General features: G+C 57.7%; 32 protein-coding genes, 1 tRNA gene, 3 pseudogenes and 1 riboswitch (2 of these 37 running past the window's edge). Of the genes and pseudogenes, 11 read left to right on the forward strand and 25 right to left on the reverse strand.

The annotated features are described in order from the left end of the window. From gnd to GTN70_09750, 9 genes and pseudogenes are all read right to left on the reverse strand, one after another. Positions 1 to 740 (reverse strand): annotated as a pseudogene (gene gnd / locus GTN70_09710) (decarboxylating 6-phosphogluconate dehydrogenase); it reaches 194 nt to the left of the window's first position. Between the two features lie 44 nt (positions 741 to 784). Further along, positions 785 to 3,585 (reverse strand): annotated as a pseudogene (locus GTN70_09715) (bifunctional transaldolase/phosoglucose isomerase). After that, the gene (gene rpiB, locus GTN70_09720) at positions 3,582 to 4,064 is read right to left on the reverse strand and encodes a ribose 5-phosphate isomerase B (GenBank protein NIO17253.1); all 483 of its coding nucleotides are present in this window, start codon (positions 4,062 to 4,064) and stop codon (positions 3,582 to 3,584) included. Before rpiB ends, GTN70_09715 begins: the two are co-directional and overlap by 4 nt. 3 nt (positions 4,065 to 4,067) lie before the next feature. Continuing rightward, positions 4,068 to 6,146, reverse strand: a complete 2,079-nt coding sequence (gene tkt, locus GTN70_09725; GenBank protein ID NIO17254.1) for a transketolase — start codon at positions 6,144 to 6,146, stop codon at positions 4,068 to 4,070. Between the two features lie 21 nt (positions 6,147 to 6,167). Further along, entirely contained in the window at positions 6,168 to 7,625 is a 1,458-nt protein-coding gene (locus tag GTN70_09730) for an FAD-dependent oxidoreductase (GenBank protein NIO17255.1), read from the reverse strand. A 33-nt stretch (positions 7,626 to 7,658) separates the two neighbouring features. Continuing rightward, positions 7,659 to 8,366, reverse strand: coding sequence for a TVP38/TMEM64 family protein (locus GTN70_09735; GenBank protein ID NIO17256.1), 708 nt, complete (start codon positions 8,364 to 8,366; stop codon positions 7,659 to 7,661). A gap of 217 nt (positions 8,367 to 8,583) precedes the next feature. Next, entirely contained in the window at positions 8,584 to 9,048 is a 465-nt protein-coding gene (locus tag GTN70_09740; GenBank protein NIO17257.1) for a hypothetical protein, read from the reverse strand. Between the two features lie 101 nt (positions 9,049 to 9,149). Next, positions 9,150 to 9,368, reverse strand: coding sequence for a hypothetical protein (locus GTN70_09745; protein NIO17258.1), 219 nt, complete (start codon positions 9,366 to 9,368; stop codon positions 9,150 to 9,152). A gap of 152 nt (positions 9,369 to 9,520) precedes the next feature. After that, positions 9,521 to 9,916, reverse strand: coding sequence for a hypothetical protein (locus tag GTN70_09750; protein ID NIO17259.1), 396 nt, complete (start codon positions 9,914 to 9,916; stop codon positions 9,521 to 9,523). A gap of 437 nt (positions 9,917 to 10,353) precedes the next feature. Between GTN70_09750 and GTN70_09755 the strand changes: the two genes are divergently transcribed. Then, on the forward strand, positions 10,354 to 12,120 hold the full coding sequence (locus GTN70_09755) for a hypothetical protein (protein ID NIO17260.1): 1,767 nt from the start codon (positions 10,354 to 10,356) through the stop codon (positions 12,118 to 12,120). Between the two features lie 24 nt (positions 12,121 to 12,144). Here GTN70_09755 and GTN70_09760 read toward each other — a convergent pair whose 3' ends face one another. Further along, on the reverse strand, positions 12,145 to 12,879 hold the full coding sequence (locus tag GTN70_09760; GenBank protein ID NIO17261.1) for a hypothetical protein: 735 nt from the start codon (positions 12,877 to 12,879) through the stop codon (positions 12,145 to 12,147). A gap of 203 nt (positions 12,880 to 13,082) precedes the next feature. Between GTN70_09760 and GTN70_09765 the strand changes: the two genes are divergently transcribed. The 6 genes from GTN70_09765 to thiE (GTN70_09790) all read left to right on the forward strand — a co-directional run bounded on the left by GTN70_09765 (position 13,083) and on the right by thiE (GTN70_09790) (position 19,014). Beyond that, on the forward strand, positions 13,083 to 14,972 hold the full coding sequence (locus GTN70_09765; protein NIO17262.1) for a heavy metal translocating P-type ATPase: 1,890 nt from the start codon (positions 13,083 to 13,085) through the stop codon (positions 14,970 to 14,972). Between the two features lie 114 nt (positions 14,973 to 15,086). Next, positions 15,087 to 15,193: riboswitch (TPP riboswitch) on the forward strand. 82 nt (positions 15,194 to 15,275) lie between these two features. Continuing rightward, positions 15,276 to 16,673 carry a [FeFe] hydrogenase H-cluster radical SAM maturase HydG gene (gene hydG / locus GTN70_09770; GenBank protein ID NIO17263.1) on the forward strand — a complete coding sequence of 466 codons (1,398 nt, stop codon included), beginning with the start codon at positions 15,276 to 15,278 and terminating at the stop codon, positions 16,671 to 16,673. Positions 16,674 to 16,689: 16 nt separating this feature from the next. After that, positions 16,690 to 16,890 carry a sulfur carrier protein ThiS gene (gene thiS / locus GTN70_09775; GenBank protein ID NIO17264.1) on the forward strand — a complete coding sequence of 67 codons (201 nt, stop codon included), beginning with the start codon at positions 16,690 to 16,692 and terminating at the stop codon, positions 16,888 to 16,890. Positions 16,891 to 16,910: 20 nt separating this feature from the next. After that, positions 16,911 to 17,684 (forward strand): thiazole synthase, encoded by a 774-nt coding sequence (locus GTN70_09780; GenBank protein ID NIO17265.1) that lies wholly within the window; start codon positions 16,911 to 16,913, stop codon positions 17,682 to 17,684. Between the two features lie 7 nt (positions 17,685 to 17,691). Further along, positions 17,692 to 18,330: a thiamine phosphate synthase gene (thiE, locus tag GTN70_09785; protein NIO17266.1), complete on the forward strand. Its 639-nt coding sequence runs from the start codon at positions 17,692 to 17,694 to the stop codon at positions 18,328 to 18,330. Between the two features lie 39 nt (positions 18,331 to 18,369). Beyond that, on the forward strand, positions 18,370 to 19,014 hold the full coding sequence (gene thiE, locus GTN70_09790; protein NIO17267.1) for a thiamine phosphate synthase: 645 nt from the start codon (positions 18,370 to 18,372) through the stop codon (positions 19,012 to 19,014). A 57-nt stretch (positions 19,015 to 19,071) separates the two neighbouring features. Here thiE (GTN70_09790) and GTN70_09795 read toward each other — a convergent pair. Next, a tRNA-Arg gene (locus GTN70_09795) sits at positions 19,072 to 19,148 on the reverse strand. 258 nt (positions 19,149 to 19,406) lie between these two features. Between GTN70_09795 and mobB the strand changes: the two genes are divergently transcribed. The 3 genes from mobB to GTN70_09810 are packed head-to-tail and all read left to right on the forward strand — an operon-like array spanning position 19,407 to position 21,710. After that, positions 19,407 to 19,919, forward strand: coding sequence for a molybdopterin-guanine dinucleotide biosynthesis protein B (gene mobB / locus GTN70_09800; protein NIO17268.1), 513 nt, complete (start codon positions 19,407 to 19,409; stop codon positions 19,917 to 19,919). After that, a complete protein-coding gene (locus tag GTN70_09805) occupies positions 19,906 to 21,111 on the forward strand; it encodes a molybdopterin molybdenumtransferase MoeA (GenBank protein NIO17269.1) in 1,206 nt (401 codons plus the stop codon). The genes mobB and GTN70_09805 overlap by 14 nt, the downstream gene beginning before the upstream one ends. Positions 21,112 to 21,149: 38 nt before the next feature. Further along, positions 21,150 to 21,710, forward strand: coding sequence for an NTP transferase domain-containing protein (locus GTN70_09810; GenBank protein NIO17270.1), 561 nt, complete (start codon positions 21,150 to 21,152; stop codon positions 21,708 to 21,710). Positions 21,711 to 21,714: 4 nt separating this feature from the next. Here the strand turns inward: GTN70_09810 and GTN70_09815 are convergent, their stop codons facing one another. The 14 genes from GTN70_09815 to GTN70_09880 form a co-directional block, all read right to left on the reverse strand. After that, positions 21,715 to 22,983, reverse strand: coding sequence for a hypothetical protein (locus GTN70_09815; protein ID NIO17271.1), 1,269 nt, complete (start codon positions 22,981 to 22,983; stop codon positions 21,715 to 21,717). Between the two features lie 59 nt (positions 22,984 to 23,042). After that, complete coding sequence (gene moaA, locus GTN70_09820) at positions 23,043 to 24,062, reverse strand: GTP 3',8-cyclase MoaA (GenBank protein ID NIO17272.1); 1,020 nt, start codon at positions 24,060 to 24,062, stop codon at positions 23,043 to 23,045. Between the two features lie 70 nt (positions 24,063 to 24,132). Then, the gene (locus tag GTN70_09825; protein NIO17273.1) at positions 24,133 to 27,324 is read right to left on the reverse strand and encodes a molybdopterin-dependent oxidoreductase; all 3,192 of its coding nucleotides are present in this window, start codon (positions 27,322 to 27,324) and stop codon (positions 24,133 to 24,135) included. Between the two features lie 12 nt (positions 27,325 to 27,336). Next, positions 27,337 to 28,119 carry a 4Fe-4S dicluster domain-containing protein gene (locus tag GTN70_09830; protein ID NIO17274.1) on the reverse strand — a complete coding sequence of 261 codons (783 nt, stop codon included), beginning with the start codon at positions 28,117 to 28,119 and terminating at the stop codon, positions 27,337 to 27,339. Between the two features lie 503 nt (positions 28,120 to 28,622). Beyond that, positions 28,623 to 28,901: a hypothetical protein gene (locus GTN70_09835; GenBank protein ID NIO17275.1), complete on the reverse strand. Its 279-nt coding sequence runs from the start codon at positions 28,899 to 28,901 to the stop codon at positions 28,623 to 28,625. Positions 28,902 to 28,944: 43 nt separating this feature from the next. Then, positions 28,945 to 29,217, reverse strand: a complete 273-nt coding sequence (locus GTN70_09840; protein NIO17276.1) for a hypothetical protein — start codon at positions 29,215 to 29,217, stop codon at positions 28,945 to 28,947. Positions 29,218 to 29,282: 65 nt separating this feature from the next. Then, entirely contained in the window at positions 29,283 to 29,708 is a 426-nt protein-coding gene (locus GTN70_09845; GenBank protein ID NIO17277.1) for a hypothetical protein, read from the reverse strand. A 377-nt stretch (positions 29,709 to 30,085) separates the two neighbouring features. Beyond that, the gene (locus tag GTN70_09850) at positions 30,086 to 31,792 is read right to left on the reverse strand and encodes a response regulator (protein ID NIO17278.1); all 1,707 of its coding nucleotides are present in this window, start codon (positions 31,790 to 31,792) and stop codon (positions 30,086 to 30,088) included. Then, positions 31,792 to 34,548, reverse strand: coding sequence for a PAS domain S-box protein (locus GTN70_09855; GenBank protein ID NIO17279.1), 2,757 nt, complete (start codon positions 34,546 to 34,548; stop codon positions 31,792 to 31,794). The genes GTN70_09850 and GTN70_09855 overlap by 1 nt, the downstream gene beginning before the upstream one ends. A 1,179-nt stretch (positions 34,549 to 35,727) precedes the next feature. Further along, complete coding sequence (locus GTN70_09860; protein ID NIO17280.1) at positions 35,728 to 36,882, reverse strand: diguanylate cyclase; 1,155 nt, start codon at positions 36,880 to 36,882, stop codon at positions 35,728 to 35,730. Between the two features lie 22 nt (positions 36,883 to 36,904). Continuing rightward, positions 36,905 to 38,410 (reverse strand): HD domain-containing protein, encoded by a 1,506-nt coding sequence (locus tag GTN70_09865; GenBank protein NIO17281.1) that lies wholly within the window; start codon positions 38,408 to 38,410, stop codon positions 36,905 to 36,907. Positions 38,411 to 38,842: 432 nt separating this feature from the next. Next, on the reverse strand, positions 38,843 to 39,529 hold the full coding sequence (locus tag GTN70_09870) for a 4Fe-4S dicluster domain-containing protein (protein ID NIO17282.1): 687 nt from the start codon (positions 39,527 to 39,529) through the stop codon (positions 38,843 to 38,845). 13 nt (positions 39,530 to 39,542) lie between these two features. Next, positions 39,543 to 41,396 (reverse strand): NADH-quinone oxidoreductase subunit F, encoded by a 1,854-nt coding sequence (locus GTN70_09875; GenBank protein NIO17283.1) that lies wholly within the window; start codon positions 41,394 to 41,396, stop codon positions 39,543 to 39,545. Next, complete coding sequence (locus GTN70_09880) at positions 41,389 to 41,865, reverse strand: NAD(P)H-dependent oxidoreductase subunit E (protein NIO17284.1); 477 nt, start codon at positions 41,863 to 41,865, stop codon at positions 41,389 to 41,391. Before GTN70_09880 ends, GTN70_09875 begins: the two co-directional genes overlap by 8 nt. A 176-nt stretch (positions 41,866 to 42,041) precedes the next feature. On the opposite strand from GTN70_09880, the pseudogene GTN70_09885 reads away from it, so the two are divergent. Next, positions 42,042 to 42,448, forward strand: a pseudogene (locus GTN70_09885) (hypothetical protein) (it continues 31 nt past the right edge of the window).

Here is a 42,448-nt window from a genome sequence, read left to right on the forward strand (position 1 = left end):
TCGAGGAGCCACGAGCCCACGACGCTTCCCCGCCTCCAGACCTCGGCGATCTCCGCCACGTCGAGGTCGTAGCGATGCTCTTCGGGGAGCGCATCGGAGTCGGCGTTCGCCAGAATGTCGAAGCCCTCGGCGTAGGCCTGCATGAGCCCGTACTCGATCCCGTTGTGGATCATCTTGACGAAATGCCCGGAGCCGGTGGGTCCGCAGTGAAGGTATCCCTCCTCCACGGTGCCACCCCTCTTTTCCCGTCCCGGCGTTCTCGATATTTCCCCCCGCCCGGGGGCCAGGGTTTTGAAGACGGGTTCCAGGTAGCGGAAAATCTCCTCGTCGCCGCCGATCATGAGACAGTATCCCCGCTCTGCCCCCCAGATGCCGCCGCTGGTCCCCACGTCCACATAGTGTATGCCCTTATTTTTCAGGTGCTTTCCCCGCCGCACATCGTCCTTGAAGTAGGTGTTGCCGCCGTCGATGATGATGTCGCCCTCGTCCATGAGCTCTCCGAGTGCCATAACCGTCTGCTCCGTTGGGTCGCCGGCGGGGACCATGACCCACACGGCCCGCGGCGCACGAAGCTTCCCTGTCAGATCCTCGAGGGACCAAGCTCCCGTCATCCCCTCGCCCTCGAGCTCCTTTACGCTTTCCGGGTTCCTTGCGTAGCCGGCGCAGCGGTGCCCGTCCCTCATCAGGCGTCTCACCATGTTTCCGCCCATTCTTCCCAGTCCGACCATGCCTATTTCCATGTCTTCCGCTCCTTTTATTCTCAGGCGGGCCCTCTTTCAACCGCCTATTTCAGTGCCCTCCGAACCGCCGCCTCCAGCTCATCCAGGGCTTTGGATGGTTTGGCAGGGAGGTGGATCCTCAGCACCCTCCTGTCGCGCTCCGACAGGACCTGAAAGTCCCCCCGCGCCTGGGCCGCTTTGACGATACCGAAGGAATATTTCCGGCCCGGAACGGACAGGTCGTTCAGGTCGTCGCACGTTATCTGAAGGAAGACGCCGGTATTGGGGCCGCCCTTGTATGCCTGGCCCGTTGAGTGGAGGAAGCGCGGCCCGAAGCCCAGGNNTTTGCCTCGTTCATCTCTATGTAGGCCAGCAGGCCGAAGTAGTCCCCGGGCCCTATACGGGAAAGGTGCCCCCGGATAAATCCCTCCATCGATGGGTCCCCCCCTGACAGGCGGGTGATTTCCGCGGCGTTGCTTTGACCGGTGAAGAGCTTGATCCCCCCCTCGACCAGGATCGGCTCCTCCGCCGGAAGTGCGCCCTCCCTTTCGAAGGAGTCGGTCAGCTCCCTGGTTGCCACCTTGCTTGCCTCCACGTCGGGCTGATTGAACGGGTTGATCCCCAGGATCGATCCGGCCACTGCCGTTGCCATCTCCCATCGAAAAAATTCCTGGCCCAGGCTGTAGAGGTCGGGTATCGCTATCCGGACGACGGGATGACCGCTCTCCTCGAGCTCTTTTACGCCTCTATCCAGTGACTCTTCAGCTCCCCCCTCCAGTCTCAGGTATACGAAGAGCCTGTCCTCACCGTATGCCGCCGGCGGACCCAGCGCTTCGCCGTCTACGGGAATGAGGGCTTTCCCGTCTTTTCCCGTCGACTCGGCGAGAAGCTGTTCCAGCCAGGCACCGAACCCCCGGATGCCGGGCGAGGTGATGATGGTCACTTTGTCTTTCCCCCTGTTGCCCAGGACCCCCAGAATGGTTCCCAGAACCACGCCGGGGTTCTCCCGCGGGGGGATGCAGGAGGAGCATGCCAGGGCCATCTCGTCGGAGCGGGTAAGGAATTCTCTGACGTCAACGCCCATGGCGGCGCCGGGAACCATGCCGAAGTCCGACAGGGCGGAAAACCTTCCGCCTATGGAGGGGACACCGTAAAAGATGCGCCGGAAGCGATCATCCCGTGCGGCCCGCTCCAGGTGGGAGCCGGGATCGGTTATGGCAATGAACCGCTCCCCGGCCTTGTCGGCGCCAACGGCCTTTTCGACCAGCTCGTAGAAATAGCTCTTGAGTATGTTCGGCTCCAGGGTGCTCCCCGACTTGCTCGATACGATGAAAAGGGTGTTCGCGGGGTCAACCCTGTCTTCGAAGGACCTGATCTGCGCGGGGTCCGTCGAGTCGAGGACGTGGAGCTCGGGATAGCCCGTTATCGTCCCGAAGGTGCGCCTGAGCACTTCCGGGCACAGGCTCGATCCCCCCATGCCCAGGAGCAGGAGGTGGGAAAACTTCCCCGTCTTCACATCCTCTGCGATATCCTCGAAACGACCGCCGTTAGCCAGCTGGTCGCCCGTTATCCCCAGCCAGCCGAGCCAATTACCCTCGTCCGTCCCCGTCCAGACGGATGGGTCGCGCCCGAAGAGACGTCTCACCTTTCCGCTGACCCTCCAGGTGTCGAGGGTTGCCGTTACGGAGGCCCCGAGGCTGTCAGGAAGGCTGTAATCCTGCGTGTTCACCCGGGCCTTGCGCGCTTCCGTGCACCTGACATCCACAGCGTCAAGCAGCTTATCGAACGCTTCCGAGAAGAGGCGAACGCCGTCGTCGAGCAAACTGCCCGAAATTTGCTTCATGGAGATGCCCGCCTGACCGAGGGAATCCATAGTTTCTCGGGCCTCTTCTTCGCCCTCTTCCAGGCTTGCCCGCGCGCGCCCGTGGTCACGGAATGCCTCGTACGTTGCGGGAGGCAACGTGTTGACCGTATCCTGCCCGATCAGCTCATCGACGTAGAGAACATCGCTGTACCGGGGGTTCTTGGTTCCCGTGCTCGCCCACAGGAGCCGCTGCGTCCGCGCTCCCTTCGCCGCGAGAGCTTCCCAGCGGTCTCCCCGGAAAATTTCCCTGTACCGCCGGTAGGCGAGCCTTGCATTCGCGATTGCAACCCTCCCGGGAAGGCTTTTCAGCACTCTCACTTCATCGGGGGACGGGCCGGCTTCGAGTCGGGCTTCCACTGCCGTCTCTATTGCGGCGTCTATTCGGCTGACGAAAAAGCTGGCAACGCTTCCCACCCTGCCAATGTCCCCGCTCCTGGTTTCCGACAACCTTTCCAGGCCCGTGATGTATGCCTGGGCAACGTCTTCGTAGGTATCCCGGGAAAAGATGAGGGTCACGTTCACGTTTATCCCCTCGCTTATGAGCTGTTCGATCGCGGGGATGCCCTCCGGCGTGGCGGGGACTTTGATCATGAGGTTTTCCCTCCCCACCGCCTGAAAGAGCCGTCGTGCCTCTTCGATCGTTCTCTTCGTTTCACCGGCGAGATAGGGGGACACCTCGAGGCTCACATACCCGTCGCCCCCACCCGTCTTTTCGTAGACGGGCCGCAACACGTCTGCCGCGTCCTTTATATCGCGGATGGCGAGCTGCTCGTAGATCGCCATGGGGTCGAGATCCTTCCGTGGGCGCAGCTTTTCGAGCAAATCCGCGTAGTCGGTGCTGCCGGTGATCGCTTTCTGGAATATGGCCGGGTTGGAGGTGACTCCCCGCAGTCCATCCTCCTCTACCATCCTCTTCAGTCCGCCGCCCGTTATAAGATCCCGCCGGATGTAGTCGAGCCATATGGATTGGCCGTATCTGCCCAGTTCATTCAAAGGATTCATCGCTTTTTCTCCACCACCCTGTCAGCCCTGCCCCCGTATTTTGCTTCCAGGGAGAGCACCTTGTTGAGTCTGCGCACGTGGCGCTCCTTTCCGGTGAACACTGCCGAAAGAAAAGCGGTCACCAGCTCCCGTGCGAGCTCGGTGCCGATCACCCGCGATCCCACGACGAGCACGTTCATGTCGTCGTGTTCCACGCCCTGGTGGGCGGAGTAGGTATCGTGACAGAGCCCCGCGCGTATGCCGGGGAGCTTGTTCGCAGCCACCGATGCGCCCACCCCGCTGCCGCAGACAAGGATACCCCGTTCTCCTGCTCCCTCCCTGAGAGCGGTCCCGACGGCTTCGGCGAAATCGGGGTAATCAACGGGGTCCTCGCTCCCTGTTCCCACGTCCACGATCTCGTGCCCCAGCCCCGTCAGGTGCTCTACGAGCCTCTTTTTCAGGAGAAATCCCGCATGGTCAGAGCCGATGACGACCCGCATCTCTCACCTCGCTTTTCCGACCTGCTCTCTTGCTGCGGCGACCACCTTCTCCGGTGTAAAGCCGAACTTCCTCTGCAGCTCCTTGAGGGGGGCGGAGGCGCCGAAGGTTTCCATCCCGATCGCCTTTCCCGCGGGCCCCACGTACCGCGACCAGCCCAGGGTCGATGCAAGCTCCACGGAGACCCGCGCCGAGATCCGTGAAGGGATGACGCTGTCTTTGTACTCTTTGTCCTGCTTCTCGAATATCTCCCAGGAGGGCATGCTCACCACGCGGGACCGTATCCCTTCCTCTTTCAGCTTTTCGTGGGCCAGAACGCACAGCCACACCTCGCTTCCCGTCGCCAGGAGGAGCACCTCCGGGTCACCGCCTTCCGCGTCTGCGAGGACGTAGGCCCCCCGGGCAAGACCCGACGCGGGCGCGTACCGCGACCGATCGATGACGGGAAGTGCCTGTCTCGATAGCACCAGGGCAACCGGTTCGTGGGCAAGCTGCATGATCACCCGCCATGCTTCGGCCACTTCGCCGGCGTCGGCGGGACGAAGGGTGATGAGGCCCGGGATTGCCCGGAGCGATGCCAGCTGCTCAACGGGCTGGTGGGTCGGCCCGTCCTCGCCCACACCGATGGAGTCGTGGGTGAATATGTAGATGACGGGGAGCTCCATGAGGGCGCTCAGCCTGATGGCAGGGCGGGCGTAGTCGCTGAATATGAGGAACGTGGAGCCATAGGGCCGGACCTTGCAGTGGGACATTCCGTTCAGGATAGATGCCATGGCGTGTTCCCGCACGCCGAAGTGGAGGTTGCGGCCGCGGTAGTTTTCCCCGGTGAAGTCACCGGCATCCTCAGAGGTGATCCGCGTCTTCGTCGACGGAGCGAGGTCGGCGGACCCGCCGATGAGCCAGGGTACGTTTCCGGCCACGGCGTTCTGCACGATGCCCGAGGCATCACGGCCGGCCATGCCCTTTGTGTCAGCATCGAATTCAGGGATGCCGCGGTCCCAGCCCTCCGGGAGCTTGCGCCGCTGCATGCTGAAGAGCTGGTCCGCGAGTTCCGGGTATTTCTTTTCGTAGGCGTGGAACATGTCGATCCAGGCATTCCGGAGCGACCTGCCCCTTTTTCCCATACCGTCATGGAAATGCTCCCGAACGCCGTCGGGCACGAGGAACGCGCTGTCCTCCGGCCACCCGTAGTTTCTTTTCGTCAGCCTGATCTCATCCTCCCCCAGGGGAGCCCCGTGGGCCGCGCTGGTATCCTGCTTGTTGGGGGAGCCGTAGGCAATGTGGCTGTCGACGATGATAAGGGTTGGTCTATCTGGGGTATTCTTGAAGGTCTGGAAAGCGTCTTCGAGCATCTCCAGGTCGTTTGCATCGCCCACCCGGGTCACGTTCCAGCCGTAGGAGATGAACCTTGTCGCCACGTCTTCGGTGAAGGCCCAGTCCGTATGCCCCTCGATGGTGATCCTGTTGTTGTCGTATATCCAGCAGAGGTTCGCGAGTTTCAGGTGACCGGAGAGGGATGCGGCCTCCGATGCTACCCCCTCCATCATGTCTCCATCGCTGCACATGGCGTACACGTGGTAGTCGAACATCTCGAAACCGGGCCGGTTGAAGTACCCGGCCATCCACGCGCCGGCGATAGCCATGCCCGTGCTCACGGCCGCTCCCTGTCCCAGCGGCCCCGTCGTGGTTTCCACTCCCGACGTCCAGCGGTATTCCGGGTGCCCGGGGCACTTGCTGTCGAGCTGGCGGAATCTTTTTATGTCGTCAAGGGTGACGGAGGGCTCGCCGAGCGTTTCGTACTTCGGGTTGACCGCTTTCACCCCGGTTAAGTGCAGCATGGAGTAGAGAAGCATGGAGGCATGCCCGACGGAGAGGACGAAGCGGTCCCGGTTCGGCCATATCGGGTCATCGGGATCGAAGCGAAGATGGTGCTGCCAGAGGCAGTAGACGACGGGGGCGAGAGCCATGGGCGTCCCGGGGTGGCCGGAATTTGCTGCCTGCACGGCATCGATGGACAGGGTCCGTATCGTGTTTATGCACAGCTTTTCTATGTGGTCGTTATGTTTTTTGTGTCGCGGTACCATAGCTCAAGGCTCCAGGTTTTCTCACTCCTCTTCACCGCAGGCCCTTCCCTTCAGGTTGAAGAGGAGCTTCAGGCCTTTTTTGACCCTGTCGGAGAAGATCTTTCCCGCAAAGAACGTCCCCGTTACCCTCTTGCTTATCTCTCCCAGGGTCGGGTAGGGGTGGACGGCGGAGGCCAGGGTGGAAAGCTTCACCTTCCCGTTCATGACGGCCACCCATTCGTTTACGAGCTCTCCCGCGTGGAGGCCAAGTATCTGGACGCCGATGGGCTTTTCCCTGGCGTCCAGGATCATCTTGATCTTTCCCACCTTTGATCCCTCGGCGAGGCTTCTGTCGTTGTCTTTGAATTCCTCCGTCCATACCGAATACTCTATGCCCGCCTCTTTAGCCCTCTTCTCGTTCATCCCGATGCTTGCCAGCTCGGGGTCGGTGTACGTGCACCAGGGGAGGTTCGTATAGTCCGTATTCCGGGGGATGCGAAAGACAGTATTGCTCAGCACGATGCCTCCCTCGTAGCCGGCAGCGTGGGTGAACTGATATTTTCCCGTCACGTCCCCGGCACCGTAGATGTGCTTGTAGTTGGTCCTCAATCTTTTGTCCACCGTGAGACCTTTCCGGTCGAAGGCGATGCCGATCTCCTCGAGACCCGCCCCGTAGAGGTTGGGGCTCCTGCCCATCGCGACGAGGATCGTCTCTGCCCTGAGATCCCTGGTCCCCCCCTCGCCCGTTTTTATCGTGATCTCCCGTTCACCTCCCCGGTCGCGGGCTCTCAGGACTGCCGAATTGAGGTGAAACGTGACCCCCTCTCCGGAGAGCACCTCCATGACCTGGTCCGCCATGTCCCTGTCCTCCTTGCTCAAGATCTGCCCGCTTCTCTGGACGACGGTCACCTTCGTCCCGAGCCTGGTAAATGCCTGGGCCATCTCGATGGCTATGGGACCGGCTCCCAGCACGATCATCGAAGAGGGCAGCCTGTCCAGGGAGAATATCTCTTTGTTCGTGATGAAGGGAGTTTTGTCCAGGCCCTCGATCGAGGGTATAGCGGGGGACGACCCCGTGGCGATGACCCAGTTTTTCGCAGAAACGGTCCTCCCGTTCAGCCTGACCGCATTCTCGTCGATGAACGTTGCATCACCGAACTCGACCTTTGCTCCGAGCCTGCAGAACCTCTCCTCGGAATCGTGCTTCTGGATAATGTCGATGACCGACCTGATACGCTTAGCCACCTCCCGGAAATCGACGGGCTCTACGTCCACCGGGGGCAGACCGTACCGGTCCGCGCTCTTCATGAGGTGGCACACGTGAGCCGTTTTTATGAGCGTCTTACTCGGGACGCACCCGTAATGGAGGCAGTCGCCCCCCAGCTCCTTCTCTTTTTCGATGAGCATGGTCTTTGCCCCGAGCTGCGCTGCCCCTGCGGTAACGGTCAGGCCTGCGGCTCCCCCGCCGAGTACGCCCAGATCATATTCAAAATTTGCCATTACACCCCTCCCAAATAGTGTGGTATCGAGACGTTATGAGCCCTTTACGGCGTTTACCCTCCTCGATTTGTAAAGGGACATCAGTTTTTTCACCGTTAACGGGAAAAGCCCCAGAATGACGAAGGAGATGATCAACCCGGGAGAGAGGATGCCTTTCAGGGAGTCTATTTTCGCCAGCTCCTTTCCTGCGTTTACATAGACCATGGTACCGGCGAGCATCCCCACCTGTGATACCCAGTAGAAGGTGCGTAGAGGCATCTTCGTGAGCCCCATGACGAGATTGATCATCCAGAAGGGGAAGACGGGAATGAGCCGCAAGGTGAAGAGGTAGAAGGGGCCTTCCTTTTCAACCCCTTCGTTCACCGTCTGGAGCTTGTCGCCGAATTTTCCCTGGACCCAGCCCTGGAGAAGGTATCGCGAAACGAAACAGGCCAGCGTGGCACCGATGCTGCTGGCAAAGGATACGACGACCGTACCCACGAGGAAGCCGAAGAGTGCCCCTCCCAGGAGGGTCAAAACGGCAGCCCCCGGAAGAGACAGTGAGGTAACCAGTATGTAGATGAGCATGTAACTACCGATAACCAGGGCGCTGTTTTCCGCATAGAGCGCCCGGAAACTCTCCTGGGACGCTTTTATGTAGGCGAGGGAAAAGTACTGATCCAGGTTGAATATCTTGAACGCGGCGACACAGAGGGCGATGACGAGGACTATGCCGATCTTCTGAATCGTGTTTCTTTTCATATCCGAGATTGTTTTTTTCGCATTCCTGCGGTTTTTAATTTTTCAGTCGCAATAAAATTGATTTCCTTACATATTTTTAAAGGTAGCAGATTTCTTATCTATGTGTAACCTATAACTGTTTGATTGCCGAAAGATGGCGGATGATTCCCCAAAGCCCGGTAATGATGACACTTCCGGACTTCTACCGGTTGGGAGGATGGAAGAGGGGTTGGTCGCGTCAGGAAGGCGGGGACGAACCCGGAATCGCTTTTCCCTGTATCTTCGATATGATCCTGCGGCAGGTTTTCATCCCCAATCCCGCCAGGAGTATCAGGCCGGTGCCGGTGAGAAGCAGCATGACGGACCCGCTGAGCGGTAAGGGGATCAACTTCCCCGGCTGTCGGTTTTCCGAGACCCGGTCAACGCCTCTGCCTGCTGCCGCCCTGGTGGCCCCGATCTTCTGGGAAGAGGCGTATCGCAGACCGGCGGACTGTTGCGCTCCCCTCTCGACGGGAAAGCTTTCTTCCGGAAAATAAGCATCTCCGGGGGAGATGACGCGGTGATCGGGGAGAGAAAATCTGCTCGCCCCTTCTGCATACGAACCATGCAGCCGGTACGTCGGGGGCTTGCTCGCGGCGGCGGGGGTGTGGGTCAAAAGCGATAAAGACACCGATATGACGATGACAGGAATTGTGTTCTTCATGGTGCCGTTGCCTGCGCGCTCTTTTTCCCAAATCCCGCTCCGTTTACGGGCGAAAAACCAAAATGTCTTGATTTTCATGAGATTGTTATAGGTCTCCCGTCTTAGTCTTCCGGCTTCTTCCCGGTATCCTGGGGGGGCACTTTGTCCCGGTATTCGGGGTCGAAGAGGGAGGGCTGGGTCCTTTCGCTGATGTAGCGGATGGCCCGGCGCAGAAACCACTCTTTCAGCGTTACGCCCTCTTCGCTCAGGGCGTCATAGAGCCGCTCCTTGACCGATGGGTCGACTTCCAGTACGATTCTCCCGCTCTTTCCCCGCACCATATCGAACGTTCCTATATCATGTTCAGTATGTTACATTACATCAAATTTTCGCATTGTCAAGGGAATTATTGCCCGGGATTATCTATTTCTTTCGCCTGAAATCCAGGGCTCCGGGGTGATAGTTCCGGACCCGGAAGGGCCCGGACCGAAAATCAATCCATAGTCCGGCGCATCTCAATGACGAGTTGGTCCAGGCGTCGATCGGTTGAGGAGACGACGAGTCCTTCCAGCCGTCCCGCAAGCTCAAGGTCCCCGCTGCTTCTTTCCAGTGTCGTCCTGGCAATGAGGAGATATTTTCCCTCCGGCAGATTAACGACAAAAGATCCGTGATATCCGCTGCGGGTCTTCGCGTGGGGTTGCCATTTTCCTTCCTCCCAGCGGAGAACCTCGATGGTGACGTCCTCCAGGGCCATGCCGGCCGCAGGCCCCATCTCACGAAACAGGGTCTTGCCGGACACCGTTGTCAGGGAAGGGGAGGGTGGCCGGCAGGCAGGCTGCAGAAGGAAAAGAAGGGGCAGGAGGATTGCGGCGGCAGGCAGTCTTGGCAAAACGGGCCGCTTCCCCCGGGCTTTCCCATTTCCGGTTGTTTTGCTTTCCCTCGTGACCATTTTTCCACCGCCGCATCTGGCTTCGCAGCGCCTTTTCCCGTGTCTTCTCAGTTTACCACGAAGAAAACAGGATCTCCCGCCGATGACCACGGCAGGGGATTCGGGGTTGTTTCCCCCGAGAAAAGCCCCGTCCGGGTGTGAATGCAGGTGCGCAGCATGCAGATGAGACCGCGCAGCACCGTTCCTATTCGATTGCCCGTGGCCGATCTGGCGCTCAATAATTACCAATGAAAATAAATATTTAGAGAATTCAGGCAGCGATTTTCCCGGGCGGCACGGTGTTTGTAATGGAAATAGACATGGCACGGCAAACCCACATACCTTTCGTTGGAACGCGTCGCTTTCGCCTACCTCTTGTACTGATTCTGGGTGCGTTCATGACGATTGTATCCCTTTCCCCCGGGTGGGGCAGCGATGTGGAGTTTGGAGGAGTCCGTTTTGCTTCCCTCGGCCTCGATCTTCCGGGTAAAAGGGTGGATGAAACTGCCGGCCTTTTGCTTCGCGGGGATTACCGAGGCGTTGGAAGAGACCGGATTTACGAGGGGGTCTACGCCGGTTCAGCAAAATTTGCCGGCATGGAGAAGGAGTTGCATATCGATTCGGTCGCTTTCACCCTGTCGAGAATAGAGGCCAAACCAGGTTTTCGGGACGGCGGCATCTCCACATTGAATGGAACATCCGCCGCTCCGCCCGCAAGCGACCCTCGCGCGGCAGCGGGAGCGTATCCCCGCTATGCCACCTCCGGCATGAGTCGCCGGGCTTTGCCAGAAGGAACGAATCAGCCTTCCCAGAAGAATGAGGGGACGTCTCTTGGCTTCAGCGTGCGTTTTCTGGGTGCCGTTTTGCTCAACAGCCACGTGATGACCCTCGTCAAGAGCCCCATTTCCTCGTCCTTTCGGCTCCTGAACTATGCATTCGATACCACCAAGGGGACCCTTACCTCCATCGTCCATGAATACGACGACCCCCCACCTCCCCTGTCGCATGCCCGCCCGATGGATCTTGGCAAGTGGGAGGAGAAGCTCGACGGGATAACGGGGGGAAAGCGATACCGGGGAAGCGTCAAGTTCCTCATTGACGGGGAGGATTTTTTCTCCGAGTTGATCCAGTCGATGGAGGAAGCAGCCGATTCCGTCTATGTCCGCATAAACATATTCGACACGGACGATTATGCGGTCAGGATTGCCGACCTGCTCAGGGAACGGTCAAAAGAGGTTGAGGTGAAGGTTTTGATGTGTGAGATGAGCTCGATGTTAAACGGCAGGCAGCCACCCGAATCGCCGGTCCCGGAAAATTTCACCTTTCCCGCATCGATAAAAGAATATCTGGAAAGGGATTCCGCGGTCACCGTCCGTCCCATCGCAAATCCCTGGTTCACTTCCGACCACACGAAAACGATCATCATCGACAGGAAGAGGGCGTTTGTCGGCGGCATGAACATCGGACGGGAATACCGCTTCGACTGGCACGACATGATGGTCGAGCTCGAAGGCCCTGTCGTGGGTCGGCTGAGCAAGGACTTTTTCAGGGCATGGGCCCACCAGGGACCCGCGGGAGACCTGGGATACGCATGGGCTTCCCTGTTCAGGACAGAGAGTTATCGGGGGAAGGAGCACAGGGATGATTACATCGATATACGGCCCCTGTACACGAAGACCGGCGATGAGGAAATCTATCGGGCTCACATAGCGGCGATACGGGAGGCACGGCGGTACATCTACATAGAGAATCCCTACTTTACCGATGATACGATGTTAAATGAGCTGATAAAGGCGCGCCGCCGCGGGGTGGACGTGCGGGTGATCTTGCCCTCCCGCACCGATTCGGAGCTCATGACCAGCAGCAACCTGCTCGCTGCGAACAGCATGGTCAGAAACGGCATACGTGTCTTTGTCTATCCCGGAATGACCCACGTCAAGGCGGCGATTTTTGACGGGTGGGCATGCCTTGGCTCGGCCAATCTCAATCTGCTCAGCATGCGCCTCAACCAGGAGACGAATATCGGCTTTTCCGATCCTCAGACGGTGAACCGCCTGAAGCGCGATCTTTTCGAGGTCGATTTCAACGTATCCAGAGAGCTGACGGGACAGCGGGATGTGGGCCTTTCCCATTACATTTCAGAGGCGCTCCTGGATCTCTTTTAACGGCGGGCTCGTCCTGTCGGGCCATCACCCGGGCATCCTTTCGAGAAGGGAGATTACCTTCGAGATCGCGTCGGCCAGGTCGTAGGTCAGTTTCATCAGGGTGGAATTTTCCGGCGTCGCCCCCATGCCGCGCAGGAACTTCATTTCCTCGCCGTCCATGGTCTCCGTGAAAAGGGCCCTGGCATCTGACACCATGGCTCTGCCGTGGTCCAGGGAGAATTCGTCCACCTCTCCTGCCATCCCCATCTTTCCGAGCATGATCAGGCTCGCTCCCTGGGTGGCCATCTGGAGGGCATGGTTAAGCGCGATGTGCATGTGGTGCATCGACATCGAGCGTGCCGAGGACATGTGCTCGATGTCCATCTTCCCCAGCTGGGCGATCACGTCGAGCATCGCATTCCCGAGGGCTTGCGTGTACTGCATGAGTGGTGAGTCGGCAAGCTCTCCCTTCATCAACTCCTTTATCTCGGAACCCCCGAGAGAACGCTGTATGATCTTCGTGCCCTTGGCGACCATGGTCTGCCCGTGCATCTTCGTGGGCCTGTCCAGGTACCGGGTCATCTTCATCCCGGCTATCATCACGAGATTCGATCCCTCGGTCACCATGGTGATGCCGTGATTCATCATGATGTGCAGGTGGTGAAGCATCATGCCGGCCTCTGCTGCGCCTTTCTGCTGCATTTCCCCTTCCGCGCCGGAGGCGGGGAAAGGGGTACCGGCTAATAAAAGCACAACGAGCAACAATGCAAGCCTTCTCATGATATGTTTCCTCCTTTCCGGATCGGGGCCGCGCCCCGTTAACAAAAAATTCTACCATTTTCAGGAAGATATGGCTATAGAGGGACGTTTTTGCCTTCGTTTAGTTTCCTCGAAAGTTCACAGATAGCGTTTCCGGGGACGAAATTAGGGTACACTGTTGGTACGGGAACGCGTCATCTGACGCGGGGAGAAATGGACGGGAAATGATAGGCCGCTACTCGCATCTCGGTGTCTACCGGAAACTGCTCAGATCCGGGGAGTTCTACAGGGTCTTTGCGGGTGCCGTTTTCGCCCTGGCCGCCTACCTCTGGGAAGGGGGGACGCACCTTAAATCTTTCGAGGGAATTGCCCTGGCCCTTGCCTCTGTCGCCCTGAACGGGTTTCCCATCGTCAGAGGAGCCGTCGACGGGCTGGTGCGGCGCAAGGTGAACGTGGACGAGCTGGTGAGCCTGGCGATAATAGCGAGCCTTGTGAAGGGGGAATTTCTCACAGCGGCCATCGTGAGTTTCGTGATGGTCCTCGGGGCGGTCATCGAGAAGGTGACGGCCGAGTCTGCCCGGAACGCTGTCGTGTCGCTCATGAGCATCTCTCCTGACGTTGCCACCGTTATTGCCGATGGGGAGACGAAGAGGGTGAAGGTGTCGGATATAAGCTCGGGGGATCTTCTCCTCGTGCGACCGGGGGAGCGCATTCCCGTAGACGGGGACATCGTGGAAGGCCTGACCGCAGTCGATGAGTCATCTGTGACGGGAGAGCCGATGCCGAGGGAGAAAAAGCCGGGCGATGAGGTGTATGCGGGGACCCTGAATCAGAGCGGCGTCGCAAAAGTCAGGGCCACCAGGATAGGAAAGGACTCCACCCTCGGGAGGGTAATCCAGCTCATTTCTGACGCGGAGGCGCACAAACCGGAGGTGGTGAGGCTCATCGACCGCTACGCCCGGTGGTTTACCCCCCTCATCCTCGCATGTGCGGGAGTTGCGTGGCTATTTACCGGAGAATCGAGCCGGGCCATAGCGGTTCTCATCGTGGGCTGTCCCTGCGCACTCATCCTCGCCGCGCCCACGGCCGTGGTCGCAGCGATCGGGCGCCTCGCAAGGGCGGGAGTTCTCGTAAAAGCCGGTCAGTACCTGGAAGAGGCCGGCAGGGCCACCGTTGTCCTCTTCGACAAGACGGGGACCCTGACAGCCGGGGAGCCGCGGGTGGATGAGATCGTCGCCGTCGATGACATCGGCACCGAACAGATCCTGGCCAAAGCCGCGTGCGTCGAGCAGAACAGCACGCACCCCCTCGCCCGCGCAATCCTGAAGGCCGCCCACTATGCGAAAGTATCCCTGAGCTATGCCGAGGAAGTCATTACCCTGATAGGGATGGGAGTCAGGGGAAAGGTGGGGGGTGAGCTCGTCGAGGTGGGGAGCACCTACATCGGGGGTGGCTCAGTTCATCTCCCGGACTCCCTGCGGGAAAACTATGAGTCCTTCAAGAGGAGGGGGTCCACGCCCCTGGTCGTCTATCAGGACAGCCGTCCCGTGGGAGTCATCAGCGTTTCCGACAGGGTGCGCGAGCATGCCCCGCAGACGGTAGCCAAGCTTCGGTCGCTGGGGATCCTGAAGACGGGCGTGGTGTCCGGGGATCATGAGAGGGCGACGAAGCTCGTGGCGGATTCCGTGGGCCTCACCGAGAGATGGTACGGGCTCAATCCCGAGGAGAAGCTCCACGTGATCAAGCAGTATCAGAGAGAAGGGGCTACGGTTGTCTTCGTCGGGGACGGGATCAACGATGCCCCGGCACTTTCCACCGCCAACGTGGGGATCGCCATGGGTGCTGCGGGAACCGACATCGCTCTGGATACAGCCGACATAGCCCTGATGAACGACGACATCTCCAAGATACCTTTCCTGATATGGCTGAGCAAGAGGACACTGAAAGTCATCAAGTGGAACATCGCTTTCGGCATGCTCTTCAACTTCATCGCCGTCATCGCCAGCGGCGGCGGGATTCTCTCCCCCGTCATGGGCGCCGTGGTCCACAATATCGGCTCGGTTCTCGTGGTGCTCAGCTCTGCCAGCCTTTCCCTGGTGAAAGAATCGGTTTGACAGGCCCGCGGTGAGTGCGCGGGCAGCTTCCCTGAAGGTGATCTGAAATGTCCGGCATTTTCCGGGGAAATTCGATTAAGTTCACAAAGGCAGGATGAACAGTGCTACAATAAGAAACATACGCGGGGGTGCGGTGAGCTGAGAGTTCCGGACCTTATCCGGGACAACCCCTTGAACCTGATCCGGGTAATGCCGGCGTAGGGAGCGCGGCCGATTTTTCCCATTGCAGACGCTTCAACACATCAGGGCTGAGCAGCCGTATCCGCGCAGGATGCGGTTTTTCTTATTTAGAGAGGTGCCACCATGCTTGTGCGGGAAACTCTCACGGGTGTTCAGCTCGAAGGGATCGAAGATCTTGCGGGGAGGATCCTTTCGGGGGCGACCCCCCTCTCACAGGACGAAGCCGTCGAGATACTGAACAGGGTCGCTCCGGGAAAACCGCTCTCCCCCCTCGATGCGGCCCGATTTTTCCTCACCGATGACCCGAAGATAACAGCTCTCATGATCGAGAGAGCAGGGGAGCTGAAGAAGACCCTTTTCGGGAAGCGGATCGTTCTCTTCGCCCCCCTGTACATTTCGAGCCGGTGTCATAACAACTGCATTTACTGCGGTTTCAGGAGTGAAAATCCGTCGAGACAGGAGATCACCCTCAGTCCCGAGGAGGCTGCCGGGGAAGCATCGCTCCTCGTGGCGAAGGGCTACCGGAGGTTGCTCCTGGTTTGCGGTGAAAGCGCGGGGCCCGGGCAGGCGGACTATATCGCCGATGTCATGAGGTCGATATACGGCACGACCGGCATACGGATGCTCCACCTCAACTCGGCCCCGATGCCGGTTGCGGAACTGCGGAAGATCAAGGAGGCGGGAGCGGGGGTATACCAGGTGTTCCAGGAAACCTACCACAGGCGCGCCTACCAGGAGATGCACCCGTCGGGGAAAAAGGCGGATTACCTGTGGAGGCTCTCCTGCATGGACAGGGCCGTTCAGGCAGGATTCGATGACCTGGGAATCGGTGTGCTCTTTGGCCTGTATGACTGGAAATTCGATGCCATAGCCACCGTGCTTCACGCAACCTATCTCAGGGAACGTTACGGCTTCTGGCCTCACACGCTTTCGGTCCCCAGATTCAAGTATGCCACAGGAGCGATGTTGCTCAGCCCTCCCCACCCGGTTTCGGATACCGATTTTTTGAGGATCGTTGCCGCCTATCGCCTCTGCGTCCCCGCGGCGGGTGTGGTGGTATCGACCCGCGAGCCGGGATGGCTGCGTGAGAAGGCCCTTCATGCCGGCGCATCGCAGATAAGCGCCGGGTCACGGACGTCGCCGGGCGGGTATGGAAGGCCCGCACATCCCGGGAAGGGCGAGCAGTTCAACGTAGAGGATAAGAGATCCCTGGACGAGATGATCGAAGCTCTGATCGAAGGTTCCCACATCCCGAGCCTCTGCACGAGCTGCTACCGGAGCGGAAGGACCGGCCAGAGGTTTACGGGAATTGCAACGGAGGGCAAAATAAGCGATATCTGTCACGCAAATGCGCTTCTCAGCCTGGCCGAGCATGCCCTGGGGCTGGAGGACGAGAGCCTGGCCGGGAAATGCCTCGACCTGGTAAGAAGGGAGTCGGCTTCCGTGGCCCCGCATCTCGAGGGGGAATTTCAACGGCAGCTGGAAAGGGTTCTCGGCGGGGAAAAGGACAGAAAGTTCTAAAGGAGGGAATGGCGCGGTGGAGCTCATCGTGAACGGGTCGAGATATACCTTCGAAGGCCGGGTGAGCGTCACGGAGATGCTCGAGATACTCGAAATCAGGAGTTCCCGTGTGGCCGTCGAGCTGAACAGGAAAATCGTGGGGAAGGGCGACTACGGGACAACCATCCTCCGGGACGGCGATAGGGTAGAGGTCGTCCATTTCGTGGGGGGCGGATAGAAAAACAAGGAGGCAGCCATATGGACACGGCGCTCGCGATAGGAAACCGGCAGTTTCAATCGAGGCTCATCCTGGGAACCGGAAAGTACCCTGACTTCTCCACCATGGTGAAGGCCCTCGAGGTATCGGGAACGGAGATCGTCACCGTCGCAGTGCGGAGGGTCGACCTCACCGACAAAAGCGGCGAATCCCTTCTCGACTACCTGGACGACTCCAAGTACCTGATTCTTCCCAACACGGCTGCCTGCTACACGAAGGAGGACGCGATCAGGACGGCCATGCTCGCACGGGAGGCGGGGATGTCCGATATGGTGAAGCTCGAGGTCATCGGTGACGAGAAGACGCTCTTCCCGGACACGGAGCAGCTCATCGAGGCATCCGAGTATCTCGTCAAAGAGGGATTTACCGTTCTTCCCTATACCAACGATGACCCGATCGTGGCCAGAAAGCTGGAGGATGTAGGCTGCGCGGCAGTCATGCCGCTGGCTGCCCCCATCGGTTCGGGGCTCGGTGTGCGCAATCCCTTCAACCTGAGGATCCTGCTCGAACAGGCACGGGTTCCGGTCATCGTCGATGCCGGCGTGGGCACGGCATCCGATGCGGCTATCGCCATGGAGCTCGGCTGTGACGGGGTGCTCATGAACACGGGGATCGCCTGCGCCCGGGACCCGGTGCAGATGGCGGAGGCGATGAAGCTCGCGGTCATGGCCGGCCGGAAGGCCTTCGTTTCGGGGAGGATCCCCCGAAAGCTCTACGCCACCGCATCCAGCCCCCTCGACGGGACGTTTTTCTGATCTTCCCATGGAAACCGGGGAAATAGATTTTCGTGTTTATCTCATAACCGACCGTCATCAGGCAAAGCGTGGGGATCTTCTCGAGGTGCTCGAGGAGGCACTCGAATCCGGGATAGGTGCGATTCAGCTGCGGGAAAAAGACATGACGGGAAGGGATCTCTTCCAGCTCGCATCGGAGGCCAGGAAGCTCACCGCGAGGTACGGCGCGAAACTCTTCGTAAACGACCGGATCGACGTCGCACTGGCGGTTACGGCTGACGGTGTGCATCTGGGTGAGGCGTCGATCCCCGTGGCGGATGCGAAAAGGATCTGCGGCGGCATGACAGTGGGGCGTTCGACGCATTCTCTCCAGTCGGCAAAGAGGGCCGAGGAGGAAGGTGCTGACTTTCTTACTTTCGGGCCTGTTTTCAAAACGCCCTCGAAGGAGGCCTTCGGTCCTCCCGCAGGAGTGGCAAAGCTTGCCGAGGTGGTCAGGGCGGTAGGCATACCCGTTTTCGCGCTGGGAGGGATAAAGCCGGCTACGATCGATCGCGTGATGGCTGATGGGAAGCCATTCGGGGTCGCGCTCATATCGGCGATCATTGCCGCACCATCGCCGGGTAATGCGGCTGCCCTCTTTCTCGAGAAAACAGCCGTGCCCGGATAGGCTTCGTTTGGCATGGCGGTCAAATGAGGAGTTGAAGGGATGGGTCCATCAGGATGGAGCGTTTACGTCATCACCGATTACCGCCTCTCGGGGATGAGGCCCCATGCGCTCGTGGCGGAGGAGGCATACCGGGGAGGTGCCGACGTGGTGCAGCTCAGGGACAAGGAGCAAACGCCCGGTGAACTCCTCAAAACAGCCCGCATTCTCCGGGAGATCGCCGAATCCTTCAAAAGAGTCTTCATAGTAAACGACAGGATTGATATTGCCCTGGCTTCCTTAGCCCACGGCGTCCACGTGGGGTATGATGACTTTCCCTACCCGGCTGCGCGCTCGATTTACCCGGTGCCGCTTCTGCTCGGTGCTTCGGCGGGAACGGCCCAGGAGCTCAGGGAGGCCTGCGCGGCAGGTGTCGACTATATCGGCGTCGGCCCCGTGTTCGAGACCAGGGAGGCAAAGAGGGACGCGGGCAGCCCCGTGGGGCTATCATTCATAAAAGAGGTGAGAAAGGCGACGGACATACCTCTTGTGGCCATAGGGGGCATCGACCACGAGAACGCCGCCTCGGTTATTCAGGCGGGAGCGACTGCCGTTGCCGTTATCTCGGCCGTGGTCTGTGAGGATGACATGTGCCGGAGCGTGAAGCGGTTGAGGGACGTCGTCTTGGAGGCGAAACAGTCGCGTTGAAAATTTGCAAGGAAAAAAGGGACGACACGATCACCCCCCTTTCGAGGGGTAATTTCCTGGCGCGCCCTGGAGGATTCGAACCCCCAACCCCCTGGTCCGAAGCCAGGTGCTCTGGTCCATTGAGCTAAGGGCGCACCAATTTTTTTAAATTGTAAGGGGTAACGTTCGCCGTGGCAAACGCAAAAGTGAATCGAATGGATGTCAGGCCCGGCGGATTGCCCGAAAAAAAAGAGGGGTCTTTTCCCGACGCCTCTGTATGATGCTGATAAAGAGGTTAAAATGAAAAGAAAAAGCGATTTTCACCCGGGCGTATTTTTTTTCTGCTGCCGGGATCGGGTCAAAGAGCACAGAGAGGGCTCGCTGTTCACAGTTATTCCTTTTTGGAGGGTTTGTTGAAGGTGATTGCCGTTACAGGGAGGTCGGGTGAGGGGAAAACGACCCTCATCGAAAAGGTGGCGAAAGAGTTATCGGCCCGGGGGTTTAGCGTCACCTACATCAAGCACTCGCACCATGACTTTTCTTTCGCTCCCGAAGGGAAGGATACCTCACGGATTCTTGGATCGGGAGCGATGAGAGCGATCTTTTGCGGGGAGAGGATCACGGTGGATATCTCGAAAAAGGGCAGGTCGCTCGGCGATGTCCTCAATGCTGTGGATCGGGGTGACGTAGTCCTCGTTGAGGGTTTCGGGAACGAGGACATCCCGGCGATCGAGGTGACGGGGAGCGGGGATGATAGCCTGCTCAGGGGGAAAAATATCGTCGCACTCGTCAGCAGGAGCAGGGTGGGCACCCACATTCCGGTTTTTTCCCCGGAAGACATAGACGGGATCGTGAAGTTCATACTTGGCATGCCCGACGGGCGTGACGATGATCATGGACAAGGAGGGACAGATGATAGCGTATGAAGACGGGCTCAAAATCATCCTGGATTCGGTGAATATCCTTGGAACGGAAAAGTTACCCCTGGTAAAGTGCGGCGGCATGGTGATCGCCGAAGATGCATTCGCCAGGTCAGATCTCCCGCCCTTCGACAATTCAGCGATGGATGGCTATGCCGTCGTCGCCTCCTCGACCAGCGGGGCGACCCGGGAGAGCCCGGCCGTCCTGAGGTTCGTCAGGGATATCCCTGCCGGCATAGCTGAATCCTATACGGTCGGGCCCGGGGAGGCGGCCAGGATCGGCACGGGGGCGAAAGTGCCCGGTGGTGCCGACACGGTGGTGATCGTTGAGGAAACGGAACTGAAGGGCGAGGAAGTCTGGGTTTTCAGGGAATACCCGCCGGGGTTGAACATCCGCAGGGCAGGCGAGGATTTCACCGCGGGTGAACGGGGGATACCTGCGGGGAAGCCCATCAGGCCTTCGGAGATATCCTTTCTCGCCGCCAACGGGTACGCAGAGGTCGAAGTATACAGGAAGCCCCGGGTGGGCATACTCTCTTCGGGCTCTGAGCTCGTTCCCCACGGTCAGGAAATATCGGGAGCGAAGATCCGCGATTCCAACGGCCCGATGATATGCTCCCTCGTGGAGAAATATGGGGGGGTTCCAGAGATACACGGGATCTTTCCCGACGATGAGGGGCTTTTGACCGCGTTTGTCAGGGAAAAGGCCGAACGGTTCGACTTCTTCATCACCTTCGGCGGCATATCCATGGGGGCCCACGACTACCTGAAGACGGCTCTTGAAAAAGGAGGGGCGAGGATGGCCTTCTGGAAGGTGGCAATTCGCCCGGGAAAACCCTTCGGATTCGGAAAGCTGAAAGAGACGCTGGTTTTCGCCCTTCCCGGCAACCCGGGATCGGCGTTTGTCACCTTCGAGGCTTTCGTGAAGCCCGCTCTCTGCAAGGCCCGGGGCTTCATGCCCCCTTACGGGGAGTACCTGACGGCAACCCTTACCGAAGACTTCCCGAAGAAGGAGGGAGTCACGGTTTTCAGCAGGGGAAATCTCGAGGGTGAGTTCCCGGCATACCGGTTCTCCCCGTTCAAGAAGCAGGGTTCGGGGATGATCAGCACGATGGTCGAAACGAACGCGATTATGATCGCTCCCGCAGGCTCGGAGAAGATTTCGAAGGGAGAGACGGTCACGGTGTTTCCCACATGAGGAGCGCGGCCATTCTCGCCGGGGGCGCCGGAAGGAGGATGGGAAAACCGAAAGTGTTCCTCGAGTCGGGGGGCAAGTACTTTTTCGAGATCATTGCAAAGAGCCTGGAAAAAGCAGCCGGGGAGGTACTCATCGTCACCTCCCACGATATCAGCCTCCCGAGAGTCCCCCCGAATGTGTCCGTCGTCACCGATCTGATCAGCGGGGTCGGGCCCCTCGGCGGAATTTACACGGCACTCACGCACGCTTCCGGGGAGAGTGTATTTATCTGCGGGGTGGACATGCCGCTCCTGTCTTCCGATTTCGTCGAGTACCTGTTCGATGTCTTCGAATCCGATTCTCAAACCGATCTTGACCTCGTCATTCCCCGCGCTGGTGGACGGACACACCCGCTCTGCGCCGTTTACAGGAAAGAGGCTGCCGGAGCTGTCGGGAGACTGATAGGTTCCGGGGAGAGGAAAGCGGTGAGCGTCGTTGGGAGCCTGAAAGCGAAAATCGTCCCCGAGGCAGAGATCGAATCTGAGCCGGGGTACAAAGATTCCCTGGAGAACATCAACACGCCCGGGGAACTCAAGATCTTCTCCCACCGAACGGATTAAAAAGCTATCTGCCGGCATGTTTTTCCACGGTGCGAATACCCTCACCGAGAAACAGGTTTCTGACGATCACCTGCTGGATGGCCTCAAAGAGGATCCCCGCGAGAGCTCCCGCTGAGAGGTTGTTGCATAGCAACGAGACGGCAGCCGTTACGAGGACGGTGAGAATCGTACCCTTCCGCACCAGGCAGTCTTTGGCAAGGGATGCGTGAAAACCACCCACGAAAATCAGCAGAATGCCCAGGAAGGGGAGGGGAAAACTGAGGAATATGTCGACCATGCTCCCCGATGGAAGGAGGGCGAGGAGTAAAAACAGGCCGCCCGCTATCAGCGTGGCCCTGTTGCTCCTTGCCCCGAACCTGTAGTGGGCCGTGAGTCCTCCTGCACCGTGGCACATGGGAATGCCGGAGATCAGGCAAGAGAGAAAATTTCCCGCCGTTATCGAGAGGGTCAAGTTTTTTGTGTTCACCCTTGCCGAGGAGCTCGAGAAGAGGTCTTTCGCTGTCTGCGCCGTTGCCATGACCGAGTTGCCTATCGTCAGTCCAAGCTGCGGGATGATGAGAGCAGTCAGGACGAAGGACAGATCCCGGATGGAAATTTCGGGCATGCCAGGTGAAACTGGCAGGCCGGGAGATGGCTCGAGGGCGCCGGCAGGAGAGAGTCCCGCGATGATCAGGCCACCGATCAAAACCGGTAAAATGGGAGGCAGGGATTCTGTTGCCAGGTACGTCACGGAGAGCAGCGCGAGGGCCATTATCGAGAGCAAGATTCCTCCTGCTGAGAGATTGACGCCTGCTTTGACGAGCATGATACCGAGGGCAAGCTGGATCCCCCGCACTACCGGCAGGGAAAACAACCTTTCCAGCAGGTCGGCGACTCCCGGGATAAGCAAAAGGAGAATCACCGCTGCGAAGGCGAGTCCCGCAACCCTCAGCGCGTGATGCGGGAGCCCCTGAGCCAGTGCGACAGCGGCCATCGCCTTCAGGGGTTGTACGGGCATCGGAACCCGGAAGAACAGCGCAGATCCCACATAGAAAATCCCCGCAGACAAAAGGATCCCCCTGAGGTCAAAGCCGTTTTTGATAACAAGCGCCAGGGTGATGGGAATCAGGACGCCGATGTCGCCGAAACCGCCGGCTATCTCGTTCAGAATGGTGCGTTTCTTATTGTCTGTATCCCGCAGAATGGCGATCTTTTGCCGGAGCAGTCCCAGGGGGAGCGTTGCGGACGATCTCCTTGGTGAAACAATCAGTCTGGTTGTTCGGTGGCGTCTCAATTAACGATCTCATCCTTCAATGGGTCTTTCGTCCTGATGCACACTCTGGCGCGCCGGGGCTATCCACCTATCGTTGCCATACACCTCTTGAGATAACCCTCGCCGGAGTAACGATGGTACATATGCCCGGCTGGTTTGGTGGACAAAACCTTCCTTGCGATGGCCCGAATTTCTCCGTCGACTGCCCCCCCTCTCAGCGCACTTTTTACCTCCTCTTCGGTTCCCCCGAGGAGACAGGAGATTAATTTTCCATCGGCGGTAATTCTCAGCCGGTTACAGTCACCGCAGAATGAGCTGCTCAAAGGGGAAATCAGCCCGATCTTCCCTTTGAACCCCCTCACCGAATGAACGCGGGCCGTTTCACCCGCCTTCCGCATGCCCTCTTTCGCCCCGAACCTTATCTTCAGGATCTTTTCAATAGATGAAACGGACAGAAAGCCGTTACCGTTGTGCTCTCCGATGGGCATCTTTTCTATGAACCGCAGCTCCACGGGCATCCTCCGTGCAAACTCGAGAAAGTCCTCTGTCTCGTCTTCATTGAAGCCCGGCAGGAGAAGGACGTTCACCTTGACGGGAAACATCTCGCAGGCTATCAGCGTCTCGATTCCCTCGAGAACCCTCTCCAGGTGGTCGGAGCCGGTGAGGGCCTTGAATTTTTCCGGGCGCAGCGTATCGAGACTCACATTGACCCTGTCGAGGCCTGCGCGTTTCAGCGTTTCAACGTGGTCGGCCAGCAGGACCCCGTTCGTCGTCATGCAGAGCTCGAGGGCAGGAGCACGCTTTTTCACCCCGGCGATAAAGCCTCCTATCCCCCTCCTCAAAAGGGGCTCTCCCCCGGTGATCCTTATCTTCGAAATACCCATAGGCAGGAGAATATCGATCAGTCGGGTAAGCTCTTCGAAACTGAGGACCTCCTCTTTCCGCTTGAGGACGATTCCCGAAGGAGGCATGCAGTAGGAGCACCTCAGATTGCACCTGTCGGTTACAGAGACCCTGAGATACCCTATCCGCCTGTCACTGCAATCGCTGAGATACCCTGAACTACCCTCCTTCGGGGGATGTTGCCCGTGATTCAGCACATTTTCCTCCAGTCTCACGAAGAGGGGGAAGGGGAAAAGGGGATAGGGGAGGAGGTATCCTCCCCCATTTTCATGCCTTCACGAGCTTAACGCGCGTGTCGTAGAATGACGAACTCCCGCCTATCGGGTCGCTCATGCATGCATTTTTGAGATACGGATCGACGCGCAGTGCCGCGTTGATGCATATCCCCGTACCCCTTCGCTTGTCCCCTTTCACGATTTTCCCGTCGATGTCGGCATCTGCCGCACCGTATCCCCAGTGACCGAAGTGCCACGATACGGCGACGACACCGGGCCGTATGCCCTCGATAACTTTGACCTTCCCCACCATGCCGAACGGTTTTCTGTTCGGAAGCGGCCATTTCCCGGCCCTGTTCGTCGCCGATATTACCGCCGCCCTGTCACCGTCGGAAAACCGGAGATCTTTCGCCGTCTCGGTATTGATGAGGATGTAGTTCTCGGGCAGTATGGATGACATCCAGTAGTTGGTGGGAAGTGTCCTCGAGTGGCCCCCAAAGATGTCTTTATAGGTGATCAGCGCGAGGGGGAAGTCGCTGTCCTTGATTTCCTTCCCTGATGCATCCCTGACGGTCTCATAGATACCGAGCCCCGAAAATCTCTCTCCGCTCACGGAATTATTCGCCAAAGCAACTTCCTCCACGTAGAGGTTGAACATCTTCCCGAACCGGTATTTGAGGAAACCATCTTTTCCCACCCTGTCTTTGCTCCACTCCTCCCACCTTCCGCCGCGGTTGAGCAGGTAAATGGTTTTCCTCCAGTTTTCGGACCCCACCGCCTTTTCCCACCTCTTCGGGTCGAAAACGGTTGGTTTGAGATGCCGGCGGGCATCCAAAAAAAGCTTCCTTTCCGAAGTGTCCGCATCGGGCAGTTCTTCCCCCTTCTTGTCTCCCCATGCGATGTTCGCTGCCAGCTTGAGGTAGAAGTCTTCCGGTCTGGTGAAATCTTGCCCCGGCCCGAAGGCATCCTTGCCGCAACCCGGGAGACCGAGTTTTTCACCGATGGCCAGCATGACGGCTTCCATGGAACCGTGTACTTTTTCTCCGTACACCTCGACAACTTCCGTAAGGGGGGTGACCGTGGGCTGGCGAAACTTCGACGATTTGAAAAGGGACGTAGGCGGCGTGTGCGGTGAGCCGAAGCGCTCCCAGATAGCAGTATCGGGGAAGATATAGTCGGCGTACATGGAAGTCTCACCGATGACGATATCCGTCGTGATCACAAGAGGTATCTTCTCCGGGTCAGCGAGGATCTCGAGTGCCGTGTGTGCCGCCGGGGTGGAATATCCGGGGGTTCCCTTGTGAATCCAGAGGATCTTCGCCGAGTAAGGATAACCGTCTGCAGCCGAGGGGATGATCTCCTGGTACACGTTCGAAGAGAAGGGGAACCAGGGCCGTTTCGCGGGATAGCCGCTAAATAATGTGCTCTCCTCGTACGATGACTTTTCCCTGGTTATCTTGTGCCCGAAGGAGACCAGTCTCCCGGGATGCATTTTCTTGAAGTCAAAAGGCCTTCCCAGCTTGTCCCCCATCTCGTGCCAGTGACCGCCACCTATCGCCATCCCGCCTTTCCAGTCGCTGTTGCCCACCAGCATGTTCAGGGTGATGATAGCCTGGGCGTTGTAGTAGCCGTTTGTATGCTGGACGGGCCCCCTGTAGAATTCGACGCAGGCGCGCTTTCCGTGGGAAGTCAGTTCAATTGCCACCTCTTCGATATCCAGCACCGGGATGCCGCATATGTCCGACCATTCGCTGAGGGTCTTGGAGAATGCATACTCTTTGAGGAGCAGGAAAGCGGTTTTTACCCTGATTCCGTTTATTTCCCCCTCGAACTCGAGATCCCCGCGCCGGGGCTTGTTCCCGTCTTCAGGCGTCACCGCGACGGGTTTTCCCCGGGAGATAACAACGAACTGATGCTCCCCGCCGACTCCCGCATCCTTGGCGCGAAGCAGAGCCGTCGGGCCATCGTCGTCTATCCGAACGAGGTACGTGGCGTTGGTCCAGGTAGGCTCCCCGGAAGCCACCGCGGCGGCCTTGTTGGCGTTTTTGAGGTATTTTTCGTCGTAGCGGTTGTGCTCTATCATGTAACGGATCATTCCGTTTGCAAGGGCCGCGTCCGTTGACGGCTTGATCGGCAGCCATTTCCAGGCCTTTGCGGCGGTCTTGCTCAACCTCGGGTCGACTACGGCTATTTTCAGCCTGCCCGATGCCCCCCCGTCGGTTATCATTTCCGCCATGATGGGAGGGCCAAAGTTCGCCTCGAAGGCACCGGTCCCGAAAAAGAGTATGAACTCCGAATTCAAGGCGTCCGGTTTCATGTGGTGTTTTCCGCCCTTCCAGGCGCCCTTGGCATACTGGTCGGTGATCTTCTCGTAGGCGATGTGGTGTGACTGCTCGCAGATGGTTGTATGCTCGATGAAGTTGACGCTCCCGAAGCTTCCGTTGACCCATCGTTTGGCCAGTTCCTTCCTCCCGTGCTCGATCCGTCCCGCCTGAAAGACGAGCTGATTGTTCACGGGGCCGAGATCGGGATGGTCCGGGTCGATGAGAAAGCCGAGGTTTTTACCGTGTTTGCCCTTGAATGCCGGAACTTTCATCGCTCCAGAAGCCACTTTGCCCGCGTCGGCGGCCATGTCGTTCGCTATTTTCGCGTCCTTCAACCCGAAGACATCCCGAAAGCCGGAAACGGTATTGTTCTCCCCGATCGATGCGAACAGCTTCCCTCCCTTGACGATCTCATCGATGGCCTGGTCGAAGGGAATAACCCGCCATCGGTTAGATCCCCGGGGGCCGTTTCTCTTCAAGACCTTAGCGATCCTGTAAGGGTCATACTGGGTCTGGACGCCCGCCTGCCCCTTTGGGCAAACCTTCGCATCGATCTTGACGGCATAGGGCAGGGGTGAGTTCATCGTTAGATGGGGGGTCATGTTCTGCGGCGAGTAGGGATTTCCATCCATCTTTACGGCAATGCCGTCTATGATTTTGACCTTGATCGGACAGGCGGTATGGCACTGCAGGCACACCGAGTAAATTACATTTTTCGGATCTGCGAAGGGATACGCCAAACCCTTGTATCCGGCTGCTTCGACCTTGCTGAGGAGCCCCAGAGCTCCCTCGATCCGGTTCATGAGGAGCGCCGATCCGCCGATCAGGGCTCCCGATTTTATCAGCTCTCTCCTCGTTAGCTCGAATCGTGGAGAATGCTCCTCGACAATACAGGAATCCTTTTTGCTTTTCTCTTCCATAGTGCCCTCCCGTTACTCGTGGCATAACGTGCATGATGCCGGAGATACGATGTTGCAGCACTTCCTCGGTGCGTAGCCGACATAGTAGACTCGAGGTGAGGTTCCGAAACTTTCGTTGATCCTTCGGGTCCCGCTCATTCCGATCAACTCCGAGACCAGTGATTTCGGATCCCTCCCGTCTCCAAAGTACATCGCCCTGCCGATGCAGGTGGAGACGCAGGCTGGAATCAACCCCGCCTCCAGCCGGTGAAGACAGAAGGTACACTTTCTGATCGTCCCCGAGAGTTTTTTGCCCTTTCTCGTGTGCTTGCTCCCATTTTCGAAAAATTCCCGCGTCTCATAGGGCTCGATATTTGGTGTCCCGTCGGTGTAGAAATCGCCCTTGTCCAGGGAAATGGCCGTGTAAGGACAGGCTTTTACAGCTTCCTCCCCTGCCTTTGGATTTTTCTTAAGCTTCTCATAGTTCAGGATGACGATTCCGTCGGACCGTTTTTTTATCGCTTCCTTCTCGTGTTTGTCGCAGGCTTCCTTGCAGGGTGGATCGTCGCAGTGCTGACAGTTCGTGGGCATGGGAAACCTGTCGAGATCCGGGTAGTCCCCGCTTTCGACGCCATAAACAACCCTGTACGACATGCCGATAGGAGTTACGTTTTCGGCCATGCAGGAAACGGCGCATGCGTGGCACTCGATGCATTTCCTCATGTCGACTACCATCACCCAGGACCTGTCGGATTTCTTCTTTTGAAGCGCCCTATCGAGGTCCTCGTGCATCCTTACAAGTTCTCCCGTAGCCATGATTCCTCCTATTCTGAAATGTTTTTCCCCTCCGCTGCGCGTGTTTTCATGGAAACTTGAATTGTTTTTACTCCGTAGACACAAGAAGTGTGCCAGAAGGAAATGGTTCAGGGATCTATTGCCGGGTGAGTTGCAATTCAAAGGGCCAGGTGGAGTAAGCATTCTTATTGCAGATCAATAGGTTGGGGGTTTTCCATCGATTGTGAGATGCAAGATGCTTTTTTATTGGAAGCTCCTCTTATCACGGATTTAAGGAAAACGGCACTGAATCAAGGGGGGAGAATCGGGGTCGGTGAGTGTAACCTGTCCCACAACCGTGGTGTCCCACAGAGACGGAACATCACCGGTAATAATCCCTTTTCCACATCCACCTTCCCTCATCTATCGTCGGCCCCATGCGGGCCAGCTCAACGCGCAGGGGAATAATCCTTTTCCCCCAATTAAGAGATGTGTTCTCTACGGGATCTATCCCCGTCCCCAAAGATGCGTTCTGCTGGGAATCGTTACATGATAAACACGTCCGCTTCGATCTTGCCCCCGGGTTCACGGGAATTTACGAGGCACATGACCTCCCGCTTCATCAACATCCTTTCCAGGAGCGGCTTCGGACGTGCGCCGACGAGGGAGACGATCTCCGCTGGCTTCAGCCTGTTGATGTGTATTTTTTCTTCCTCATCGTATATGTTCCGGTTCTTTTTCCCCACCCGGGTAACCGTCAACTCGAAGGTGTCCCCGTCCAGGACGTGGACGACGTTACCTATCAGGAAATCTTTGTGCGACATTTTGGCCCTCCTTTCTGGATAGGGTTTGACTGCAGTTGCCGAGCTACAGGAGATAAATTTCGGCCTCTATGTTCCCCCGGTCGTCCCGGCTGTTTACGAGGCAGGACACTTCTTTTCCGATCAGTGCCTTTTCGAGAAAGGGTTTCCAGCGATAATCGTTCTGTGTGAAGATGAGAAACGGTTTTATATCCACTATATGAATCCTCTCCTTGCCTCCGTAGGCGCCCTGATTGGCTCTCCCGGTTTGCGTAACCTCGATCTCGATGGAATTCTCGTCGATAACGTTCAGCACGCACCCTTTGATGAAATCTTTCATGGCCTCAACCTCCCCTTTTCAGATCCGGTTTCACCTGCCCCCGCAAAGAGCTCCTGCGGTGAGCATCAAGCCGCTCCCGCTTCGTCACGGACATCCCGGTCCAGGATGTACACATCCGCCTCGATACCTCCGCTTGCACGGCGGGCCCCGACAAGGCACATAACCCCGCTCCCTGACAGCCTCGGCTCGAGAAAGAGGTTTGGGCTCACCCTCTTCAGGATCCCCATCATGTTGGTCTTCAATTCCTTTATGTGTACTTCCTCTTCCGCGCCGTATTCAAAATGGTGGTTTCTCACTACCTGCGTTACCTCTACGGCGATCCGATCCGGATCCAGAACTTTCGTGATGCGCCCGACGAGCAAGTCTTTCATCGTAAACCTCCGCCCATTTTCTTTCCGGTACACGCGGCCCACGATGTCAGGGGCGGGCCCTTCGGGGTTGGCCGTGCCGTAACCTTCGGGGGGGGATATGTCGGCAATTTTTCCATCCATACCGAAGGGCGCCTCCCGTTAGACATCGTTAACGGATCCTTCCTCCTCTGGCAGAGTTTTCAACCGTCTGGCTTTCGGTAATAACAAAAAGCGTGCCAGGCGGGCGAAAATGGTGCAACCTTCACTGGCTGCGGGAGGCTATGCCGGCCCGTCACCGGCCAGGTGAAAAAAAAATGTGCATAAGAGTCGTCAAATTCTCAAATATCTTGGCAGCTTAGGAAACCCCGCGCCAGCCGGTGACCGAATGAGCGGGTATCCCCGTCACGATACGTCTCCTTTTCGAGAGGGAGCGAGGGGCACATATGAGGTTCTTCCGATGAGATAAAAGTGTAACCTGACACACACATGTGACACCACGGGAGGCGAAAATGCCACACTCAATAATCTTTTTCCCCCCCGGAGATGTTGTACTTTTTCATTCTCCTGTACATGGTCTTCCTGCTTATCCCCAGGATGCGTGCTGCCTTTGCCTTGTTGCCGTGGGTTTTCTCCAGCGTCTCAATGATCTCCTCGGACTCGCTTTGCCCTTCACCTGCCAGGTAGAGCATGTTCGCGCCGGATGCGCCCTTGAATTCCGGCGGCAGGTCGCCGATGGTGATGATCGATTGCCGGCAGAGGATGAAAGCGTGTTCCAGGGTATGTTCGAGCTGCCTCACGTTTCCCGGCCAGTGATGGCCCATGAACAGTTTCATCACATCCGTGGAAACCCCCGCGATATTCCTGTTGAACTGCTGGTTGAACTTCGAAACGAAATGGCTGACGAGGAGCGGAATATCCTGGGTCCGGTCCCTGAGAGGGGGCAGGGGTATCTCCACCACCTTCAGGCGGTAATAGAGATCTTCCCGGTATTCCCCTTTCCTGACCTTTTCCAGGAGGTCCTTGTTGGTTGCGGCAACGATACGGACGTCCACCCTGATGGGGGTCGAGTCTCCGACCCGCTCAAAGACCTTTTCCTGGAGCACCCGCAGGAGGCGGAGTTGTATGCGGGGTGTGATATCCCCGATTTCGTCGAGGAAGATGGTTCCCCCGTCCGCCCTCTGGAACCGGCCGACCTTGTCGTGGACGGCGCCGGTGAACGCTCCCTTGACGTGCCCGAAGAGCTCGCTTTCCAGCAGGTTCTCCGAGAGGGCGACGCAGCTTACCTTGACCAGGGGCTTGTCGCTGCGGTCGCCCCGGAAATGGAGTGCGTCGGCAACCAGCTCCTTCCCCGTGCCGCTCTCACCGGTTATCAGGACGGTGGTCTGGACACTGCTCAGGTCGTCTATCAGGGAATATATTCTCTGCATGACCTCGCTCTTTCCGTGCATATTGCCGAACTGTCGGAGTTTCCTGAGATCCCGCTCCAGCGAATCCAGCTGCGTTTCGTCCCTGACCACCATAACGGCTCCCGAGAAGATGTGAGATCGGTTGTAAAGGGGAGAGGCGGTGACGGTCACCACCTGCCCGGGCCGATCCCCGTGGGCGCACTCTATCCTGTGCATTTCCACAGGCTCTCTTTCCTCTATCGTCTTTACGAGGGCGTCGAGGCATTTCCCCCTGCAGGGCCGGTGCTGGGAGGGGAAACTCTTCCCGATGATGTCCCGGGTGAACCCGCAGATCCTGCCTGCCGCCTCGTTGACCTCGATGATCGTCAGCTCGTTGTCGACGGTGACGATCCCGTCCTTGACGCTCCTGAATATGGTATCCAGGTTTGAACGGTACCGCTCTTTCTCGTACACCACCGCCTTGTGCAGCAGCGCCATTTTCGTTATGCGGAGCAGGGTGAGCTTTCGAACCGGCTTGACTATATAGTCGTATGCCCCCAGGCGCAGGGCCTCCGTGGAGGTCTTTATATCGGGAAATCCGGTGATGATGACGACGGGACATATGAGGTTCCTCTCCCGCGTTTCCTTGAGGATATCGATACCCGTCCTCCCGTCGAGGCGGATGTCGGCAAATATGAGATCGAATTCCTGCCTTTCGAGCTTCTCCAGGGCTTCGACGGAGCCTGTGGCTGTTTCCACCATGTAACCTTCGTCGGAGAGGAATTTTTCGAAGGTAAACCGTATCCCCTCCTCGTCATCGATCACGAGAATCCGTGTCATTAGCAATCCCTCCTTGCAGGCAGGTCGATGGTGACCCTCGTGCACACTCCCTCGATGCTGTCGATCTTCAACCTGCCTCCATGATCGGTGATGATGCCGTGACTTATGCTCAATCCAAGCCCCGTGCCCGCGCCCTTGGGCTTGGTGGAGAAAAATGGCTCCACCACCTTGTCCAGGATCTGGGGCGGTATGCCCGTGCCGCGGTCGAAGAAGGTGACCCGCACGAAGGGGCAGCTGTCGATCAATACCCGCTCGCTGCTGATTTCGAGGGCTTTGTCCTCGTGTGCCTGGGGGTATTTCATGGCGAGGGCATATCGCGCGTTGCTTATCACATTGAGGAAAACCTGCTCGATCTGCTGGGAGTGCGCCTCTATCTCGGGCAGGTCGGCGGGGCAGATGACGCTGAGTTTTATGCCCTCCTTTTTCATCTGCGTCGCCGACAGGGAGAGGGAGTTTGCCAGCAACTCGTCTACGTGGATATCGCTTTTCTCCTCTTCGAAGACCCGGGCAAAGGAAAGAAGGCTTCTTACGATGCTCGAGATTCGGTCTCCCTCTTTCAATATGCGTTCTGCGTACTCCCCGCAGGGAGTCGCTCCGCTGAGCTCGTCGATGAGAATCTGTGCGTAGTTGATGATGCTGTTTATCGGGTTGTTGATCTCGTGTGCCACACCTGCTGCCAGCTCTCCGAGGGAGGCAAGGTGCGCGGCCTGCATCGCTTCCGCCTGGAGGGTTATCTTTTCCGTTACGTCGACCGCTATGTTGATCACGTAGGTGACCCTCCCCATCTCATCTTTGATGGGAATCGCCCTTACATCCCAGAATTTTCCGTCGGGAGTCGAGCGGTGTGCGCTCTCTTCCTTCCTGGATCGAAAGCTCCGCTGAACGTGGCAGTCCTCGCAGGGGGCCGGGTTACCGTACCACAGGGCGTGGCAGTGACGGCCGATCAGCTCGGCTGCCTCCATGGAAAAGACGGCGGTAGCCGCTTTGTTTGCCCACTGCACTTCCAGGTCGGGGTTTATGAGGAGGAGGGCATCGGGGATCGCGTCGAGGAGGGTGTGGAACTCCTGGGAGAGCTTCCGGAACTTGCGTTCGCTCAGAAGCAGCGATTCCTCCCACTGCTTGCGCTGGGTGATATCCTGTGCCACCCAGACGATGCCCTCGGTTTCCCCGGAGTCGTTTCGCATAACGGAGCCTGCGAGAGACACGGGGATCCTGCTGCCGGTTTTTGTCAGGTAGGCCCTTTCGACACTTCCCGTGTCCATCTTGCCCCCCCTTTCCCCTGTGCCGGAGTATCTGCGCGGCAGCCCTTCGGGCAGGATCGTGTCCACCGGCTGTCCTACGAGCTCGTCTTCCGTGTAACCAAGAAGCGTGCATAACGCGTCGTTCACCGTTTTAATGATTCCCTTCGGGGAAATGACGACGAGCATGTCGTTCATGGAGCGAAGGATATTCTGGGTGTATTCTTTCGCCATTACCATCTCGTCCCTGGAGTGCTGCAGCGCCTGTGACATCCTGTCGAATGAGGAGGCCAGCTGCCCCAGTTCGTCGCGGGATTTGAGCCCTATCCTGTGCCCCAGTTCGCCACTTCCGACGATTTCCGTTCCCCTTCTCAATTTGCCAAGGGACACGATGATGTTCCGTATCATTCCGATAAAGAAAAGCACGACGAGCAGGGAGGCAACCGCCAGGAGAAGAATGGCCTTGGCCCCGGCCGCGAGGGTAGCGCTGAGAAGGGTCCGGTGCGCATTTTCAATCTCCCGCTTCGCCCGGTTTAATTCCTCCGAAATCTCCTTGATCAGGATATTCTCGGTAAAAGGCCTCAGCGTCTTTTCGAAAAACTGCAACACCTCTTTCGTTTTTCCTCCGTCTTTGAGCTCGAAGGCCCTCCCGGCCATCTCCTGGAACTCGTTCACGTGTTTCTCAACCTCCAGGGCTCTCAGCACCTCTCTCTTCTCTTTGCCCCCCAGCTTCGCGTGGCTCTGTGCGGCCTCGAACCATTCCTTGAAAGAGTTTTTTACGTCTACACCGAGCGCGTCGAACTCTCTTTTCGTCTCCCCTTTTCCCGATACCAGGTGCGCCAGGATCTCCCCGTACTGCTTCCTGGTGTTCAGAAGAAGCTGGTCGGCGATGAGAAAATAGCTCAGGAAGACCCGCGCGAGGCGGACCTGCTCTATGCCTTTCTCTCCTACCCACGGCATCGTTCCAAGCTGGAGCAGGGCTTTTTCGTATGCCTCATCGACTTCCCTGATTTCTCTCGTCACGGCCTCGTCAAGATCGTCATTCAACACGTGGTCCGTCAGGGGCTCGACTTCCGTTTCCAGCAAATTGTATGCTTCCCATGCCTTCCCGGAATTTGCCAGCGCAAAAGCCTTTGCAATGCTCTTCTTGACCTGCTTATAGATCCTCTGAACATGAGCGGCCCTGTCGCTCTCCTCGTCTTTGTTCTGCCCCAGTTCCCTGCTCTTTCTGATGGCATCCCTCCACTCCGCCTGGGCCCTCCACACGGTTGCCTCGAACTCTTCGAACCTCTTTTTGTCCTCCTCCTTTCCCGTGAACCGATAATCCATGGAACGCATGATCTGCGTAATGATGGCAGAGCGGGTTCTCGTTACCCCGTAGAGATCGTTCAGGGAGGCCCCGACGATGCGTATCTGCCGTTCGTTCTTCAGGTAGCCCTGCATGAAAAAAACCGCATGAGCGCCAAGGATCAAACCGATTAAGAAGAGCAGGATTACGAGTTTCAGTCTTATGCTCATGCGACTTTCCCCGTCATACGGAGCCTTTCGTGTGGCTCGAGGTCCCGCGGGTCGAAACTTTCCTGATCCAGACGGTTTTCTGACCGGGCAGTTGCGGAGAGGGTGATTTCCGATTTTCGAAATGGCGCAGGCAAACGCTGTGCCTTATGGCCCCTCTGCCCGAAATGGAAGAGGGTGGTCTTTTGAACCCTTCCCTGCCAGATGGGATCATCTCCCCCTCGCCTATGCAGTTAAAACGACAGGCTCGCCAGGGTGCCACCTTCGCGCCCCGCACGGGAAAGCAGGGTGAAAGTGGCCGCTCCGCTTGAAATATCGCTCACCGGGAAGCCCTGTCTCCGGCGACAAGAGCCCCGTGGACGGTTCCCGCGTTCCGCCGGAGACGGAGAAGCGTGCCCTCAGCGCTCCCGTTTGCCGGTTTCACACGGACCGCCCCTGCACAGGGGAGAGCAAAATCGGTACCAGGGGGGTAAATACTCGATATTTAAAAGCGGGTTGCGCGCCCTGACAGGTTGAGGAAGAAATTTTTCGATATATTTCATAACCTTTCCTGATAATAAAATGTGAAAAAAAGTGGGGCAGGCAGGTAATTTTCTCAAAAACTGCCGCTTGGATTGAGGCGGGCGGAGCTGCAGTTTCGAAAAATATAACGAATTTGTAATAACCGGGGCTCAAATTACACTTTTGCCCCTTCCCCGGATTCCGGGTCCATCCCTCAACGTAGTGGATTCAAAGAAAAAGGAGATCCCCGATTGTCCAAGTGGTAACCTGGTTGGGGGGATCTCCCGGTGGTATTGTGTACCGTCACCTTTGATTATAAAAAAACGGAGAAAGATTCTCTATTTGCCCGGTGAGGTCCCGGCGAAGGCGGCGGTGGCCCTCCCTCGTTTTGCCTTCGCCCGCGCTCTCGACGGGCCACCCGGCTGGCGTTTTACCATACCCGGGATTCTATTGTTTACCAGCTCATGAAAGGGAACACCTATCCTTCTGCAGAGCCTGACGATACGGAATCTGTCATAGCTCGGGACAAAAGTCATCCGTGTCACATACATTTTTGACAACCCCGGAGGTGGTGCCTTCCCCTCTCCTATAGACTACCAAAAAAAAGCCCTTTGCTCATCCCCCATGAGCGGGTGCAGATATTTTTCCCGGGATGCGGGTTTGGGCAGAAGAGTTTCTCGCTCAGATATTGCGAGGGGCTGTTCTGATGCCTCTTTTCTTTTTCGACCTCTTCTCCCGGTACATGAGTTCGTCGGCCCTGCCGAGAAGGTCATCGATGGTGCACGGTGTTTTGGGGTTGTACCGTGCCGTCCCGATACTCAGGGAGACCGTGTATTTTCGGTCTGGCCGTCCGTTGAGCTCATCGATTCCGGCCCTGAACCGCCTTTCAATGATAGACTCGACGTCCGAGCCTGTTACGTTTATCAACAGAACGGCAAACTCGTCTCCCCGGAGACGGGAGATGATGTCGGACTTGCGGAAGGATTTCCTCAAAATTTCGCTCACCTCGGTGATTGCCCGGTCACCTTCCTGGTGCCCGAACGTGTCGTTGATCCACTTCAGGTCGTCAAAGTCCGAGTAAAAGAGCAGCATCTCGCTCTTCGTCCTGTCGGCAAGCTTCATCTGCTGATTGGCGAGCAGGAAAAAGCCCCTTCGGTTGTTCAGCCCCGTTAAATCGTCTGTGATCAGCAGAGCGCGAAGCTCTTCCTCCAGGTTTTTTCTGACCGTGATGTCACGCAGGATTACGAGTGCCTCATCGGCTCCCGTGGAAGTTATCCTTGCCTCGTGATGGTACGTATCCTCGCCGATGACCTGCTGATATTCAAAGATCTGCATTTCGCCGGTGGTGATTGCCAGGTTTACGTATTCCACGACTTCGGCGTGGACGCCCGGCGGGAGGAAAGCGTCTATTTTTTTTCCGAGGAATTCGCTGAACGGCTTCGACAGGCTGTCATTTTGGTTTTCCTTGACTGACTCCAGCAGCGTCCCGTCCTTTTTGAGCCTGAACATGGTATCGGGAATCGCGTCCAGCAGCGCTTTCATCTTCCTTTTGCTCTTTAAAAGGTCCTCTCCCCAGCGCCTTTTTCTGGCAACTATTTTCGATGCAATGACGCCATACAAAAGGCAGAAGGCAAGAGTGATCAACTGGTAACTGTTGTTGAACTCGGAGACCTGCGAAAGGAAAGATACCCAGAAGGATTTTTGAAAGAATATGAGCCTGTCTATCGCAGCGTTCGTTGCCAGGATCAGCAGATAGGCGATCACCGAGTAGAGGATCAGAACCCGCTCGTCTCTCTCGGGATACTCGCGCAGTGATGATAAAACGTTTCTCTTCATGTCAGGTGTCTCCCCGGCAGTTTTATGGTACGATCTCTGTCCTCTCCTTTGAGCTATCACTGCTCATGTGTCTCAAAAGCGCCCTGACCGGTTCGGCATCAAACTGGGTGCCCGCGTTTTTCTTGAGCTCTGACACCGCATCCTCCGTCGTCAACCTGTCCCTGTAGGGGCGGTCGGATGTCATTGCATCGAAAGCGTCCGCAACCGCTATTACCCTGGACTCCACCGGTATGTTTTCCCCGGAGAGGCCATCGGGATACCCGGTGCCGTCGAACCTCTCGTGGTGATGCCGGACGATCGGGCAGAGGTGGGTAAGGGATCGCAGCGGTTTAATGATATTTTCCCCGATGACGGGGTGTTTCTTGATGACATCGAACCAGGACTCGGGCATTTCATGGGAGATCTCATGGAGTATCGAATCGGGAATCCCGATCTTGCCGATGTCGTGAAGGAGGGAGGCGTCCTGAACGTACGCCACCGTCTGCTCCGGCAGGTTCATCTCTCTGGCTATAGCTCCTGAAAGTGCAGATACCCTCTTAGAATGGCCGTTGGTATATATGTCCCGGGCTTCGACTGCCGCGGCAAGGGCCGTGATGCTGTCGAAGTATGTTTTTTCCATCTCTTTTCGCAATTCCGTGTTTTCAATAGCCGTGGATATCTGTGCCGAAAGGTTTTTGATCATCACCATTTCGTCATCGGTGATGGTATTTTTCTGCCTGCCGTCCGGGTTTTCCCCCGTATCACGGCATGTCTCCGCCCCCGCTGCCATCGTCAAGACCCCAAACACCCTGTGGGATTTGACAAGGGGCGTGGAGATGTTGTCCCCGATAAACGCTTGGAACTCAAGGTGGTCCTCCATGTTTTCACCTGGCATGCTGTTTTCGATGATGCAGACGGGGCGCTTTTCTTCCATGACCAGGTTAAGCGTCTTTTTCCCTTTCGTAAGGAAAGCGCTTTTCTCGTCCTCCGTGAGCCCTATCTGGGTGATTATCCTGAGACCTCGTGGGTCGTTGTTCACCGCCATGACCCCCTTCCTGAATCCGATGATATTCGAGATGCTGGACAGGTAAACTTTCAGGAGCCTGTCGAGTTCAAAGGGAGATTCAACGGCATGCGATATGTGGTTCAACAGGCTTTTGATCTGTGCTTTGGATTCTTTCAGTTCGTTTACGTTTTTCTGCAGGGTCTCCGTAATCTTGTTGACGTTTTCCGAGAACTCGGTCATTTCATCACGGGATTCCGTTTCCGCTCTCCGGTTCAGTTCTCCCGACGCTACCGCCTTCACATTTTCCAGGGTTTTTTCCCAGGATCGGTTGATTCCCCTGAGGATTGCGTATCCCGCTATCCCGAGGAATAGGAAAGAGATAATGATTATGGAAAATTGGGTGTTGTTCCCCTCCTGGCCGAGTTCGCTGTTCACATGGAGATACACGGTAACGAGCATGGGGATTACATACAGAATAGCGATGATGTTGGTAAACTTGCGCGCAATCGTGCTCTGCTTTTTCCCGCGAGTAAGATCCTGCATTTCACAACCCGTAGAAAACGGTAAAGTTAAGTACCAGGAGCATATGTTCCCAGCCGAATAAAGTAAAGATTTATCACTGTTCACTATATTTTCGGAAATTTCCGCACATTCTTTATTAGCAAACGGTGCTATTTTCCCCTGAATGCCTGAGGCGTCTTGTTTTTTCCGGGGGCTGCCAGGGGTAAAAGCGTCGGGAAGGTCAGTGATTTCGGCACATAGCAGGCATCTTAAGACGTGAATGGCCGCACAATTACCATCACAAATCCCCAAAAACATCCAAATCGCGGCAATTTCCCCCTTCAGAAGAGTGATTATCGGGAAGTCACCGGCTTTTGCGTCCCGGGCAAAGCTTTTTACGGGAAAGATGGTTAGCGACAGCCGGCCCTTTCGGGCCACGGCGATCCACGGGAGGAGTTAATCCTTTTCGGGACCCTACGTCTGCCTGCTGCAGTGAAAGCCCTCGCCCAGGTCGCAGCGGATGCAGTCTCCCACGCTGTACTGCGGCGTCAAGGTTATCGACTCGCACTTGCCGCAGAAGTACTCTTCTCCCGCGTCCATCGGACCGTCACAGGGCGTCACCGCCATGGGACAGAGGGTTACGCAGGCCCGGCACATCACGCATGATTCGGGCTTTTCCTCGAGGGGGTATTTCACGCGGCGGTTCTTCCCACGGCCGACGAAGCCGATGGCGTGGGCCTGGTAGAGCTCGTTGCAGACCCGGACGCACCGGCCGCAGAGAACGCAGTCGTCACGGCGGAGGGAGAAACGGGGTTTGGTGACGCCGCAGCGGACAGCGATGTCCTGGATGGCCCGTGAATTGGGGGCCTGGGTGACGAGCAGCTCGGCAATGTTGCGGCGAAGATTCCTGACTTGCTCCGAGTTGGCACGGATTACCATCCCCTCCTGGACGAGCAGGGTGCAGGAAGCGGTGATCTTCGACTTTCCGTTCTGGACATTTTCAACGATGCACAGCCGGCAGGCGCCGATGTCGGTCAGGGTGGGCATGTGGCAGAGGTGGGGGATACAGATGGCGTATTGCAGCGCTGCTTCGAGAACGCTCGTCCCTTTCGCTACGCTGATGCTCGCCCCGTCGATCGTAAGATTCACTTTATGATGCATGTTGCTCCCTCCTTTACTGGACGATGATGGCGTTACGGGTACAGACGGTCGGGCAGATGCCGCATTTGTTGCAGGCCCCCCGGTCTATGGTGTGAAGCTGGTCTTTTTCCCCCCGGATGGCCTCCTGAGGGCAGGAGACAAGGCATGCCCCGCAGCCGTCGCACATTGCAGCGTCGATGGAGTATTCGATGAGCGCCGTGCACACGCCGGCCGGGCAGCTTGCCTCGTTTATGTGCGCCTCGTATTCCTCGGGAAAATAGCGAAGGGTGGAGAGCGCCGGATTGGGGGCTGTTTTCCCCAGCCCGCACAGGGCCGTATGGGCCACCGTCTCCCCCAGTTCCTGAAGCAGGGGGATCTGGTCGGGCCGTCCCCTTCCCTCGGTAATGTCGGCAATGATCTCCAGCATCCGGTCCACCCCGATCCGGCAGGGGACGCACTTGCCGCAGGACTCGTCCTGGAGAAAATTCAAGAAGTACTTGGCCACGTCTACCATGCAGGTCTTCTCGTCCATGACCACCAGCCCTCCCGACCCGATCATGGACCCCTTCTCCCAGAGGATGTCGAAGTCCACGGGAAGGTCGAACATGGAAGCGGGCAGGCATCCGCCGGAGGGACCACCCGTCTGGACGGCCTTGATCTTTTTTCCGTCGCGGCTTCCTCCGCCGATCTCCTCAACGACGGTCCGGATGGTGGTGCCGAAAGCCACCTCGACGAGCCCTGTGTTCCTGACCCTGCCGGTGAGGGCGAGGATCTTGGTGCCCTTGCTGCTGTCCGTGCCCATGCCGGCGAACCAGGCCGCACCCTTCTTGATTATGGATGGTATGTTGGCCCACGTCTCGACGTTGTTCAGCGTGGTGGGCTTGTTCCAGAGGCCGTGCTCGACGGTGTGGACGTCCTTGGGCCGGGGCTCGCCGACCCTGCCCTCGATGGAAGCCATGAGGGCTGTCGATTCACCGCAGACGAAGGCCCCGCCGCCACGGGCTATCTCGATATCGAAGTCCATCCCCGAGCCGAGGATGTCAGTGCCGAGGAGACCGTGATCCCTCGCCTGCTGGATGGCCACCCGGGCGTGGTCGACGGCGATGGGGTACTCGTTGCGTACGTATATGTAGCCCTGCTCGGAGCCGATTGCATATGCCCCGATGAGCATTCCCTCGATCACCGAGTGGGGGTTGCCCTCGAGGACCCCCCTGTCCATGAAAGCGCCCGGATCACCCTCGTCGGCGTTGCAGATGACGTACTTCTCCTCGCCGTGGGCGGCCTTGCAGGCAGCCCACTTTTTGGCCGTGGGAAAACCGCCGCCCCCGCGCCCCCTGAGGCCGGAAGCCGCGATTTCTTTGATGACCTTTTCGGGGTCCATTTCGGCCAGGACCTTGGCAAAACCGGCGTATCCGCCGATGGCGAGGTAGTCATCGATGGAGAGGGGGTCCACCTGCCTGTTCTGGGAGAGGAGGGTGGGAGTCTGTGCCCGGTAGAAAGGAATCTCGGCCTCCGTGGCCACCTTCCCATTCGTGGTCGGATCGGTGTAGAGGAGCCGGTCGATGAGTTCACCCCGTATGACGGTCCGTTTGAGGATCTCACCGACGTCGGACGGGTTTACGTGCCCGTAGAAGATATTTGCCGGGTCGATGACCATGATGGGGCCCTGCTCGCAGAAGCCGTGACAACCTGTTACCCGGAGGCGCACGTTCTCACCGAGGCCGTTGTTTCTCATCTCCCTTTTGACCTCGGAAACGACTTCCTGGCAATTGGTGGCCTGACAACCGGGGCCCCCGCACAGCGTGATCAGGACGTCTTCATCCCTGCGCCCGGAAAGAATAGATGAGCGCAAGGCGTTCAGTTCTGAAATGGATTCGATTCTAGACATTTGCCCTTTTCTCCTCTTTCCGCCGCACCGACCGAATGAGCGCCCGCAGCTTTGCGGGCGTCATGTGCGGGTGATAGGTTTCGTTGAGAACGACTACCGGCGCGAGGGCGCAGGCCCCGATGCAGTTGACGCTTTCCACGGAAAAGAGCCCGTCATCGGTGGCCTCTCCCTCCTCAACGCCGAGGAGGGTGAGGGCCTGCTCGATGAGGGGGTTGGCACCCCGCACGTGGCAGGCCGTTCCCTTGCACAGGGTTATGACGTGCTTTCCCCTCGGTTTCAGGGAGAAAGCCTTGTAGAAGTTTGCAACCCGGAAGACCTCGATCAGGGGAATGCCGAGCTCCTTTGAAACGGTTTCGAAAGCATTTCTCGAGATGTAACCCTGGGCCTCCTGAATGTCGTGGAGGACTTCGATGAGCTGGTGGGGCTGGCTTCTCCGCTCCTTAAGAATGGTTTCTAAAATCTCGGGCATAGTTGCCTCCTGTCTGCATTTAAGAAAAAGAGTTGTCTGAAGTAGACTATTGTAGTAGGATGTATCGGTAAATACGGTTTGTTTGCACAAGTAATGCCTATTAATTGTAGGTATTTTTTATGCCATTTGATTGCCAGTGTTCTGCACCATAAAGATATGCAGGGAGGAAACACGGCATGGCCAGCAAACCACCTTATCCCGGAAACCCCGGCAGGAGTAAACCGAAGGTATCACCCTCACCCTTTCAGTGGCGCCTCGCCCCCAGCGAGGAGAGCGACCCGGCCAAGGTCGAGTGGGCGCTCAGGGAAAGGATCAAGGAGCTCAACTGCCTTTACGCCATCGCTCAGCTGGGCGAGCCGGCCAACGGTTCCATCGACGAGGTGCTCGAGGGCACTGTCGCCATAATTCCCCCCTCCTGGCAGTACCCGGAGGTTACCTGTGCCCGGATCAGTTTTCTGGACAAGAACTATAAAAGCGCAAACTTCAGGCTGACCGGCTGGCGGCAGTCTTCGGTCGTCCACCTCTACGGGGAGCCGGCGGGTGAGGTGACGGTCTGCTACCTGGAGGAGCGGCCGCCGGCTTA

Source organism: Deltaproteobacteria bacterium, assembly GCA_011773515.1.
Classification (GTDB): Bacteria; Desulfobacterota; Deferrimicrobia; order J040; family J040; genus WVXK01.

Bases quoted from the DNA above. Each gene is read 5' to 3' on its own strand.
- rpiB (NIO17253.1), bottom strand. From the start codon at position 4,064: ATGCGGGTCGTCATCGGCTCTGACCATGCGGGATTTCTCCTGAAAAAG.
- tkt (NIO17254.1), bottom strand. From the start codon at position 6,146: ATGGTACCGCGACACAAAAAACATAACGACCACATAGAAAAGCTGTGC.
- GTN70_09730 (NIO17255.1), bottom strand. From the start codon at position 7,625: ATGGCAAATTTTGAATATGATCTGGGCGTACTCGGCGGGGGAGCCGCA.
- GTN70_09735 (NIO17256.1), bottom strand. From the start codon at position 8,366: ATGAAAAGAAACACGATTCAGAAGATCGGCATAGTCCTCGTCATCGCC.
- GTN70_09740 (NIO17257.1), bottom strand. From the start codon at position 9,048: ATGAAGAACACAATTCCTGTCATCGTCATATCGGTGTCTTTATCGCTT.
- GTN70_09745 (NIO17258.1), bottom strand. From the start codon at position 9,368: ATGGTGCGGGGAAAGAGCGGGAGAATCGTACTGGAAGTCGACCCATCG.
- GTN70_09755 (NIO17260.1), top strand. From the start codon at position 10,354: ATGACGATTGTATCCCTTTCCCCCGGGTGGGGCAGCGATGTGGAGTTT.
- GTN70_09760 (NIO17261.1), bottom strand. From the start codon at position 12,879: ATGAGAAGGCTTGCATTGTTGCTCGTTGTGCTTTTATTAGCCGGTACC.
- GTN70_09765 (NIO17262.1), top strand. From the start codon at position 13,083: ATGATAGGCCGCTACTCGCATCTCGGTGTCTACCGGAAACTGCTCAGA.
- hydG (NIO17263.1), top strand. From the start codon at position 15,276: ATGCTTGTGCGGGAAACTCTCACGGGTGTTCAGCTCGAAGGGATCGAA.
- GTN70_09780 (NIO17265.1), top strand. From the start codon at position 16,911: ATGGACACGGCGCTCGCGATAGGAAACCGGCAGTTTCAATCGAGGCTC.
- thiE (NIO17266.1), top strand. From the start codon at position 17,692: ATGGAAACCGGGGAAATAGATTTTCGTGTTTATCTCATAACCGACCGT.
- thiE (NIO17267.1), top strand. From the start codon at position 18,370: ATGGGTCCATCAGGATGGAGCGTTTACGTCATCACCGATTACCGCCTC.
- GTN70_09805 (NIO17269.1), top strand. From the start codon at position 19,906: ATGATAGCGTATGAAGACGGGCTCAAAATCATCCTGGATTCGGTGAAT.
- GTN70_09810 (NIO17270.1), top strand. From the start codon at position 21,150: ATGGGAAAACCGAAAGTGTTCCTCGAGTCGGGGGGCAAGTACTTTTTC.
- GTN70_09825 (NIO17273.1), bottom strand. From the start codon at position 27,324: ATGGAAGAGAAAAGCAAAAAGGATTCCTGTATTGTCGAGGAGCATTCT.
- GTN70_09830 (NIO17274.1), bottom strand. From the start codon at position 28,119: ATGGCTACGGGAGAACTTGTAAGGATGCACGAGGACCTCGATAGGGCG.
- GTN70_09835 (NIO17275.1), bottom strand. From the start codon at position 28,901: ATGTCGCACAAAGATTTCCTGATAGGTAACGTCGTCCACGTCCTGGAC.
- GTN70_09840 (NIO17276.1), bottom strand. From the start codon at position 29,217: ATGAAAGATTTCATCAAAGGGTGCGTGCTGAACGTTATCGACGAGAAT.
- GTN70_09845 (NIO17277.1), bottom strand. From the start codon at position 29,708: ATGGATGGAAAAATTGCCGACATATCCCCCCCCGAAGGTTACGGCACG.
- GTN70_09850 (NIO17278.1), bottom strand. From the start codon at position 31,792: ATGACACGGATTCTCGTGATCGATGACGAGGAGGGGATACGGTTTACC.
- GTN70_09855 (NIO17279.1), bottom strand. From the start codon at position 34,548: ATGAGCATAAGACTGAAACTCGTAATCCTGCTCTTCTTAATCGGTTTG.
- GTN70_09860 (NIO17280.1), bottom strand. From the start codon at position 36,882: ATGAAGAGAAACGTTTTATCATCACTGCGCGAGTATCCCGAGAGAGAC.
- GTN70_09865 (NIO17281.1), bottom strand. From the start codon at position 38,410: ATGCAGGATCTTACTCGCGGGAAAAAGCAGAGCACGATTGCGCGCAAG.
- GTN70_09870 (NIO17282.1), bottom strand. From the start codon at position 39,529: ATGCATCATAAAGTGAATCTTACGATCGACGGGGCGAGCATCAGCGTA.
- GTN70_09875 (NIO17283.1), bottom strand. From the start codon at position 41,396: ATGTCTAGAATCGAATCCATTTCAGAACTGAACGCCTTGCGCTCATCT.
- GTN70_09880 (NIO17284.1), bottom strand. From the start codon at position 41,865: ATGCCCGAGATTTTAGAAACCATTCTTAAGGAGCGGAGAAGCCAGCCC.